The organism is Streptomyces sp. NPDC048297 (assembly GCF_043201585.1).
Classification (GTDB): Bacteria; Actinomycetota; Actinomycetes; order Streptomycetales; family Streptomycetaceae; genus Streptomyces.
Genome location: NZ_JBICZA010000023.1, coordinates 1 through 56,931, shown reverse-complemented (window position 1 = coordinate 56,931; position 56,931 = coordinate 1). Strand labels below are relative to the sequence as shown.

Below are 56,931 nucleotides of genomic sequence, written 5' to 3'. Positions count from 1 at the left end.
GCAGAAGTCGCTGCCGCTGTTCGTGTCGGCCTTCGTCGTGCTGTTCGTGCTGAGCGGGCTCGGCAACGGGTCGACGTACAAGATGATCCCCGGCATCTTCCAGGCGAAGGCCCTGGCGAAGGGGCTGACGGGCGAGGACGCGGCGTCCTACGGGCGTCGGCTGTCCGGGGCCGCCATGGGACTCATCGGCGCGGTCGGCGCGCTCGGCGGCGTCGGCATCAACCTCGCCTTCCGCCAGTCCTACCTCTCCTGGGGCACCGGCACGGGCGCCTTCGTCGCCTTCCTCGCCTTCTACGGCCTGTGTTTCGCGGTCACTTGGGCCGTATACCTTCGCCGGCCGGCCGCGACGCCCCAGACCACGGCCGCCGCATCGGAGGCGAAGTCGCAGCTCAGCTACGCGGAGGTGTGACGTAACACTGGTGACATCGATACGAACCGAGCCTGTCACGCGTTGTTGACAGGCTCGTTCGGCATGCAGGCCAGCTAGGAGAACCATGGACGACGAACAGCAGCAGGCCGGACGGCGGGACCAGCAGGACCAGCGAGACGAGCAGGAACAGCAGAACCAGCGGGAGCAGCTGGGACACGGCCCTCTCGCCGGGTTCACCGTGGGCGTCACCGCCGCGCGTCGCGCCGACGAGCTGGGCGCGCTGCTCCAGCGGCGCGGCGCCGCCGTCCTGCACGCGCCCGCCCTGCGCATCGTGCCCCTCGCCGACGACAGCGAACTGCTCGCCGCCACCAAGGGGATCATCGACCAGGCGCCCGACGTGGCCGTTGCCACCACCGCCATCGGATTCCGGGGCTGGGTCGAGGCCGCCGACGGATGGGGGCTCGGCGAACAACTGCTGGAGCGGCTGCGCGGGGTAGAGCTGCTGGCCCGCGGCCCCAAGGTCAAGGGCGCCGTCCGGGCCGCCGGCCTGACCGAGACATGGGCGCCGGCCGGGGAGTCCATGGCCGAGGTGCTCGACCGGCTGCTGGAGGAGGGCGTGGCCGGGCGTCGTATCGCCGTACAGCTGCACGGGGAACCGCTGCCCGGCTTCGTGGAGGCGCTGCGGGCCGGGGGAGCGGAGGTCGTCCCGGTGCCGGTGTACCGGTGGATGCCGCCGGAGGACATCGGCCCGGTGGACCGCCTCCTGGACGCGGCCGTCTCCCGGGGCGTGGACGCGATCACCTTCACCAGCGCGCCCGCCGCGGCCTCCCTGCTGTCCCGCGCCGAAGAACGCGGGCTGCTCCCCGAACTGCTCACCGCGTTCGGCCACGACGTCCTGCCCGCGTGCGTCGGGCCCGTCACCGCTCTCCCCCTCCAGGCCCGGGGCGTGGACACCGTACAGCCGGAACGCTTCCGCCTCGGCCCGCTCGTCCAGCTGCTGTGCCAGGAACTGCCCGGCCGGGCACGGGCGTTGCCGATCGCCGGTCACCGCGTGGAGATCCGGGGGCACGCGGTCCTGGTGGACGCGGACCTCAAGCCGGTCCCGCCGGCCGGGATGTCCTTGCTGCGCGCGCTGTCACGGCGGCCGGGCTGGGTGGTGTCCCGCCAGGAACTCCTGCGGGCTCTGCCGGGCGCCGGGCAGGACGAGCACGCCGTCGAGACCGCGATGGCCCGCCTGCGCACGGCCCTGGGAGCCCCGAAACTGATCCAGACCGTGGTCAAACGCGGTTACCGACTGGCCCTGGACCCGGCGGCGGACGCGAAGTACGCGGACGCGTGAGGCGCGTCGCCGCAGCGCCCCCGCACCAGGCGCCCGTGCCACGCAGGCCCGGCGCCGGACATGGCCGAGGCGCGCACCCTCATGCGCGTGCGTCCAGGCCGGTACGAGGGGTTCCGGAGACGCTGCCCGGCGGGCACTGTGGGGGAGGGAGAGCGGACGCCCACCCTTGGTGACCCGAGGCGGTGGAAGGCACATGGCGCTGGGTACGGTCACGGACCCGTACGAGCTGCGGTTCGACGCCGGGCGGATCTGCCTGGACCTCCTCGCGACCGCGCACCCGGCCGAACGGCTCGACGGCGTCGGGCCGTTGTGCGCCTGGATCACCGGCGCGGGGCTCGTACCGCCCCGCACCCCGCTCGCTCACGCCGACGCCTCCTGGGTGTCCGGGTTCCGTGAACTGCGCGGCCATGTCGGGGCGTTGGTACGCGGGACCCTCACGGGGGGCGTGCTGTCGTACGACCTCGCGCTCGGCCGCGTCAACGAGATCGCCCGCGGCGCGCCCCCGGTTCCGCGTGCGGTGCGCGGTGAAGACGGCACGCTGGTGCGGGAGTTGGCGGGGGCGCCGGCATGTGCGGCGCTGCTCGCCGTCGTGGCCCGGGACGCCGTGGAACTGCTCACTGATCCCGTCGCGCGGGCGGCCGTCCGCGAGTGCGAGGGGGACAACTGCCCCATCGTGTACGTCGACACCTCACGCGGGCGCCGGCGGCGCTGGTGCTCCAGCGAGGTCTGCGGGAACCGCGAGCGCGTGGCCCGGCACCGCCGGCGGGCGGCCCTCGCACGCGCCTGACCGGCCAGACCAGTAAGACCTGCCAGACCGGCCGGATCGCCCGGCGCCCGCCCGCGAGCGGACGTCCCGCGAGTGGACGTGATGTGCGTAACACCGGGGCTCCCGCGGCCCGGTGAGGTCCGGTGGAGCCGGCCCCGCCGGCCCCGCCGGCCGCGTCGGTGTGCCGGATATGTGCGCGGCGCGCGGTGCGAATGTGTGCTCATGTCCCGCTCGTCACACCAGTCACGGGAAATCCGGCGGCGCGCGTTGAACACCGTCACGCCCCTGTCCGTACGGGTGGGCGAGCGACCGACTGGGGGAACCCCCGGACACCGGAGGTGGGCGTGCGCAAGGATGCGGCCGTGGCCAATGAACACGGACCGAGGGCCCGACATCGCCTGTCCTCACAGCCCTCGGAACCGGATGAGGAGCTGATGCGTGCCCTGTACCGGGAGCACGCGGGACCGTTGCTCGCGTACGTGCTCAGGCTGGTCGCCGGTGACCGGCAGCGCGCCGAGGACGTCGTGCAGGAAACCCTCATCCGTGCCTGGAAGAACGCCGGTCAGCTCAACCGGGCGACCGGCTCGGTCCGCCCCTGGCTGGTGACGGTCGCACGCCGCATCGTCATCGACGGCCACCGCAGCCGGCAGGCCCGGCCGCAGGAGGTCGATCCGTCGCCGCTGGAGGTCATCCCCGCGGAGGACGAGATCGACAAAGCGCTGTGGCTGATGACGCTGTCCGACGCACTCGACGACCTGACCCCGGCCCACCGGGAAGTCCTCGTCGAGACCTACTTCAAGGGGCGTACTGTCAACGAGGCGGCCCAGACGCTGGGGATACCCAGCGGCACCGTCCGTTCCCGGGTGTTCTACGCCCTGCGATCGATGAAGCTGGCACTGGAGGAGCGGGGGGTGACGGCGTGATGAGTGTGCACGGGGGCAGTGATCGGGGATTCGGTACGGGTGGTACGGACATGTCTGGGCCCATGCGGGGAGAACCGGTGCCGAACGAGCACGAGACCGTCGGCGCCTACGCTCTCGGGATTCTCGACGACGCCGAGGCAACCGCTTTCGAAGCGCATCTCGCCGGCTGCGAGTGGTGCGCCCGGCAACTGGACGAGCTGGCCGGAATGGAACCCATGCTGGCCGCCCTCGCGGACCTGCCCGGCACCGGCAGCACGCCCGCGATCGGCGAGTCGCTGTCCGCGCAGCCCAGCCCGCGCCTGGTGGAGAAGCTGGTCGACGAGGTCGGCGAGCGCCGCGCGCAGAAGCGGCGCAGGGGCTTCTACCTGGTCGCGGCCGCCGCCGCGCTGATCATCGGCGGCCCGCTCACCGTCCTGGCCGTGGGCGGCGACGGCGGCTCGGGCCAGCAGACCACCCCACTGGCGGCCACCGCGCAGAACCACTTCGACTCCCTCACCGACAAGGTCTCGGCCACGGACTCCACGACCGGCGTCTCGGCGACGATCGCCCTGGCCGAGAAGAAGTGGGGCACCGACGCGGTCCTGCGGCTCAAGGGCGTCAAGGGACCGCTCAAGTGCTCCCTGATCGCCGTCGGCAAGGACGGCGAACGCCAGACGCTGAGTTCCTGGTCCGTCGGGGAGTGGGGCTACGGCATCCCGGACGCGAAGCACGAGGAGGCGAAGAAGCCGCTGTACATCGGCGGCGGCGCCGCTCTCAAGCCGAACGAGATCGACCACTTCGAGGTCATGACCTTCGACGGGAAGAAGCTCGTCCAGGTGGACGCGTAGCCGCCGTAGCTTTGCCGGGTCCCCTTCGCGTACGGTTGACGGCTGCCCAGCACGTCAGAAGGGGGCCCGGTGGCCGCTCAGGTTCAGCAGTCCGCGGTCGGCTCGGTACACGGCGCACAGGATTCCGCCCGTGACCGGGAGATCAGCGTCGAACAGGAACACCTGGACCGGGTGTACCGCAGGCTCGAGGAGAAGATCCACGAGGCCGAGTTCCTGATGAACGACGCGGCCAAGCGCGGCCAGGTCGGCACCCCCGGCGCGCTGGCCGAGCGGGACGCGCAGGTCTTCCGGGCCGGGATCCACCTGAACCGGCTCAACAACGAGTTCGAGGACTTCCTCTTCGGCCGGATCGACCTGCTGGAGGGCAAGGACGGCAAGAAGGGACCCGACGGCGCGTACACCGCCGTCGAGCCCGCCGAGGGCGCCGTCCGCCCCGACGGCACCGCCGACATCGCCGAGACCCTGCACATCGGCCGGATCGGCGTGCTCGACGAGGACTACTCCCCGCTGGTCATCGACTGGCGCGCGCCCGCCGCCGCGCCGTTCTACCGCTCCACCCCGGTCGAGCCGGGCCGGGTCGTCAGGCGCCGGGTCATCCGCTCCAAGGGCCGCCAGGTCCTCGGCGTCGAGGACGACCTGATGCGCCCCGAGCTGACGGCCTCCCTGGACGGCCATGAGCTGGCCGTCATCGGCGACGGCGCCCTGATGGCCGCGCTCGGCCAGGCCCGCAGCCACACCATGCGGGACATCGTCTCCTCCATCCAGGCCGAACAGGACCTGGTCATCCGTGCCCCCGCCGCCTCCGTCACGCACGTCGAGGGCGGCCCCGGCACCGGCAAGACCGCCGTCGCCCTGCACCGCGCGGCCTACCTGCTCTACCAGGACCGCAGGCGCTACGCGGGCGGCATCCTGATCGTCTCGCCGACCCCGCTGCTGGTGGCCTACACCGAGGGCGTGCTGCCCTCGCTCGGCGAGGAGGGCCAGGTCGCCATCCGCGCGATCGGCTCCCTGGCCGTGGACGCCGTCGGGGCCGAGGCCACGCTGTACGACTCCCCGTCCGTGGCCCGCGCCAAGGGCTCGTACCGGATGCTGAAGGTGCTGCGGAAAGCGGCCCGGGGCGCCCTGGAAGTGGGCCGGGGCAGCGCCCGGCCCGCCGGGCAGCTCGCCCTGGACGACGACGGCGACACCGGGCCCGAGACGCGGGGAGACGCTGCATCCGGGGCTCCCGGGGCGCCCGCAGGCCCGCCCGCGCGGCTGCGCGTGGTCGCCTTCGGCCGCCGCCTGGAGCTGGAGGCCGACGAGCTGGAACGCATCCGCCGTACCGCCCTCGGCGGCACCGCGCCCGTCAACCTGCTGCGCCCGCGCGCCCGCAAGCTGCTGCTGGACGCCCTGTGGGCGAAGTCCGGGGCGGCCGGCCGGCACAGCGACCCGGAGCTGGCCGCCGAGCTGCGCTCCTCCTTCGACGAGGACGTCGCGAGCGAGGACCCCTTCCTCCTCTTCCTCGACGCCTGGTGGCCCGAGCTGACCCCGAAGGGCGTCCTTGAGGCCATGGCCGACGAGCGGCGCCTCGGCCGCTGGGCCCGCCGGATCCTCAACCCCGGCGAGGTCCGCAAGGTCGCCCGTTCCCTGAGACGGGACGGGTACACCGTGCACGACATCGCCCTGCTGGACGAGCTGCAGGCGATCCTCGGCGTCCCGGCCCGCCCCCGCAAGAAGCGCGAACTGGACCCGCTGGACCAGCTCACCGGCCTGGAGGAGCTGATGCCGGTGCGCGAGGAGAGCCAGCGGGAGCGGGCCGAGCGGCTCGCGCAGGAACGCACCGAGTACGCGCACGTCATCGTGGACGAGGCGCAGGACCTCACGCCGATGCAGTGGCGGATGGTCGGCCGCCGCGGCCGGCACGCCACCTGGACGGTCGTCGGCGACCCGGCGCAGTCCTCCTGGTCCGACCCGGACGAGGCGGCCGAGGCCCGCGACGAGGCCCTCGGCACCCGCCCGCGGCGCCACTTCCAGCTCACCGTGAACTACCGCAACCCGTCCGAGATCGCCGAGCTGGCCGCCAAGGTCCTCGCCCTCGCCATGCCCGGCTCGAAGGCGCCCTCCGCCGTACGGTCCACCGGGGTCGAACCGCGCTTCGCCGTCGTCGGGGACTCGCAGGAGAAGACCGTCCGGGCGGAGGCCGAGCGGCTGCTGGGCCTGGTGGACGGCACGGTCGGCGTGGTCGTCGCCATGAACCGGCGCGAGGAGGCCCGGCGCTGGCTGGCCGGGCTCGGCGACCGGGTGGTGGCCCTCGGCAGCCTGGAGGCCAAGGGCCTGGAGTACGACGCGACGGTGGTGGTGTCCCCGGCGGAGATCGCCGACGAGTCCCCGGCCGGGCTGCGCGTGCTCTACGTGGCGCTGACCCGGGCGACCCAGCAGCTCACGGTCGTGTCCGGCGGACGGGACGAGCCGGACGCGGCCGGGGTGCCGGACCTGCTGCGGGACTGATTCCGGTGAACTGCGCGCAGGGGGAATGGGGGTCGGCAAGTGTTTGTTAGCCTGGGTACGGCACCGGCTCGATCCAAGCCCCCGGGCCCAACCTTCGTCCCTGCGAGGGACCACTTGCCGCGAGGCGAGCATGGCGGGTCGGTGTCATGAACGTGTGGAGGCCCACGTCACGGTGTGACGTGGGCCTCTTTCTTTGCGCGGACGACCCCTTTCCCCCGCAGATCGTTTCTCGTATGGTGGAAGTAGTTTTCCGAAAAGTGCACGTCTCCTGTGAACACAACGTCCACAATCCGGGGCGGCTACCGCGTACCCCGGGGTAGGTGCGACGATCGGACGGCACAACTCGCGACACGGTGAAAGCAGAGGAAGTCGGCCATGGCAACGGCGCCCAGCGTCTCCTACTCGATGACCATCCGGCTGGAGGTGCCCGCGAGCGGAACCGCCGTCTCGCAGCTCACCACCGCCGTGGAGTCCTCCGGAGGCTCGGTGACCGGCCTCGACGTCACCGCGTCCGGGCACGAGAAGCTTCGTATCGACGTCACCATCGCGGCCACCTCGACCGCGCACGCCGACGAGATCGTGGAGAAGCTCCGCGGCATCGAGGGCGTCAGCCTCGGCAAGGTCTCCGACCGTACGTTCCTGATGCACCTCGGCGGCAAGATCGAGATGCAGTCCAAGCACCCGATCCGCAACCGTGACGACCTCTCCATGGTCTACACGCCCGGCGTGGCCCGCGTGTGCATGGCGATCGCCGAGAACCCCGAGGACGCCCGCCGCCTCACCATCAAGCGCAACTCCGTTGCTGTCGTGACGGACGGCTCCGCCGTGCTCGGCCTCGGCAACATCGGCCCCAAGGCGGCGCTGCCCGTCATGGAGGGCAAGGCGGCCCTCTTCAAGCGCTTCGCCGGCATCGACGCCTGGCCGCTGTGCCTGGACACCCAGGACACCGACGCCATCGTCGAGATCGTCAAGGCGATCGCCCCCGGGTTCGCCGGCATCAACCTCGAGGACATCTCCGCGCCCCGCTGCTTCGAGATCGAGGCGCGCCTGCGCGAGGCCCTCGACATCCCCGTCTTCCATGACGACCAGCACGGCACCGCGATCGTCGTCCTCGCCGCCCTCACCAACGCGCTGCGCGTCACCGGCAAGGCCATCGAGAACATCCGCGTCGTCATGTCCGGCGCCGGCGCGGCCGGTACGGCCATCCTCAAGCTGCTGATCGCCGCCGGCGTGAAGAACGCCGTCGTCGCCGACATCCAGGGCGTCGTGCACGCCGGCCGTGGGGACCTGGTGGACGCCCCCGCCGACTCCCCGCTGCGCTGGATCGCCGACAACACCAACCCCGAGGGCCTCACCGGCACCCTCAAGGAGGCCGTGCGCGGCGCCGACGTCTTCATCGGCGTCTCCGCCCCGAACGTCCTCGACGGCGACGACGTGGCCGCCATGGCGGACGGCGCGATCGTGTTCGCGCTCGCGAACCCCGACCCCGAGGTCGACCCGGCGATCGCCCGCCGGAGCGCGGCGGTCGTGGCCACCGGCCGCTCCGACTTCCCGAACCAGATCAACAACGTGCTGGTCTTCCCGGGTGTCTTCCGCGGCCTGCTGGACGCGCAGTCCCGCACCGTCAACACCGAGATGATGCTCGCCGCCGCACACGCCCTGGCGAACGTGGTGACCGAGGACGAGCTGAACCCGAACTACATCATTCCGAGCGTCTTCAACGACAAGGTCGCCGGAGCGGTCGCGGGCGCCGTGCGCGAGGCGGCGAAGGCGGCCGGAGCGGCGTCCTAACCCCTCGTGCCGTAAGGTGCAAAGGCTGTGAGGATCGATACGGCAGCCCTCGCACCGGCGCGTCGCGAAACCCCCCACCTTAGGGCGCCCTCTAGGGTGACGGCCGAGCAGGCGCTTTTCGTGTGACTCCCTAGGGTGTTCTCACGACTCCTACGGGTGCCGGATTGGCTTTCCCGCCGCAGGTAGGGGCAGGATGCGTCTTTGGGCGCGAGCGCATCGGCATCGATACTCACCTCACGCCTCAATGGCAAGAAGAACACGGGAGTAAGAACATGAACCGCAGTGAGCTGGTGGCCGCGCTGGCCGACCGCGCCGAGGTGACCCGCAAGGACGCCGACGCCGTTCTGGCCGCGTTCGCCGAGGTTGTCGGCGACATCGTCTCCAAGGGCGACGAGAAGGTCACCATCCCCGGCTTCCTGACCTTCGAGCGCACCCACCGTGCCGCTCGTACCGCGCGCAACCCGCAGACCGGTGAGCCCATCAACATCCCGGCCGGCTTCAGCGTGAAGGTCTCCGCGGGCTCGAAGCTCAAGGAAGCGGCCAAGGGCAAGTAAGCGCTCCGCTTGCAGTGCCGGTCCACTGGAGCGCCGTGGTTGTTGGGCGCCGTGGGCGACTGCCGACTCGTTGTGGCTGGTCGCGCAGTTCCCCGCGCCCCTTCAGGGTGCTTCGGCTGACGATGCCAAAAGGGGCGGCCCTCCTCTCACCGAGGAGGGCCGCCCCTTTTGGCTTGCCCTGGGTCAGCCCAGTGCCTTGCCCGGGAGTTCGACCTTGGCGCCCAGTTCCACGAGTTTCTCCATGAAGTTCTCGTAGCCGCGGTTGATCAGTTCGATGCCGTGGACACGGGAGGTGCCCTCGGCGGCGAGGGCCGCGATGAGGTAGGAGAAGCCGCCGCGCAGGTCCGGGATGACCAGGTCGGCGCCCTGGAGCCGGGTGGGGCCCGAGACGACCGCGGAGTGCAGGAAGTTGCGCTGGCCGAAGCGGCAGACGGAGCCGCCCAGGCACTCGCGGTACAGCTGGATGTGCGCACCCATCTGGTTGAGCGCGGAGGTGAAACCGAGCCGGGACTCGTACACCGTCTCGTGGATGATCGAGAGGCCCGTGGCCTGCGTCAGGGCGACGACCAGCGGCTGCTGCCAGTCGGTCTGGAAACCGGGGTGCACGTCCGTCTCCAGCGCGATGGACTTCAGCTGGCCGCCCGGGTGCCAGAAGCGGATGCCCTCGTCGTCGATCTCGAAGGCACCGCCCACCTTCCGGTAGGTGTTCAGGAACGTCATCATCGAGCGCTGCTGCGCGCCGCGGATGTAGATGTTGCCGCTCGTCGCGAGGGCGGCCGACGCCCAGGACGCGGCCTCCAGGCGGTCCGGCAGGGCACGGTGGGTGTAGCCGCCCAGCTTGTCCACACCGGTGATGCGGATCGTGCGGTCGGTGTCCATCGCGATGATCGCGCCCATCTTCTGCAGCACGCAGATGAGGTCCTCGATCTCCGGCTCGACGGCCGCGTTGGACAGCTCCGTGACACCGTCGGCCATCACGGCCGTCAGCAGCACCTGCTCGGTCGCGCCGACGGACGGGTACGGCAGCCGGATCTTCGTACCGCGCAGGCCCTTGGGGGCCTCCAGGTACTGGCCGTCCGCACGCTTCTCGATGGTCGCGCCGAACTGGCGCAGCACGTCGAAGTGGAAGTCGATGGGCCGGCCGCCGATGTCGCAGCCGCCGAGGCCCGGGATGAAGGCGTGGCCGAGACGGTGCAGCAGCGGGCCGCAGAAGAGGATCGGGATACGGCTGGAACCCGCGTGGGCATCGATGTCAGCGACGTTCGCGCTCTCCACGTAGGTCGGGTCGAGCACCAGCTCGCCGGGTTCGTCACCCGGACGGACGGTCACCCCGTGCAGTTGCAGCAGGCCGCGTACGACGCGCACGTCACGGATGTCCGGAACGTTGCGCAGTCGGCTCGGCGCGCTTCCCAGCAGGGCGGCGACCATGGCCTTGGGCACGAGGTTCTTCGCACCGCGGACACGGATCTCGCCCTCCAGCGGGTTTCCGCCGTGGACAAGCAGGACATCGTCGTTGACGGTCATGTATCTCGCGTTCCGATGAGTCGGGCAGGGGTCGGCCGATCACTTTGCGCGGGGGCCGGAGAGACAGGGTAATCGCCGATCACCCCCCTTCAGTAAGCCCGCGTGCCGCCCAGTCGCGTCATAGGTGTGTCACAACACGAACGGTTCCCCCGCGGGCACAAGCGGTCACCGCCGCCGGACGTGCGCCGGGACGGGCCTCCGTGCGCCCTCGGTTCCCCTGAGCTGCGTTCACTCCCGCATCCCCAATGGCTCCCCACGCGAAGGCAAGATGCGGGATCATGTCTGGCATGACCGAGGTGTCCTCGCTCACAGGGCGGCTGCTCGTGGCTACCCCCGCCCTGGCGGACCCGAACTTCGACCGCGCGGTGGTGCTCCTCCTCGACCACGACGAGGAGGGCTCGCTCGGCGTGGTCCTCAACCGCCCCACCCCGGTGGACGTGGGGGACATCCTGGAGGGCTGGGCCGACCTCGCGGGCGAACCCGGCGTGGTCTTCCAGGGCGGTCCCGTCTCGCTGGACTCCGCGCTCGGCGTCGCGGTCATCCCCGGTGGCGCGAGCGGGGAGCGCACCCCGCTCGGCTGGCGGCGGGTGCACGGCGCGATCGGCCTGATCGACCTGGAGACCCCGCCCGAACTGCTCGCCTCGGCCCTCGGCTCCCTGCGCATCTTCGCCGGATACGCCGGCTGGGGTCCCGGCCAGCTGGAGGACGAGCTGGTCGAGGGTGCCTGGTACGTCGTCGAGTCCGAACCCGGCGACGTCTCCTCCCCGGCCCCGGAGAGACTGTGGCGCGAGGTCCTGCGCCGCCAGCGCAACGAGCTCGCGATGGTGGCCACCTATCCGGACGACCCGTCGCTCAACTGATACCGGTGGGCTTCAGTACCCTTGCTGATATGAGCACTCTCGAGCCCGAGCGCGGGACTGGTACGGGGACCCTCGTAGAACCGACGCCGCAGGTGTCCCACGGTGACGGCGACCACGAGCGCTTCGCCCACTACGTCCAGAAGGACAAGATCATGGCGAGCGCCCTCGACGGCACCCCCGTCGTGGCGCTGTGCGGCAAGGTGTGGGTGCCGGGCCGTGACCCGAAGAAGTACCCCGTGTGCCCCATGTGCAAGGAGATCTACGAGTCCATGGGCCGCGGCGGCGACGACAAGGGTGGCAAGGGCGGCGACAAGAAGTGACGCCGTGACGCCTTTCGCGTCCGTCCGAATATCGCTGGGCCCCTGGGAGCGCGTCGAGACGCTTCCCCGGGGCCTTTGCCGTGTTGCGGGAAGCGGAACGGCCATCGCGCCGGTTGCAACACCGGTCTTGATTTCGTTTCCGCTTCCGGGCCACCCTGCTGATCACGCGTCCGGTGGCCGCTTTACCCGCTCGTGATGCCATCCGACGTCCCTGCTGATCTCCATCGGGCGGTAAAGGACTGACATGGTGGATGTGATTCCGGCCCCGGCGCGCTGTTCGTGGATCGCGGACGGGCGCACGCGTCTGGACGCCGATACGGCCCTGGAGGCGCGGCCCGGTACGGAAGGCGCCGGACGCTGGCTGCGGGCGACGGTCGGGGCGGCGACCGGCCTGCCTTTTCCGGAGGCGCGCGAAAGCCGCGACGGTGAAAGCCGCGACAACCGCATCGTGCTGAGCATCGAAACGGATCTGCCGGCGGAGGGTTACCGCCTGGTCGGCGTCAACGCCGACGGCGAAGGGCCGATCCGTATTCAGGGCGGTAGCGCCGCCGGTGTGTTCTGGGGAGCCCAGACCTTTCGTCAACTGCTCGGCCCCGACGCGTTCCGCCGTGCGCCGCTGCGGCCGGGGCAGGACTGGGACCTGCCGCAGGTCACCGTCGAGGACGCCCCCCGCTTCGCCTGGCGGGGCCTGATGCTCGACGTGGCGCGGCACTTCATGCCCAAGGAAGGCGTCCTGCGCTACCTGGATCTGATGGCCGCGCACAAACTCAACGTCCTGCACCTGCATCTGACGGACGACCAGGGCTGGCGCATCGAGATCGAGCGGTACCCGCGCCTCACCGAGGTCGCCTCCTGGCGGGCACGCACGAAATTCGGGCACCGGGCCTCACCGCTGTGGGAGGAGAAGCCGCACGGGGGCTACTACACGCGGGACGACATCCGGGAGATCGTCGCCTACGCCGCCGAGCGGCATATCACCGTCGTCCCCGAAATCGACGTACCGGGCCACTCGCAGGCCGCGATCGCCGCGTATCCGGAACTCGGCAACACCGACGTCATCGACACCACCGCCCTCACCGTCTGGGACAACTGGGGAATCTCTCCCAACGTACTGGCCCCCACCGACACCACCCTGCGCTTCTACGAGGGGGTGTTCGAGGAGGTGCTGGAACTCTTCCCCTCCCGGTTCGTGCACATCGGGGGCGACGAATGCCCCAAGGAGCAGTGGCGTGCGTCGCCCGCCGTACAGGCGCGCATCAAGGAACTCGGTCTGGCGGACGAGAACGAACTGCAGGCGTGGTTCGTCGGCCATTTCGACAAGTGGCTCTCCGCGCGCGGGCGTCGGCTCATCGGCTGGGACGAGATCCTGGAGGGCGGACTCGCGGAAGGCGCCGCGGTCTCCTCCTGGCGCGGCTACGCCGGCGGTGTCGCCGCCGCGCGGGCCGGCCACGACGTCGTCATGTGTCCGGAACAGCACGTCTACCTGGACCACCGGCAGGCTCCAGGCGCGGACGAACCGGTGCCGATCGGCTACGTCCGCACTCTTGAGGACGTCTACCGGTTCGAGCCCGTGCCGCCCCGACTCACCGACGAGGAAGCCCGGCACGTGCTCGGCACCCAGGCCAACGTGTGGACCGAGGTGATGGAGGACACCGCGCGCGTGGACTACCAGGCCTTTCCCCGGCTCGCGGCGTTCGCCGAGGTCGCCTGGAGCCCTCTTCCCGCCCCGAGGGAACGGGACTTCACCGGGTTCGAACACCGTATGGCCGCCCACTACGGGCGACTTGACGCTCTCGGGGTCGCCTTCCGGCCACCCGCCGGACCCCGGCCGTGGCAGCGCCGTCCAGGCGTGCCCGGCCGGCCCGTCGAGGGCGCACCTCCGAACAGGTAACGGAAAAAGAACTCAAGGATCACCGAAGAGTGTCAATCGGGCTGCGCCGGTGATGCCGGACGAAAGCCGACCATTTCCCGTGTGAGGTGGGCGAATGCCTCCTACTGGACCCCTGCGTTCGGCTCTCGCCAAGATGTGCCAGAGTTGCCACGTCCGCCCTGTGAGCACGTACCGTACGGCCACACAGGTGGGACCAGGTGGGGCAGCGGGAAGGGGCAGCCGGTTTGACCACGCACGCACCGCAGGCGGCGCAGGCCGTCACGCTGCCCACGACACTGGACGAGGCCGTGGCGGCCCTGGCCGCCATGCCGGCCGCCGTCCCCGTGGCCGGCGGCACCGACCTCATGGCCGCCGTCAACTCCGGTCAGCTCAGGCCCGCCGCCCTGGTGGGGCTCGGGCGGATCAGCGAGATCCGCGGCTGGCAGTACCAGGACGGCCACGCGCTGCTCGGCGCGGGCCTCACACACGCCCGCATGGGCCGCCCCGACTTCGCGGCCCTCATCCCGGCGCTCGCCGCCGCCGCACGCGCGGCGGGCCCGCCCCACATCCGCAACGCCGGCACCCTGGGCGGCAACATCGCCTCGGCCTCCCCGACCGGGGACGCGCTTCCGGTGCTGGCCGCCCTGGAGGCGACGCTGATCATCGCGGGCCCCGGCGGCGCGAGCCGGGAGATCCCGGTGTCGCACCTGCTGGCCGGCGTGGAGATGCTGCGCGGCGGCGAACTCATCGGCTTCGTGCGCGTGCCGCTGCTGCACGCCCCGCAGGTCTTCCTCAAGGCGACCGCACGCACCGGGCCCGGCCGCGCGCTGGCCTCCGTGGCGCTCGTCCTGGACCCCGCCCGGCGCGGAGTGCGGTGCGCCGTCGGTGCCATAGCGCCGATGCCGCTGCGGCCCCTGGACGCCGAGCAGTGGGTCGCGCAGCTCATCGACTGGGACAACGACCGCGCGCTCGTCCCCGAGGCCCTCACCGCCTTCGGGGAGTACGTCTCCGCGGCCTGCATCCCCGACCCGGCCCCGGAACCGGACGGCACCGTGGCCCCGCTTCCGCCCGCCGTACTGCACCTGCGGCGCACCGTCGCCGCGCTGGCCCGACGAGCACTGGGGAGGGCGCTGTCGTGACCGACGACCAGCACGGAGAGGGCGCGCCCCAGGGCGGCAGCCGCTGGGACCCGCTGCCCCAGGGCGAGTACGACGACGGCGCCACCGCCTTCGTGAAGCTTCCCGAGGGCGGCATCGACGCCCTCCTGGCCGGCGACAGCCCGCTGGCCGCACCCGGGCACGGCTACGTGCCGCCGCGGATCACGACGGCCCAGGGGGCGAGCGACCCCGCCGCCACCGGCACCTGGGGCATGCCGGCCGACGGCGGGCAGTGGCCCGACGCGAACGCCGTGCCCCAGGAGCAGGCGGCGGACGACCGGTTCACGTACAACCCCGGCGCCACCCAGCAGTGGACCTACGAGGAACCCGCGGCCCCGCCCGCGCCGGGACACGACGTCACCGGGCAGTGGTCCATCCCCGTCGCCGGCGGCGATCTTCCGGACGAGTCGGGCGAGTTCACCACGTCCTCGCTGGTCGAGCAGTGGGGCGGCACCCCGCCGTCCACCCTCCCCGGCGGCGCGCCCGCGCCCTGGGCGAGCGAGTCCGCGGGCCGGCCCTGGGGACAGCAGGAGCCCGCGCACCAGCAGGATCCGGTACCGCGGCAGGATCTGGTACTCCCGCAGGATCCGGCACCTCAGCAGGATCCGGCGCCGCGGCAGGGTGAGCCCGTGGAGGCGAGGGCGGCGGGACACGCACCGGCCCCCGCGGACCACGGAACCCACGCGCCCGAAGGACACGGAGGGCACGAGGGGTACGAAGGGCCCGAAGGACACGAGGGGTTCGCGCCCGAGGAGACGTACTCCGGCGGTCCGGCCGGCCACGTCACCGCGCCCCACGGCACGTCCGACCGCCCCGGCTACGCGGCCGACGGCACCGAGAACGCGGCCCCGTCCGGTCAAGGCCCCGCGCAGGCCCCTGAGGGCCCCGTGGACGGCCCGCCGGCCCACCCCGCGACCACGGAGACCCCGCACACCCCGCAGGCCACGGGAACGCCGGTCACGGCCGCCGCCTCCGCGGCCGTCGACGCGAGCGGCGCACACGAACTCTCCGGCGCCTACGACCCCTCCGGCGCGCAGGAACACCCCGGAGTACCGGACGACACGGCGACTGCCTCCTCCAGGAACCAGGCCCCCGCCGACGCCCAGGACGAGCCGAACGAGCCGGGCGAGCCGGGCGAGCCGGGCACAGCCCCCCTCCAGCCCAACGACGACCACCCCCTCGCCTCCTACGTCCTGCGGGTCAACGGCGGCGACCGCCCCGTCACCGACGCCTGGATCGGCGAGTCCCTGCTCTACGTCCTGCGGGAACGCCTCGGGCTCGCGGGTGCCAAGGACGGCTGCTCGCAGGGCGAGTGCGGCGCGTGCAACGTGCAGGTGGACGGGCGGCTCGTGGCCTCGTGCCTGGTCCCGGCCGTCACCGCGTCCGGCAGCGAGGTCCGTACCGTCGAGGGCCTGGCCGTCGACGGGCAGCCCTCCGACGTCCAGCGGGCGCTCGCCCGGTGCGGCGCCGTGCAGTGCGGTTTCTGCGTGCCCGGCATGGCGATGACCCTGCACGACCTGCTGGAGGGCAACCCCGCGCCCACCGAGATGGAGACGCGGCAGGCCCTGTGCGGCAACCTGTGCCGCTGTTCCGGCTACCGGGGTGTCGTCGACGCCGTCAAGGAGGTCGTCGCCGAGCGCGAGGCGCACACCGCCGCCCCCGACGACGGCACGGGCGCGGCGGAGGCACGCATCCCGCACCAGGCGGGCCCGGGAGCCGGCGGCGTCAACCCGTCGGCCTTCGAGGCCCCGGGAGCGTTCGACAGCCCAGGCGCCACCAGCGCTCCCGGCGCCGCCGCTGCTACCGGTGTGTCCGGCCCCTCCAGCGCTCCCGGTGTCTTCGACGCACAGGAGCCGCACGACCCGCACCCAGGACCGCTCGACCAGCACTACGGCCAGGACGGAGGCCAGGCGTGAGCAACGAAGCCGCCACCGCGACCACCCCTGCGGAAGCGGCCCCCGTGGCCGAGCCGTTGCCGCACGGCCTCGGCGCCTCGCTGCCGCACGCCGACGCCCGCGCCAAGACCGAGGGCACCTTCCCGTACGCCGCCGACCTGTGGGCCGAGGGCCTGCTGTGGGCGGCCGTCCTGCGCTCCCCGCACGCGCACGCGCGCATCGTGTCCATCGACACCACCCACGCGCGCGAGATGCCCGGAGTCCGCGCGGTCATCACCCACGAGGACGTGCCCGGCACCCCCCGCCACGGCCGGGGCACCCCCGACCGGCCGGTGTTCGCCTCCGAGGTCGTACGCCACCACGGCGAACCCATCGCCGCCGTCGCCGCCGACCACCCGGACACCGCGCGGATGGCCGCCGCCGCCGTCATCGTCGAGTACGAGGTGCTCGACCCGGTGACCGACCCCGAGCAGTCCTTCGAGGCGGAGCCGCTGCACCCCGACGGCAACCTGATCCGGCACATCCCGCTGCGCCACGGCGACCCGGACGCGGTCGGCGAGGTCGTCGTCGAGGGCCAGTACCGCATCGGCCGCCAGGACCCGGCCCCCATCGGCGCCGAGGCCGGCCTCGCCGTGCCGCGGCCCGACGGCGGGGTGGAGCTGTACGTGGCCTCCACCGACCCGCACACCGACCGCAACACGGCCGCCGCCTGCTACGGCCTGCCGCCCGAGCACGTCAAGATCGTCGTCACCGGGGTGCCCGGCGCCACCGCCGACCGCGAGGACCAGGGCTTCCAGCTCCCGCTGGGCCTGCTCGCGCTCAGGACCGGCCGCCCGGTCAAACTCACCGCGACCCGCGAGGAGTCCTTCCTCGGCCACGCCCACCGCCACCCCACCCTGCTGCGCTACCGCCACCACGCGGACGCCGAGGGCAAGCTGGTGAAGGTCGAGGCGCAGATCCTGCTGGACGGCGGCGCCTACGCCGACACCTCCGCGGACGCGGTGGCCGCCGCCGTGTCCTTCGCGTGCGGCCCGTACGTCGTTCCGAACGCCTTCATCGAGGGCTGGGCGGTCCGCACCAACAACCCGCCCTCCGGCCATGTGCGCGGCGAGGGCGCGATGCAGGTGTGCGCCGCGTACGAGGCGCAGATGGACAAGCTCGCGAAGAAGCTGGGCCTTGACCCGGCCGAGCTGCGGCTGCGCAACGTGCTCGCGACCGGGGACGTGCTCCCGATCGGCCAGACCGTCACCTGCCCGGCGCCGGTGGCCGAACTCCTCCAGGCGGTACGGGACTTCCCGCTGCCCGCGCTGCCCGCGGACACCCCCGAGGAGGACTGGCTGCTGCCCGGCGGCCCCGAGGGCGCGGGCGAGCCGGGAGCGGTGCGCCGGGGTGTCGGCTACGGCCTGGGCATGGTGCACATGCTCGGCGCCGAGGGCGCGGACGAGGTGTCCACGGCGACCGTCAAGGTCCAGGACGGGGTCGCGACGGTGCTGTGCGGGGCGGTGGAGACCGGCCAGGGCTTCACGACCCTCGCCCGCCAGATCGTCCAGGACACGCTGGGCGTCGACGAGGTGCACGTGGCACCGGTCGACACCGACCAGCCGCCGGCCGGGCCGGGCTGCCGGGGCCGCCACACCTGGGTGTCCGGAGGGGCGGTGGAACGGGCCGCCAAGATGGTCCGCACGCAGCTGCTCCAGCCCCTGGCGCACAAGTTCGGCATGTCCACCGAGCTGCTGCAGATCACGGACGGCAAGATCACCTCGTACGACGGCGTGCTGTCGACGACCGTCATGGAGGCGATGGAGGGCAAGGAGCTGTGGGCCACGGCCCAGTGCCGCCCCCATCCGACGGAACCCCTCGACGACTCCGGCCAGGGCGACGCGTTCGTGGGCCTCGCCTTCTGCGCGATCCGCGCGGTGGTGGACGTCGACATCGAGCTGGGCTCGGTCCGGGTGGTCGAGCTGGCGGTCGCCCAGGACGTCGGCCGCGTCCTGAACCCCGGGCAGCTGACGGCCCGTATCGAGGCGGGCGTCACCCAGGGCGTGGGCATCGCGCTCACGGAGAACCTGCGCACGCTCCGGGGTCTGATCCGGCACCCCGACCTGACCGGGTACGCCCTGCCGACCGCGCTGGACGCACCCGACATCCGGATCGTGAAGCTGGTCGAGGAGCGGGACGTGGTCGCCCCCTTCGGTGCCAAGTCGGTCAGCGCGGTGCCCGTGGTGACCTCCCCGGCGGCGATCGCCTCCGCGGTCCGCGCGGCCACCGGCCGCCCGGTCAACCGCCTCCCCATCCGCCCCCAGGCCGCGGTGGTGAACCCCCAGTGACGACCCCTGACGACGAGCCGCGCTACGAACCCCCGCCCAGCGTGGGCAAGTTGTTCCTGTGGATCCTGCTGTTCGCGGTGGCCGCCCTGGCCGTGGTGGCGGGCGGCGTCTACCTCACCTGACCCCGAGTTCCCGACCTTGTGCTCCTGACCCCGTGCTCCTGACGGTGTCGCTCCCGACCGTGTCGCTCCCGACCGTGTCGCTCCCGGCCGTGTGATCCACGCGAAGTCGAGCCCCGCGGGAGTGAACGCGGGCATGCTGTCCGGCGTCCTTCCATGTGGAGGCCGTTGTCAGTGGTGCCGCGTAGTGTTCCGGACAGTGGGGGCGGCCGCCTCTGACGGGAGGCACCCGGGCGGCCGGGCATGCCCTGCCCAGGGACGCGACGAGCCCCAGGGGACGCAACGAGCCGGATCGATCGCGGGGGAGCGATGAGCACGACCGACGCCGGGTTTCCGGTGATCACACTGACCGAGGCGGAGCTGGACCGGTTCGTCACGCACGCGCCGACGCGCGGACTGCTCACCGGCCCCGGACTGCCCACGGACACCGACCTGCTGACGTTCTCCCTGCTGCGCACGCACGGCCTGCGCACCCTCGGCGACGCCACGGACGGCCCCTTCCACCGGGCGGAGGAACTGCGCAACCGCCTGGTGATCGGTGAACTCCTCAACCCCGCCGGCATGGAACGCGAGTCGATCCTGCTCGACGGCGCCACGGGCGAGATCACCACGGCCTACCTCTTCGGCCCGTCCGACCCGCGCCCCTTCGCCCCCTCCCTGGGCACCCTCCTGCGCTTCGCCGCCGTCACCGAGGAACTGGCGGGCCTGCGCGGCCGGTTCGCCTCCCTCGCGGGCCGCTACGGCGCCAGGACGGTGACCGAGGCGTCCCGCCGCCTGCTCACCCTCTTCGAGGAGGGCACGGACGGCCGGGTCCCGCCGTACTGGAAGGCGGCGGCCCTGATCCGCCCGCTCGCCCTCATCGCCGGCCCCGGCACGGTCTCCGGTCTCACCCTGGACCTCCCCGTCCGACTCCTCGACCAGGAGTTCGGCCCCGGCCGGGTGTCCCGCTTCGAGGAGGTCGACTTCCCGGCCACGCTCACGCACGAGCCGACCCGCCGTTTCCTGCGCGAGACCGGACTGCCGGAGGAGGCCGTCCTCTTCCACACCGACACGGACGTCCCGCTGCCCACCCTCACCGAGTACTTCACGACGGAGCGTGAGGACTACCCCCTGGACGCCCTCCCCGCCCACTCCTGCCACCTGATCCGCCTCGGCCGCCTGGTCGAGGACAACAGCCTGGTGATCGACGGCAGAACGGGCGCGATCCTCACCTTCAGCGAGCTCGAGGCCACGCTCTACCCCCTGAACACCGACCTCTCCACCCTCGCCTTCACCCTCTGGCTGCTGCACCACGAGCGCACCATCGACGAACACCTCGGCCACGAACTGACGACGGACGCCTACGACCAGCTGGCCGCCGCCATGATCCGCACCCTGACCTCGCTCGACCCCACGGCCCTCGCCCCGGACCCGGACACCCACGGGCCCTACTGGACGAACCTGTTCCAGGACGAGGCCGGCGGCGTCCTCTGAGCCCGCCGCCCGGCGCACACGCCAAGGGGCGACACCCTCGACGGATGCCGCCCCTCGCACGGAAGGCCGTGGCGGGAATCGAACCCGCGTACCACGCTTTGCAGGCGCGTCCCTGGGCCACTCGGGCACACGGCCGTGTTCGTGGAACGAACGTACGGGCCGGTGGGAGCGGGGCTCAAGGCGAACTCGCACGCTGCAACGGGACTGCCACACCGCGTTCATGAAGCGTCGGACATGATCCGCGTCGGACATGATCCGCGACGGACACGAATCGCGACGGACATGAAGCGCGACGGACATGAAGCGCGACGGACATGAAGCGACGGACATGAAGCGACGGATGTACGACCAAGGTCGCAGCGGGGGCGGGACCACCGACAGGGGCCAAACCCCGTCGTGCGCCTTACCCTGGCGACCATGACCGCGCTCGAATCCCCTGACACCGTAGTTGTGGACGATGCCGCCGAGGCGGAAGGCGGCGTGCTGGGCCGGTCGTACCGGGCGCTCAGTGTCGGGATCGTGTCCGTCGTGCTGCTCATCGCCTTCGAGGCGACCGCCGTCGGCACCGCCATGCCGGTCGCGGCGCGGGAGCTGGACGGGGTGGCGCTGTACGCGTTCGCCTTCTCCGGGTACTTCACGACGAGCCTGTTCGGGATGGTGTTCGCCGGGCAGTGGTCCGACCGGAAGGGCCCGCTCGGGGCGCTGAGCGCGGGCATCGGCGCCTTCGCCGCCGGGCTCGTGATCGCCGGGACCGCGCAGGTCATGTGGGTGTTCATCCTGGGGCGGGCGGTGCAGGGCCTCGGCGGCGGGCTGGTGATCGTCGCGCTGTACGTCGTCGTCGGGCGCGCCTATCCCGAGCGGCTGCGGCCCGCGATCATGGCGGCCTTCGCCGCCGGCTGGGTCGTCCCGTCCATCGTCGGCCCCCTCGCCTCCGGCGCCGTGACCGAGCATCTCGGCTGGCGGTGGGTCTTCCTCGGCATCCCGGTCCTGGTGGTGTTCCCGCTCGCGCTCGCGCTGCCCCAGATACGGCGGCGCGCGGGCGGGCCGGTGGCGGCCGGCGCCGAGGACACCGGCTCCTTCGACCGGCGCCGCATCCGGCTCGCCCTCGCCGTCTCCCTCGGCGCCGGGCTCCTCCAGTACGCCGCCCAGGACCTGCGCCCGCTCTCCCTGCTCCCCGGCCTCGCGGGCGCCGCCCTCCTCGTACCGTCCGTCCGCGGCCTGCTCCCGCGCGGCACCTGTCGGGCCGCCCGCGGCCTGCCCTCCGTCGTGCTGCTGCGCGGACTGTCCGCGGGGTCCTTCATCGCCGCAGAATCGTTCATCCCGCTGATGCTGGTCACCCAGCGCGGGCTGTCGCCGACCCTCGCCGGGTTCTCCCTGGCGGCGGGCGGCGGCACCTGGGCGCTCGGGTCGTGGGTGCAGTCGCGGCCCCGCGCGGAGCAGCACCGGGAGCGGCTGATGACGGTCGGGATGGTGCTGGTGGCCGCCGGGATCGTCGCCGCGCCCAGCGTGCTCGTGCACTCCGTGCCCGTGTGGACCGTCGCCGTCGCCTGGGCCTTCGGCTGCTTCGGCATGGGCCTGGTGATCTCCTCCACCAGCGTGCTCCTGCTCCGCCTCTCCGCTCCCGAGGAGGCCGGCACCAACTCCGCCGCCCTCCAGATCTCCGACGGTCTGGCCACCGTGGTCCTCCTGTCGGCGACCGGCGCGGCCTTCGCGGCACTGGGCGGCGGCAGCGCCACGGCCACGACAGCCGAGGGCACCCATCCCGCCGCCTTCGCCGCGGTCTTCCTGCCGATGGCCGCGGTGGCGGTGGTGGGGGCGTGGGTGACGAGGCGGGTGCGGGCGGAAGTGCGGTGACACTCTGTGGAGGACGAGGAGTTGGCAGCTCTGGGGGAGCGCGAGGCGGCGGAGGGGCGCAGCATGCGGGCCTTCGCCCATGACGCCGTGATCGTGGCCATGGACGAGCACTCACGACTGTTCAACGAGGCGGCCGAGCACGTGCTGAGGGCCGGCGCCGAGCTGAACCGGAGGCTCGCCTGATGCACTACCTCACGGCCAGGACGCCTACCCGGACGTGTGGCAGAAGGCGGCGGCGCTCATGGAGTCGCTCGCCCGCAATCACGGGCTCGTGGACGGCAACAAACGCATCGCCTGGTACGCGACCTGGGTCTTCCTGCACATGAACGGCCATCCGCTCGATGCGGAATTCGACGTCGACGAGGCCGAGCGATTCGTGCTGGACGTGTGCCAAGGTGCCCTGGACGTACCCAAGATCGCGGCTCAGTTGCCGCGGTTCGCGCGCTGACTGTGACCTCGGTCCCACCCGTGGGCGACCCGGTCGCGTTCGGCCGTTGACGAGGCAGGCGCGCCGGTAGGGTGGCCCGGTTGTCATACGTAGCCGAGCCGCCCGACCCCCTTCTGTACGGAGACCGTGACTACCACCGCCGCTTCCTCGACGCACTCCCACCACCTCTCGCCCGCCTTCCCCGGCAGGGCCCCCTGGGGTACCGCCAGCAGGCTGCGTGCCTGGCAGCAGGGGGCGATGGAGAAGTACATCCAGGAGCAGCCACGCGACTTCCTGGCCGTCGCCACGCCCGGCGCCGGCAAGACGACCTTCGCGCTCACCCTCGCCTCCTGGCTGCTGCACCACCACGTCGTGCAGCAGGTCACCGTGGTCGCGCCGACCGAGCACCTGAAGAAGCAGTGGGCGCAGGCCGCGGCCCGGATAGGGATCAAGCTCGACCCCGAGTACAGCGCGGGCCCGCTCGGCAAGGACTACGACGGCGTCGCCGTCACGTACGCCGGTGTCGGCGTGCGCCCCATGCTGCACCGCAACCGCGTCGAGCAGCGCAAGACCCTCGTCATCCTCGACGAGATCCACCACGCCGGTGACTCCAAGTCCTGGGGCGAGGCGTGCCTGGAGGCCTTCGAGCCCGCGACCCGCCGGCTCGCGCTGACCGGTACGCCGTTCCGCTCCGACACCAACCCCATCCCCTTCGTGACGTACGAGGAGGACAACGCCGGCATCCGGCGCTCCGCCGCCGACTACACCTACGGCTACGGCAACGCGCTCGCCGACCACGTCGTCCGGCCGGTGATCTTCCTGTCCTACAGCGGCCAGATGCGCTGGCGCACCAAGGCCGGTGACGAGATCGCCGCCCGGCTCGGCGAGCCGATGACCAAGGACGCGGTCAGCCAGGCCTGGCGCACCGCCCTCGACCCGCGCGGCGAGTGGATGCCGAGCGTGCTGCGCGCCGCCGACCAGCGGCTGACCGAGGTCAGGAAGGCCATCCCGGACGCCGGCGCCCTCGTCATCGCCTCCGACCAGGACTCGGCGCGCGCGTACGCCAAGCTGATCCGGGAGATCACCGGGACGAAGGCGACGGTCGTACTGTCCGACGACGTCGGCGCCTCGAAGCGGATCGACGACTTCAGCGAGAGCAACGACCGCTGGATGGTCGCCGTGCGCATGGTGTCCGAGGGCGTCGACGTGCCCCGGCTCGCCGTGGGCGTGTACGCGACGACCATCTCGACCCCGCTGTTCTTCGCCCAGGCCGTCGGGCGTTTCGTACGGTCCCGGCGGCGCGGCGAGACCGCGTCCGTGTTCCTGCCGACCGTGCCCGACCTGCTGACCTTCGCCAACGAGATGGAGAAGGAACGGGACCACGCCCTCGACAAGCCGAAGAAGGAGGGCGAGGAGGATCCGTACGCCGAGTCCGAGAAGGAGATGGACGAGGCGAACAAGGAGCAGGACGAGGACACCGGCGAGCAGGAGCAGTTCTCCTTCGAGGCGCTGGAGTCCGAGGCCGTCTTCGACCGGGTGCTGTACGACGGCGCCGAGTTCGGCATGCAGGCGCACCCGGGGAGCGAGGAGGAGCAGGACTACCTCGGCATCCCGGGGCTGCTGGAGCCCGACCAGGTGCAGATGCTGTTGCAGAAGCGGCAGGCGCGGCAGATCGCGCACAGCCGCAAGAAGCCGGACAGCGAGGCGGACCTGCTGGAGCTGCCGGCGGAGCGGCGGCCGGTCGTCAGCCACAAGGAGATGATGGAGCTGCGCAAGCAGCTCAACACGATGGTCAGCGCGTACGTCCACCAGAGCGGCAAGCCGCACGGGGTGATCCACACCGAGCTGCGGCGGGTGTGCGGGGGGCCGCCGAGCGCGGAGGCGACGGCGGGGCAGCTGAGGCAGAGGATCGCGAAGGTGCAGGAGTGGGCGACGCGCATGCGGTGACGCTCCGCTGGGGTGCCCATTTTTTCCCACCCACCCACCCGACTCGGTAGGTCGCGAGCCCACCGCAACGGGGCTCCGCCCCGGACCCCGGACCAGCCGCGCGTTGCCCCCTGACCCGGCCCCCGCCCCGGGCTTTGCCACGGGCCCCGGTATGGGCTTCGCCCCGGATCCCGGCTCGGACTTCGCCCCGGCTCCGGCTTCGCCCCGGCCCCCGGCTCGGACTTCGCCCCGGGCCCGGCATGGGGCTTTGCCCCGGCCCCCGGACCGGCCGTGCGTTGCTCCCTGCCCCGGCCCCCGCCCCGGGCTTTGCCACGGGCCCCGGTATGGGTTTCGCCCCGGCCCCCGGCTCGGACTTCGCCCCGGGCCCGGCATGGGGCTCTGCCCCGGCCCCCGGACCGGCCGTGCGTTGCTCCCTGCCCCGGCCCCCGCCCCGGGCTTTGCCCTGGACCTCGGTATGGGTTTCGCCCCGGCCCCCGGCTCGGACTTCGCCCCGGGGTTCTGCCCCGGGCCCCGGCGCGGGCTTCGCCCCGGCCGTCGGTATGGGCTTAGCTCTGGGGCCCGGCTCGGGCTTTGCCCCGGATCCTGGCGCGGGCTTTGCCCCGGCCCCCCTGTGCCCACCCTCCCCGCCGCCCCAGTGGCGCGGCTGTCTGCGGGTACGTGGTGGTGGCGGATTGGTTTTTGGGTGTGGGTTGTGTGGGGTCGGTCGCGCAGTTTCTCGCGCCCCTGGGGGGTGCGGCGCCGTTGGTTGTGGAAGCGGCGGTGCTTGTGCCGACTCAGGGGCGCGGGGAACTGCGCGAGGAACCACGATGGACCCGCACCCGGACGCGCGCCTGTACTCCGATGGCGCCCCCTGCCAGGCATGGGCGCAGCCCCCATGTTCATGGGGTGCAAGTTCATGGGGCATGTGCGTATCCGGACGAATGCAGGCAGGCCGGATCTGGTCTTGCCCGGATTCTGGACCGAGACTTCCGCTCAGCGAACCTGCTTCGCTACTGTCCGGCTACGCACACGCCCCGTGGCAGCGCCGCCGCGGAGCGCAGCCGTGAAGCGACATTGGTCCGGAGCCGCCGGGCCGTCCTGCCGATCGGCGGCCTCTGAAGCGCGTCGCCGACGGGACTCGGCGACGCATATGTCGCTCGGGGGGCGCCGACCTCACCGCAAAAGGAGTGGGCGTCGTGACCGCGGAGACCTCCCAGACGCTCGACCGGGGACTACGTGTCCTCAAACTGCTGGCCGACACCGACCACGGGCTGACCGTCACCGAGCTTTCCCACAAACTGGGCGTGAACCGGACCGTCGTGTACCGGTTGCTCGCCACGCTGGAGCAGCACGCGCTCGTACGACGTGACCTGGGCGGCCGGGCCAGGGTCGGGCTCGGGGTACTGCGTCTCGGCCACCAGGTGCATCCGCTGGTACGGGAGGCCGCACTGCCCGCGCTGCGCTCCCTCGCCGAGGACATCGGGGCGACGGCGCACCTGACCCTTGTGGACGGCACCGAGGCGCTCGCCGTCGCCGTGGTCGAGCCGACCTGGACCGACTACCACGTGGCCTACCGGGCCGGTTTCCGCCATCCGCTGGACCGCGGCGCCGCCGGCCGGGCGATCCTCGCCGCACGGCGCTCGCGACCGGCCGACCCCGGGTACACGCTCACCCACGGTGAGCTGGAGGCCGGGGCGAGCGGAGCCGCGGCCCCCCTCGTCGGGGTGACCGGTGTCGAGGGCAGCGTCGGCGTCGTCATGCTCGCGGACTCCGTCCCGGAGAGGGTCGGGCCCAGGGTGGTGGATGCCGCCAGGGAGGTCGCCGAAGCCCTCCGCTGAGGATCATCGAGCGAGGGCCGCAGCGACGGGACCTGTACACCGGCGGCACAGGAGGCACACGGGGCGCGCGTTAATGTGATCCCGTGCTCTCACGTCTCACGCGTCCCCAGGCCGTTGCCGCCTGCGCCCTGCCCGTCGTGGCCCTGCTCGCCACGGCGGCGTTCGCGCCGCTGCCGTTCGCGGTGGCGCAGCCGGGGATGACCGCGAACGTGCTCGGTGAGAACAGGGGCACCCCGGTGATCACCGTCTCCGGAGCGCCCACCCGCACACCGAGCGGGCAGCTGCGGATGACGACGATCGAGGCGACCGGACCGGACACGAACGTGCGCCTCGGGGACGTACTGGGCAACTGGTTCCGCACCGACCGGGCGGTCATGCCGCACGACTCGGTCTACCCGACGGGCAACGACGTCAAGGAGATCGAGAAGCACAACGCCCAGCAGATGCGGCAGTCCCAGGACGCGGCGACCCAGGCGGCCCTGAAGTACCTGGACCTGAAGGCGGACCACGTCAAGGTCACGCTGAAGCTCGCGGACGTGGGCGGGCCCAGCGCGGGGCTGCTGTTCACCCTGGGGATCATCGACAAGCTGGACGGCGACGGCAGCGGCGGCGACCTCACGGGCGGCCGGACCATCGCCGGTACGGGCACGATCGACGCCGACGGCAAGGTCGGCGCGGTCGGCGGGGTGGCGCTGAAGACGCAGGCCGCGCGGCGGGACGGCGCGACCGTCTTCCTGGTGCCGAAGGCGGAGTGCGCCGATGCCAGGTCCGAGCTGCCCAAGGGGCTGCGGCTGATCCCGGTCACCACGCTGAAGAGCGCGGTGGACTCCCTGGTGGCGCTGGAGAAGGGGAAGGGCTCGGTACCGAGCTGTTAGGCGAGCGCCGGGCTGTTGGGCGAGCGCCGGGCTGTTGGGCGACCGCCCGGCCGCTGGGCGAGCGCCGGGCTGTCAGGCGACCGCCGGCTTCGGGGTGGCCGCGAGCCGCAGGCCGACCTCTACGAGAGTCCAGCCGACGCGGGTGCGCAGTTCGACCGGGGACTTCACTTCGGCGGCCAGCCGGTGGGCGTCGGCCCGTGCGCGCAGGTCGGCGGCGTGCTGCCGGGCGAGCTGGAACTGGGTGTGCATGGCGTGCCCTTTCAGTCCGTCTCTACGGGGAACAGGTGCGTGTGAATGCGTACTTGCTCGGAGCCGGGGGTGTCCTTGCCGAGGGCGCGGACCCGGTAGTCCTCGATCAAGGCGTGCATCTTCTGGACGAGCTCGTCGGAGAGCTCGGGTGTGAGCCGGAACGTCGCGTTGCTCATGTCGGCGGCGCGTGACCACTCCTCGGACCAGCGCTCCCGGGTGCTGAGCCAGGTGGACAGCTCGCGGGCGTGGGTGTTCGCGATCTCGTGGAGGTACATCTCGGCCATGCCCCGGAGCTCGGGGCCGGCGCTCTTGAACTCGTCGGCGTCGAAGACGATTCCCTGGTCCACCGCCCTCCACCACCGCTCCCGGCCCTTGCCGGACTCCGGGGCGTCCTCGATGAAGCCGTGGGCGGCGAGCTGACGCAGGTGGTAGCTGGTCGCGCCGCTGGACTCGCCGAGCCGTGCGCCCAGTTGGGAGGCGGTGGCGGGGCCGTGGTGCCGCAGGGCGTCCAGCAGCTGCATGCGCAGCGGGTGGGCCAGTCCTCTCAGCGAACGGGCGTCCAGCTGGCGGACCTTGCGCTCCTGCGGTTCCTCCGTCATGCGTACAAAGATAGCTATGCAAAGAGTCCTTTGCAACACTCTCTTTGCATCAACTCCCTTGGAAGTCCCCGGTGTTCCCGGCGTTTCCGGTGTTTCCGGCGTTCCCCGCACCCCCGTCGCCATCCCCGGCCGCCTGCTCCACCAGCGGGATGATCCGCAGCGGGACGGGGTTCTCCATGACGATCGCCGTGGACGCCCGGACGATGCCCTCGAAGCCGACCACCCGGTCGATCACCCGCTGGAGATCGGCGTTGGAGCGGGCCACCAGCCGGCACAGCATGTCCCCGCTGCCCGTGGTCGTCAGCAGCTCCAGCACCTCAGGCACGGTCGCCAAGTGCGCCCGGACATCGGCACCTTGACCCTGCCGGATCTGCAGCGTCGCGAACGCGGTGACCGGGTAGCCGAGGGCCGCCGGGTCCACCTGGGGCCCGAACCCGCGGATGACCCCGTTCGACTGAAGGCGGTCGAGGCGCGCCTGGACCGTCCCGCGCGCGACCCCCAGCCGCCGGGACATCTCCAGCACCCCGATGCGCGGCTCGCGTGCGAGCAGCACGATGATCCGCCCGTCCAGTCGGTCGATCGCCATGGCCGCTCCCAGGGATGGTCATCCTGTACAGAAAGTCCGGCGGAACCGCCGTACGGCTGAACACATTGCCCAGCGAATACGCAAACTATTGCGCACCTTGCAGACCGGGGCCACCCTTCGGCTATGACGCAGACCACGCAGCACACTCCCGACGAGACCGTCCGGCAGGCCGACCCCTTCCCGGTCAAGGGAATGGACGCGGTCGTCTTCGCCGTGGGCAACGCCAAGCAGGCGGCGCACTACTACTCCACCGCCTTCGGCATGAAGCTCGTCGCGTACTGCGGCCCGGAGAACGGCACCCGCGAGACCGCGAGTTACGTGCTGGAGAACGGCTCCGCCCGGTTCGTGTTCACCTCGGTCGTCAGGCCGGCCACCGCCTGGGGCGAGTTCCTCACCCGGCACGTGGCCGAGCACGGCGACGGCGTCATCGACCTGGCCATCGAGGTCCCGGACGCGCGCGCCGCCCACGCCTACGCCGTCGAGCACGGCGCCCGCTCCGTCGAGGAGCCGTACGAGCTGAAGGACGAGAACGGCACCGTCGTCCTCGCCGCGATCGCCACCTACGGCGAGACCCGCCACACCCTGGTCGACCGCTCCGGCTACGACGGCCCCTACCTGCCCGGCTACGCCGCCGCCGACCCGATGGTCGAGCCGCCCGCCCAGCGCACCTTCCAGGCCGTCGACCACTGCGTCGGCAACGTCGAACTCGGCCGGATGAACGAGTGGGTCGGCTTCTACAACAAGGTCATGGGCTTCACGAACATGAAGGAGTTCGTGGGCGACGACATCGCCACCGAGTACAGCGCGCTGATGTCGAAGGTCGTCGCGGACGGCACCCTCAAGGTCAAGTTCCCGATCAACGAGCCCGCGATCGCCAAGAAGAAGTCCCAGATCGACGAGTACCTGGAGTTCTACGGCGGCGCCGGTGTCCAGCACATCGCGCTGAACACCAACGACATCGTGCGCACCGTCCGCACCATGCGCGCGGCCGGAGTCCAGTTCCTCGACACCCCGGACTCCTACTACGACACCCTCGGCGAGTGGGTCGGCGACACCCGCGTGCCCGTCGACACCCTGCGCGAGCTGAAGATCCTCGCCGACCGCGACGAGGACGGCTACCTGCTGCAGATCTTCACCAAGCCGGTCCAGGACCGCCCGACCGTGTTCTTCGAGATCATCGAGCGCCATGGCTCGATGGGCTTCGGCAAGGGCAACTTCAAGGCGCTGTTCGAGGCGATCGAGCGGGAGCAGGAGAAGCGGGGCAACCTGTAGGGCCCCTGTAGGGCCTACCGGGGCGCCGGTGGGGGACCGGCTCGTCCGGTGGCCTACTGGGGGACCGGCTCGTCCGGTACGTCGCCGAGCTCCCGCAGCGCGGACCTCGCCGCGGGAGCCTGCAACGGCGAGAAGTACGGATTGATCTGCAGCGCCTCCTTGAGATGCCGCCGCGCCGACGAGTCCTGGTCCAACTCGCGCTCGATGATCCCCCGGTGGAACACGTACAGCGCGCTGCGCACCCCGCCGCCCTTCGTCTTGTCCGTCGCGGTCTCGGCGTAGGTCAGCGCCTCCTCGTCGTCGCCCGCGCGGTGCAGCGCCCAGCCCAGGGCGTCGGCCACCTCGATCCCGGGCTGGCGCCGCCACTCATCCTCCAGTTGCAGCACCGCCTCCTGCGGGTCCCCGTGGTCCGCCTCCAGCTGCCCGAGCAGCAGGTCCTCGTCGACCCCGCCTGCCTCGGCCACCTGCGCCCGCTCGCGCAGCACGTCGTACTGCCGCTCGGCGTCCCGGTTCATCCCCAGCGACTCGTACAACTCGCCCAGCTCCAGGGCGTACCGGGGATCCGGCTGCTTGCCGGACGCCGCCTGGTACGCGGCCAGCGCCTGCGAGGTGCGGCCCATCGCGGCCAGCGTCCGGCCCTGCCCGGCCGCCGCCGCCCGCTGCCCGGGGTCCAGCCGCCCGGCGGCCTCGAAGTGCCGCAGCGCGTCCGACAGGTCGCCCCGCTCCCAGGCCAGCTGCCCGAGCCCCGTCAGACAGGCGGCCTGCTCCGCGGGGGTGCGGGCGGCCGACGCCGCGTCCGTCAGCTGGGCCACCGCGTCCTCGCGCCAGCCCCGGTCCCGGTAGACGGCCGAGGCCCGTGCCATCACCGCGGGCCGGGTGGCCGCGTCGGTCTTCAGCCCCATCAGCTTGTCCAGCGTGGAGCGCGCGTTCTTGTAGTCGCCGAGCCCGGTGTAGGCGTCGATCAGCGGCGGATACGCCGTCCACTGCTTCGGCGTCAGCTCCATGAGCTGCTCGCCGTACTCCTTGGCCTGCGGAAAGTCCCGCCGGGCGTTCGCCAGCGCGGCCATCCCGCCCAGCGCCGCCGCCCGGTCCGCGTCACGCAGGTCCTGGACCTCCAGCGCGGCCCGCAGTGCCCGCTCGGCCTTCGGATAGTCCGCGGTGTCGGCGCTCTGGCGCCCCTGCTCCACATAAGCGGTCCCCAGCACCGCCCAGGCCCGCGCGTTGTGCGGCTGCGCCTGTACCGTCCTCTCCTGCCGGGCGATGAGCGCCGCCAGGTCGGGCAGCGCGGCAGGCACCCCGGCGGTGACCGTCGTCAGCGCCTGCGTCCGCGGGCCCGCCGCCGGTCTCGGAGCGGGAGCGGGAGGCAGGACCCGGTGCCGTTCCTGCGCGGGCATCAGGATCAGCACCGCACCCGCCGCGGTGCTGCCCGCCGCCGCCGTGACCAGGGTCCAGCGCACCCAGCGCGGCCGGCGCCGGGGACGGCGCGGTTCGGGCGACTCGGCCACCAGGGACGTACCGGGGACCGAGTGACCGTATTGTCGGTTCTCCATACCGCTCACTGTGCGTCAGTACGACGAGCGCGTCCGGGCGGCCCAAGGGTGGCGCGACGGGGTTCACACCGATGGCCCCGAGTGCGACGCTGTGATCATGAGTCGCATCGAAGCGCCCCGCGACGAGAGCGCACACACCGGTAGCCTCACCGACCGGCTCCTGGCCGGCCTGCCCCCCGAGGCGGTCCTGACCGACCCCGACGTCACCGCCTCCTACGCCAATGACATGGCGAGTTTCTGCCCGGCCGGCGCCCCCCGCGTCGTCGTGCTGCCGCGCACGGTCGAACAGGTCCAGCACGTCATGCGCACCGCCTCCGAGCTGCGCGTACCGGTCGTCCCGCAGGGCGCCCGCACCGGTCTGTCCGGCGGTGCCAACGCCACCGACGGCTGCATCGCGCTGTCCCTCACCAAGATGGACCGCATCCTGGAGATCAGCCCGGTCGACCGCATCGCCGTCGTCGAGCCCGGCGTCATCAACGCCACCCTCTCCCACGCGGTCGAGGAACACGGCCTGTACTACCCGCCGGACCCCTCCAGCTGGGAGATGTGCACGATCGGCGGCAACATCGGCACGGCCTCGGGCGGGCTGTGCTGCGTGAAGTACGGCGTGACCGCCGAGTACGTCCTCGGCCTGGACGTCGTCCTCGCCGACGGCCGGCTGATGTCCACCGGCCGCCGCACGGCCAAGGGCGTGGCCGGCTACGACCTCACCCGGCTCTTCGTCGGCTCCGAGGGCTCGCTCGGCATCGTCGTACGGGCCGTGCTCGCCCTGAAACCCAAGCCGCCGCGGCAGCTGGTGCTCGCCGCCGAGTTCCCCTCCGCGGCCACCGCCTGCGACGCCGTGTGCCGGATCATGGAGGGCGGTCACGGACCCTCCCTCCTCGAACTGATGGACCGTACGACCGTCAAGGCGGTCAACGACCTCGCCCGCATGGGCCTGCCGGAGACCACCGAGGCGCTGCTGCTCGCCGCCTTCGACACCCCGGACCCCCGTGCCGACCTGGCCGCCGTCGGCGCCCTGTGCGAGGCCGCCGGAGCCACCCAGGTGGTGCCCGCCGAGGACGCCGCCGAGTCCGAACTCCTGCTGCAGGCCCGGCGGCTCTCGCTGACCGCGCTGGAGGCGGTCAAGGGCACGACGATGATCGACGACGTCTGCGTGCCCCGCTCCAGGCTCGGGGAGATGCTGGAGGGGGTCGAGCGGATCGCCGGGAAGTTCGGGCTGACCATCGGGGTGTGCGCCCACGCCGGCGACGGCAACACGCATCCCACCGTCTGCTTCGACGCCCAGGACGCCGACGAGTCCCGGCGGGCCCGCGAGTCCTTCGACGAGATCATGGCCCTCGGCCTCGAACTCGGTGGGACCATCACCGGCGAGCACGGCGTGGGCATGCTGAAGAAGGAGTGGCTGGCGCGGGAGATCGGCCCGGTCGGGGTGGAGATGCAGCGGGCGGTCAAGCAGGTCTTCGATCCGCTCGGCATCCTCAACCCGGGCAAGCTGTTCTGACCCCTCGCGCGCGCCCGTCACTACGTCCGTCACCACCCCCGGCGCTGCGCCCGGCACTGCGCCGGTCACTGCGCGAGCAGCTGGTCGAGCGCGTCGTCGATCCCCAGTTGCTCGCCCTCCGTGCCCGGGGGCACCGCCCGCAGCGTGCGCTCCAGCCAGGCGGACACCTGCGGCGTCGGAGCCTCCAGCAGGGCGTCGCCGTCGGGCGAGCTGAGCGCCATCAGCACGGCACTGCGCCCGTCGGCCTTGGTCGGCCAGACCCGCACGTCCCCGTGCCCGCACGGCCGGAACACCCCCTCGACCAGGAGTTCGCGGGCGAACGTCCAGTTGACGGGGGACTCGGAGTTGATGTGGAACATGATGTGGACCGCGTAGGGGTCGTCGGAGCGGTAACTGAGCCTGGCCGGGACCGGGACGCTCCGCTCGGGAGACAGGATGAGCTTCAGTTCGAGCTCGCGCTCCACCACCGTGTGCTGCATGACCTGCGTTTCCTCTCTGGCCGGGGCCGCTCGGAGTGGGCCCGTGCCAGGAGAGAGGGGGCAGGGGCGCGGTCATTACGTGGATTCCGGGAAGTTTTTTTCGCGGAGGTGTGCGCGAAGGTGCCCGCGGACGTGGGGGAGATGTGCGCGAAGGTGTTCACCGACGTGGGGGAGACGTGCGCGAAGGTGTTCACCGACGTGGGGGAGACGTGCGCGGTGTTGCCCGGAAAGGGGCGGGTCCGGCAGGACTGGAGGTGGCGGAGGCCCGCGTCTGATAGATGTGGAGGCCTCTTTCCCACCTCCGAGCAGATACGGGACGACGGACATGAGCGCCCCAACCCCGGCACCGGGTGACGACAGGCCCCGCGAGGGCTACTACCCGGACCCTTCCATCCCCGGCTACGTCCGGTACTGGAACGGCGCCTCCTGGGTGCCGGGCACCAGCAGGCCGGCGCCGAAGGACGGCGAGCCGCTCGCCCCGCCGCCGGGCGTCCGTCCCGCCGCCCCGGCCGTGGAGGAGACGGGCCCGCACTTCTTCGACGAGGACCCGCAGCCGGGTCCCTCCGGGCAGCAGCAGGCCTGGGCCGTCGACCCGCGGATCCCCGCGGAGCCCGCCGGCCACGACCCCGGTGCGGAGCCCGTCCCCGCGGGGGAGGACCCCGCCGGCGACCCCGGCGGCACGTTCGTCTTCCGCCGCCCGGTCCAGGGCCCCGCGGCCGTCCAGGACGAGGGGACGATGACGTTCCGCGCGACGCCGGGCCCACAGCCCGGGGGCCCGGCGGCCTCCGGCACGCCCGGCTTCGGCGCGCACGGCGCCGACCCGCGCTCGGCGGACTCCGGCCCGGCCTTCGGCCCGCAGACGTCCGGTCCCGGTGCCGCCCAGGGTTCCGGCGCGGCGGCTGCGGCTGCGGCGGGACCGGGTACGGGTGGACCGGGTGCGGCGGGCCCAGGCGCGGGTGGCTTCGGACCGGCGGCAAGCGGTCCCGGCGCACAGGGTCGCGGCGCTCAGGGCCCCGGCGTACAGGGTCAGGGTGCTCAGGGTCCGGTCGCTCAAAGTCCCGGCGCGCACGGTGCAGGCGCTCAGGCGCACGGCGCGGTGGCCTCGGGCGGGTTCGGGGCGCAGGGGCCCGTCGGGGCGCCCGCCGCGCAGTCCGGACCGCCCGCCGCGGCCTCGGGGTTCGCCCCCGGGAGCGCCGCGGCTGCCCGGGGCGCGACCGCCCCGCCTCCGGGGACCTCCGCGGCCTCCGCCGTGGCCCCCTCGGTGCCCCAGCAGGGCGGCCCGCAGCCGGGTGCCTCCGCTCCGGTGACCTCGGGTCCCGGCGGCGGTCAGGCCTCCTGGGCGCAGCAGGTGCACCAGCTGGCCGGCGGCGCGGACGAGCAGTCCGTGGCGCCGTGGAAGCCGGTCGTGGAGGACCCGTTCCAGGCGGTGGCCCAGCTCCAGGCCTCGGCCCGCCCGGCCGGTCTCGGCAGGCGTCTGGCCGCCCGCCTGATCGACAGCGTGGTCCTCGGCGCGGTGACGGCCGCCGTCGCGGTCCCGCTCGGCACCGGCGCGCTCGACCACGTCCAGCACAAGATCGACGAGGCCAGGCTGTCCGGCCGTACCGTCACCGTCTGGCTGCTCGACGGCACCACCGGCACCGCCCTCGGCATCGTCCTCGCCGTGCTCCTCCTCTTCGGCGTCGTGTACGAGGTGCTGCCCACCGCCAAGTGGGGCCGCACCCTGGGCAAGAAGCTGTGCGGTGTGGACGTGCGGGACATCGAGGGCCACGAGCCGCCGACGTTCGGCGCGGCCCTGCGCCGCTGGCTGGTATACAGCATTCCGGGCCTGCTCGGCATCGGGATCGTCGGCGTGCTGTGGTGCCTGTTCGACCGGCCCTGGCACCAGTGCTGGCACGACAAGGCGGCCCACACCTTCGTCGCGGGCTGACCGGTTCGTCGGTACCTTCGTCGCGGGCTGACCGGTACGTCGGTTGCTGACCGGGTCCCGTTCGTCCCCCCGTCCGTCCCCCGTACGGCCGCCCTGGACATGCGGGACCGGGGCGGCCGGGATGCACTCGGGCCATGAGCAGTGAACCGCCCCCCGGACCCGGAGAGCCGTCCCCCGAGGACGACCCGTTCCAGAAGCGGCCCCCGTCGGACCGGGGGTCGGGCTCGCCGTACGACACCCCGTACGGATCCCAGCAGCCCCCGCCCGGCGGCCCCCCTCCGCCCGGCGGCCCCCCTCCGCCCGGCGGACCGCCCCCGCCGCCGCCCCCGGGCGGTGAACAGCCGCCCCCCTACGGCGGCCAGGAGCCCCCGCCGTACGGCGGTCAGCAGCCGCCTCCGCCCGGCGGCGGTCCGTACGACACCGGCGGCCCCTACGGCGGTGGTGGCCCCGGCGGTCCGGGCGGTTACCCCGCCGACCCCCTCGCCGGCATGCCCCCGCTCGCCGACAGCGGCAAGCGCACCCTCGCCCGCATCATCGACATGATCCTCGTGGGCATCGTCGTATGGCTGCTCACCTGGGCGTTCGGGGTCCACGAGTACACGGTGGACGGGGACCGGATCGAGGCCGGCAAGTCCTTCGCGCAGTCCGTCGTCGCCGCGGTCCTCTACATCGCCTACGACACGATCCTGATCGCGAAGACGGGGCAGACCCTCGGCAAGAAGTGGCTCGGCATGCGGGTGGCGGACCTGACCGACGGCTCGACCCCCTCCATGCGGACCTCGCTGCTGCGCGCGCTGGTGCTGTGGGTGCCGTTCGCCTTCTGCTGCGCCTGTATCTGGACCGCGATCTGCGGCGGCTGGAGCTACTTCGACAAGCCGTACAAGCAGGGTCTGCACGACAAGGCGGCCAAGACGGTGGTGGTCAGCACCGCTTGAGCCCCGGGCGGCAGAGGCCGCCGCACGCGTGAGCGGCGGGTCCGTGCGTCATGCCGGACCCGCCGCTCACGCGTATGCCCGTTCATGGGTATGCCCGTTCACGCGTATGCCCGCCGGGTTCGCCCGCCGGGTTCGTCCTTCGGGCGTGCCCTTCGGGCGTGCCCTTCGGGACCTCAGGACGCCGTCGGTTCGCGCACGGGCTCGGACGTCGCGGCCACGGGCTTGCGCGGTGCGGGCACCAGTGCGGTGTCCGGGGTGGCCGTGGGCTCCGCCTGCGACGTGGCCGGGCGGGACCGGGGCAGGGGGACGGTCATGGCCACGAGCAGCCCGAGGGCGAGTGCGGCCACGGCGATGACCGCGACTCCTAGGCCCGAACCGGTCTCGGACAGCAGCAGCATGGCGAGCGTCGAGAAGATCACGGTGCACGAACCGTAGGCGAGCTGTGCGGCAGTCGGACGGGGCATGGCAATCGTGTCCTCGGGAGATGAAGAGGGGGGGCGCCGTTCGATTCTCCTGGCATACGCGTCTCTTGGCGTGCATGCCCGAGCGGGACGCGCGGTAAGCGTGACCTAACCCACGGCGCCGGTGCACAGGGGGCGCACGGAGTCATGCCGCCCGGCAAGTGCCGGTGGCCACGCGCCGGTTGGCCGGTCCTCTGCGGTCCGTAAAGCGAACACCACCTCCGCATAGTGCACTTGTACACGTCAAGTCAAGATCTGTCTTTTCCCCTAAACCTCTAGTCAAATGTCGTCACTTGACTACACGCGTTCATCAGGCGCCCACGGATCCGGCACGCCCAGGACCCTTCCTTCCGTGCGCGCGACGCGGGGGAGGAACTCAAGTGACCAGCAGACCCTGGACGTTCAGAGCGGCCGCGATCGGTGTGACGCTCGCGGCCGCCTCGGCCACGTTCGCCACCTTCGCGGTGGCCGAGGCGAACACGGCGGCGAACCCCGCCGCCGTGGACCGGCAGGACCCGCTGTCGAAGCAGAGGGAAGACGACTTCGACGGCCCGCTGAGCAAGACCCAGGAAGCTCAGCGGCAGGAAGCGCTCAACGAGGTCATATCCGGCAAGGCCACGGTCAAGAACCGTGGCGGTTCGCACGTCGTCCAGCTCAAGGGCAAGAAGGGCGACAGCAAGTACGTCGAACTCGGCCGCGAGAAGACCGACAAGATCTTCACGATCCTGGTCGAGTTCGGCGACCAGACGGACAGCCGCTACGGCGGGACCCCCGGCCCGCAGCACAACGAGATAGCCGCGCCCGACCGTACGAAGGACAACAGTACGGACTGGCGGGCGGACTACGACCAGAAGCACTACCAGGACCTGTACTTCGGCACCGGCACCGGCACCGAGTCGCTGAAGAAGTACTACGAGAAGCAGTCCTCCGGCCGCTACTCGGTCGACGGCGAGGTGACCGACTGGGTCAAGGTCCCCTACAACGAGGCCCGTTACGGCTCCAACGCCGCCGGTGACTCGGCTGCCTGGTACGCGGTCCGGGACGGCGTCAACGCCTGGGTCGCCGAGCGCGAGGCCGCCGGTGACACCGCGGCCGAGATCCACGCCGAACTCGCCAAGTTCGACCAGTGGGACCGCTACGACCACGACGGCGACGGCGACTTCAACGAGCCCGACGGCTACATCGACCACTTCCAGATCGTGCACGCCGGCGAGGACGAGTCCGCGGGCGGCGGCGCCCAGGGCACGGACGCCATCTGGGCCCACCGCTGGTACGCCTTCGGCACCGACGCCGGCGCCACCGGACCGGACGACAACAAGCTCGGCGGCACCCAGGTCGGCGACTCCGGCATCTGGGTCGGCGACTACACCATCCAGCCGGAGAACGGCGGACTCGGCGTCTACGCCCACGAGTACGGCCACGACCTCGGCCTGCCGGACGAGTACGACACCAACGGCGGCGAGAACTCCACCGGGTTCTGGACGCTGATGTCGTCCGGCTCCTGGCTGGGCACGGGCAAGGAGGCCATCGGCAACCTGCCCGGTGACATGAACGCCTGGGACAAGCTCCAGCTGGGCTGGCTCGACTACGACACGGCCAAGGCCGGCGTGAACTCCTGGCACAAGCTGGGCGTGGCCGAGTACAACACCAAGCACAAGCAGGCGCTGGTCGTCACGCTGCCCGACAAGGCCGTCACCACCGAGGTCGTCACCCCGGCCCAGGGCGCGACCCAGTGGTGGAGCGGCAGCGGCAACGACCTGAAGAACACGCTGACCCGGTCGGTCGACCTCACCGGCAAGTCCTCGGCCACGCTGTCCCTGGACGGCTGGTACGACATCGAGGCCGACTACGACTACCTCTACACCGAGGTGTCGACCGACGGCGGCGCCAACTGGACGGCCCTCGACGGCACGGTCGACGGTCAGCCGATCCCGCGTGACGCCAGCGACAAGCCGGGGCTGACCGGTTCGGCCGACGCGTACGCGAAGCTGTCGTACCCGCTGGACGCCTACGCGGGCCAGAAGATCGACCTGCGTTTCCGCTACCAGACCGACGGCGGTGTGGCGCTGAAGGGCTTCGCGGCCGACGAGATCACGGTGACCGCCGACGGTGCGGCGCTGTTCTTCGACAACGCGGAGTCGGCGGACGCCGGTTGGAGCGCGACCGGGTTCTCCCGCATCGGCGCGTCCTTCACCAAGGACTACAAGCAGTACTACATCGCCGAGAACCGTCAGTACGTGTCGTACGACAAGACCCTGAAGGTCGGCCCGTACAACTTCGGCTTCTCCACGACCCGTCCGGACTGGGTGGAGCACATCCCGTACCAGAACGGCCTGTTGGTCTGGAAGTGGGACACCTCGCAGCCGGACAACAACACCGGCGACCACCCGGGCACCGGTCTGATCCTGCCGGTCGACTCGCACCCGGCGCTGCTGAAGTGGACCGACGGCACGCTGCTGCGCAACCGGTTCCAGGCGTACGACTCGCCGTTCTCGCTGGAGCGCACCGACGCGATCACGCTGCACAAGGCGGGCGTGCCGGTGCGGGTCGCGTCGCAGAAGGGGGTGTCGGTCTTCAACGACCACAGCAGCACCTACTACGACGCGTCGAACCCGGCCGCCGGCGTCAAGATCACTGACACCAACACCAAGATCAAGATCAAGAAGCAGGCGAAGGATGGCTCCACGATCGAGCTGGAAGTCGGCCCTGCGGTGAAGTAAGGGTTATTTCTGCAGGTCAGAAGCGTATCGGCGGTGACCCTCTGGCGGGTTGCCGCCGATCGTGTTTAGGTGCGTCCTGTGGATCGCTTATTGACACCGATCGAAGCGGGGATGTGACGCATGGCCGCAGGAGGCTTCAGCAAGCTGCCGAACGGCACGGTGGTGGTGGCACTGAATCTGCCGCATGTCGCCGACGGTTCGACCGTGGTGCGGGTGCTCGTCCATGCCCAGAACCGGGCGCGAGCACTGACCCGGCTCCGGAACCTCGGCCTCCGTGCGATCTACCTCCGGGGCAACTCCGCTCCGCCGACCCCGGATGAGATCACCGCGGTCCTGCACCATCCCGACGGCCTCATATGGCGCACCGCGCCCGACCACGGTGTCACCGTGACGGAACTGTGGCATCCGATCCGTGCCCTGCTGCGGAGGCCTGCGGTGGCTCGGCAGGGGTAGGGGGTGGGGGTGCGGGTGTGATTGTGGCTGCGGGTGCGTTGTGGCTTGTCGCGCAGTTCCCCGCGCCCCTAGGTTTACTGCCCCGGCCCGGAGCTGTTGTGTGGCTCTGGGTTGAGCATGGGTGCGCGGGTGCGATTGTGGCTGCGGGTTCGTCGTGGCTTGTCGCGCCCGCGCGGCGGAGCCGCAAATCGGTACAGCCCCGCGCCCCTAGGTTTGCTGCCGAGCCCGGCGTTGATTCGTGGCTCTGGGTTGAGCATCGGTACAGCCCCGTGGCCGGCGTTCCCCGGAGGGTCAGGTGTTGAGGACTGGTTTGCCGGTGAGGTTGATGCCGGCTTGGCGGAGGTCTTCGAGGGCGCGGTCGGTGGTGTCAGGGGAGACGCCGGCGGTCAGGTCGAGGAGGACCTGGGTGCGGAAGCCCTCTCTCGCGGCGTCCAGGGCGGTAGCCCGTACGCAGTGGTCGGTGGCTATGCCGACCACGTCGACCTCGGAGACGTGGCGGGCGCGCAGCCACTCCGCGAGGGGGACGCCGTTCTCGTCGGCGCCCTCGAAGCCGCTGTAGGCGGCCGAGTAGGCGCCCTTGTCGAAGACCGCGTCCACCGCGCCGGAGGCGACCGCGGGGGCGAAGTTGGGGTGGAAGCCGACACCCTCCGTACCGGCGACGCAGTGCGCGGGCCAGGAGCGGACGTAGTCGGGGTTGTCCGCGAAGTGCCCGCCCGGGGCGATGTGGTGGTCCCGGGTGGCGACCACGTGCTGGTAGCCCGCGCCCGCCGCCTGACCGATCAGCTCGGTGATGGCGGCGGCCACGTCGGCACCACCGGCCACCGCGAGGCTGCCCCCTTCGCAGAAGTCGTTCTGCACATCTACGACGATCAAGGCGCGACGCATGGTGGGTGTCCTTCGACTGTGGGCTAAGTAACTGAGCCTAGAGACTTCGCGGCCTTTACGGGAGGGGGCCTTCGCGGATACGGACGACGACCCTCTAGCTACCCGAGCCCAGGTGCACGTACTCCGTCGCAAGGACGGGTTCGCCCCGGGAGAGCTGGATCGCGGACAGCGGCAGGTTCGCCCGCGCCGCGATGTGCCGGTCCCGGGCCACGTCGAGGGGCTCGCGCGCGACGACCTCGCCGCCCTTGACCAGCTGGACCAGCAGCTGCCGGTCGACCAGCTCGTCCGGCACCGGCCCCGTGCCCACGACCTCGGCCTCGGCCACCCCCTCCGCGTCCAGCCGCCGCGCCGCCCACTTGCGCCCGCCCAGGGACGTCTTGCCGCTGGACGCCTTCTTCGCGACCGGCACCAGCGGCGCCGCCGGATCGGCCGACTCGGCCCGTGCGACCAGCTTGTAGACCATGGAGCAGGTCGGGTGCCCGGAGCCGGTCACCAGCTGGGTGCCGACGCCGTACGCGTCCACCGGGGCGGCGGCGAGCGAGGCGATGGCGTACTCGTCCAGGTCCGAGGTCACCACGATCTTCGTGCGGGTCGCGCCCAGCTCGTCCAGCTGCTGGCGCACCCGGTGGGCGACGAGCAGCAGGTCGCCGGAGTCGATGCGCACCGCGCCCAGCTCGGGCCCGGCCACCTCCACCGCCGTGCGGACCGCCTCGGCGACGTCGTAGGTGTCCACGAGCAGGGTCGTGCCCCGGCCCAGCGAGTCGACCTGGGCGCGGAAGGCGTCCCGCTCGTGGTCGTGCAGCAGGGTGAAGGCGTGCGCGGAGGTGCCGACGGTCGGGATGCCGTAGCGGAAGCCGGCCGCCAGGTCGGAGGTGGTGGCGAAGCCGCCGACGTACGCGGCGCGCGCGGCGGCCACGGCCGACAGCTCGTGGGTGCGGCGGGCGCCCATCTCGATCAGCGGCCGTCCCCCGGCGGCGGAGGACATCCGGGAGGCGGCGGCGGCGATCGCCGAGTCGTGGTTGAGGATGGAGAGGATCACGGTCTCCAGCAGCACGCACTCGGCGAAGGTGCCCTCGACCCGCAGGATCGGCGAACCCGGGAAGTACACCTCGCCCTCGGGGTAGCCCCAGACGTCACCGCTGAAGCGGTATCCGGCCAGCCAGTCGAGTGTTTCCTCGTCGACGATCTCCCGCTCGCGCAGGAAGGCGAGGACGTCCGCGTCGAAGCGGAAGTTCTCCACCGCGTCCAGGACCCGCCCGGTGCCCGCGACCACGCCGTAGCGGCGTCCGTCCGGCAGACGCCGGGTGAAGACCTCGAACACGCTGCGCCGTTCGGCCGTTCCGGCCTTCAGTGCGGCCCGCAGCATCGTCAGCTCGTACTGGTCCGTGAAGAGCGCCGTCGAGGGAACGTCCACCGGCAGCCCAAGGTCCGCCACGTTCACCGCATCCTCCCCAAATCCATGACATTCCGGGTACCCCGGGCCCGGCCGGGGTCCGGGGGCCGTCCCCCGGTGTGCAGCATGGCAGGCATCGTACCCCCATTTCGTCAGTGTGACGATTTGTCGAGCGCGTGGCAGCATGGGCACTGTGACGTCACCCGCGCCCGTAGAGATCGAACGCACCGAGACGGCGGAGGAGGTCTTCGCCGTACCCGAACCCGACGTCCCCTGGGTCACGATCGTGCACAACGACCCGGTGAACCTCATGAGCTACGTGACGTACGTCTTCCAGTCGTACTTCGGCTACACCAAGGACAAGGCCACCAAGCTCATGCTGGACGTCCACCACAAGGGCCGGGCGGTCGTCTCCAGCGGCACACGCGAGGAGATGGAACGCGACGTGCAGGCCATGCACGGCTACGGTCTGTGGGCCACCCTGCAGCAGGACCGGAAGTAGCGAAGCCACTCAGATGCCCGGACACTTCGAACCGCTCCCCGGCGGCGGCGCGGCCGTCGCGCTCGACGACGTCGAGATCTCCATCATCCGGTCGCTGGCGGTCCAGCTGCTGGAACTCATCGGCCCCGGCCCCGCCGAGGACGCCCCCGCCGACCCGCTCGCCGAACTGTTCGCCGAGGGTCCGAGCGAGCCGCCCGCCGACCCGGTGCTGCGCAGACTCTTCCCGGACGCCTACAGCGACCCGGAGAAGGCGCCCGACTCCCCGGCCCAGGCCGAGGAGCGGCGGGAGCACTCCGCCGAGTTCCGCCGCTACACCGAGAACGACCTGCGGGCCGGCAAGCGGGAGAACGCCCTCGCGGTGATCCGCTCGCTGGACGCGCTGGCCTCGGCGGCGGCCGACGGCGGCGCGGTCCTGAAGCTCACCCCGGACGAGTCCCGGCAGTGGCTCAGTGCGCTCAACGACCTGCGGCTCGCGATCGGCGCCCGGCTGGAGATCACCGACGAGGACGACACCGATCTGCTCTTCCGGCTCCCGGACGAGGACCCGCGCAAGCCGCTGGTGCTGGCCTATCTGTGGCTGGGCGGCCTACAGGAGACCCTCGTCTCCACTCTGACGGGCTGATTCCTGGCTCTGACGGGCTGACGTCCCGGCTCTGGCGTCGGACGTTCCGGCCCTGGTGGGCTGGCGTCCTGGCTCTGGCGTCGGACGTTCCGGCCCTGGTGGGCTGGCGTCCTGGCTCCGGCGGGCGGACGCTCCGGTTCTGACGGCTGACGTCGCGGCTCTGACGGCTGACGCCCGGCTCTGACGGCTGACGTCCCGGCTCTGGCGGGCGAACGCTCCGGTTCTGGCGGCTGACGCCCCGGCTTTGGCGGCTGACGCCCGGCTCTGACGGCTGACGTCCCGGCGCCCGTCGGCGTTCTGTCCCGCTTTGGGATGATTCCGCGTTCGCTCAGAGGACGCTCGAATCCGGATAACGATCGAGTCACTGTTACGGCCTGGTTTATGGCATTTGGGCGTTCTTTGTCCGGTTCTTCCTGTGCTATGCCCCACAAGTGCCGACTGTCCTGAATATTGCGGCCGTGATAAATCTTCACGACCGCCCGGAGGACACCACCCATGTCCTGCCGGGTGCGCCACCGAGCCGGCGATCGCCGGCCAGGCAACGGGCGGGTTCGCGAAATCCGCCCACTCCATCAATCCGGGGGGATCGAAACCCGATCCGAGGCCGACGAAGGGCCGCGGTTCGGCATGGAGAAAGGCGCACCACACATGACCTCTGAGAAGGTCACCGCTGCCCCTGAGGAGGGGTACGAGCGCGGGCTCGGCAGCCGACAGGTCCAGATGATCGCCATCGGCGGCGCCGTCGGCGTCGGCCTGTTCCTGGGAGCCGGGGCGAACATCGCCAAGGCCGGCCCCAGCCTCATCCTGATGTACGCCCTCGCAGGCGTGATCATCTTCTTCATCATGCGAGCGCTCGGCGAGCTGCTGCTCTACCGCCCGGTCTCCGGTTCCTTCGCGGAGTACTCCCGGGAGTTCCTGGGCCCGTTCTTCGGTTACTTCACCGGCTGGACGTACTGGCTGATGTGGGTCGTGACCGGTATGGCCGAACTGACGGCCGCCGCGATCTACGTCAACTACTGGTTCCCGTCCGTTCCGCAGTGGGTGACGGCACTGGTCTTCCTGGTCGTCCTGTTCGTGGCCAACCTGATCTCGGTGAAGCTGTTCGGCGAGATCGAGTTCTGGTTCTCCATGGTCAAGGTCACCGCCCTCGTCGGCATGATCGTGATCGGTCTCGGCGTGCTCACCTTCGGCTTCAGCGCCGCCGGTGACACCGCGAGCGTCTCCAACCTGTGGCAGTTCGACGGCTTCTTCCCCAAGGGCATCGGCTCCTCCCTGATGACCCTGCAGGGCGTCATGTTCGCCTACCTCGCCGTCGAGCTGGTCGGCGTCACCGCGGGCGAGTCCGAGGACCCGGAGAAGACCCTCCCGAAGGCGATCAACACCCTGCCCTGGCGCATCGCCCTGTTCTACGTCGGTGCCCTCACGGTCATCCTGTGCGTGGTGAAGTGGACCGAGTTCGCGGCGGGCGTCAGCCCCTTCGTGAAGGCCTTCGCCATGATCGGCATCCCGGCCGGCGCCGGCATCGTGAACTTCGTGGTGCTCACCGCGGCCCTGTCGTCCTGCAACTCGGGCATGTACTCCACCGGCCGCATGCTGCGCACCCTCGCGGACAACGGCGAGGCGCCGCGCGTCTTCTCCAGGCTGTCCGCCTCCAAGACCCCGGCCCTCGGCATCACGGTCTCGGTCGGCTTCATGGCCATCGGTGTGGTCCTCAACTACATCGTCCCGGAGAAGGCCTTCGGCTACGTCACCTCCGTCGCCACCGCGGCCGGCATCTGGACCTGGCTGATGATCCTGGTCAGCCACGTCCTCTACCGCCGCGCGGTCGTCGCGGGCCGGCTGCCCGCCTCGTCCTTCCCGGCGCCGGGCGGTGCGGTGTGCTCGTACATCGCCATCGCCTTCCTGATCTTCGTCACCGGTCTGATCGCGTACGATGCCGACTCGCGTGTCTGCCTGTACGTGATGGCCGGCTGGGCCGCCGCGCTCGGCGTCGGCTGGCTGTTCCTGAAGAACCGCACGCCGGAGATCGCCGACCGTCGCGAGCAGGCCTTCGAGAAGGTGGGCTGACCGCTCGGGAGACCAACCCCCTGGACGTCCGGCCGCCGGAGTACTCGTGGCACTCCCGGCGGCCGCCGCTCAGGACGTCCACCATGTGGGCCGCCTCGTACCACTCCTCGGTACGGGGCGGCCCATCTGCTTATCCTGACCCCCATGCTGACCATCACCCAGGCCCTGTACGACCAGATCGTCGCCCACGCCCGCAAGGACCACCCCGACGAGGCGTGCGGTGTCGTCGCGGGCCCGGCGGGTTCGGACCGTCCCGAGCGCTTCGTCCCGATGCTGAACGCGGCCATGTCGCCCACGTTCTACGAGTTCGACTCGGGCGATCTGCTCAGGCTCTACCGCGACCTGGACGACCGCGACGAGGAGCCGGTGATCATCTACCACTCCCACACCGCGACCGAGGCCTACCCCTCCCGCACGGACATCGGCTACGCGGGCGAGCCGGGCGCCCACTACGTCCTCGTCTCCACCGCCGACACCGACGGCCTGGGCGACTTCCAGTTCCGCTCCTTCCGGATCCTCGACGGCGAGGTCACCGAGGAGGAGGTCCAGGTCGTGGCCGCGTACTGACCCCGGCCCGCCCCCAGCCCGACCCCGTCCCGACCTGCCGTGACCACACTTCGGGCAGAGTTCATCCAGCATGCGAGATCACATTCCAGGAGCCGGACCGGGAATCGATACGATGACCCCATGGTTCTGAACGACGTGTGCGAGAAGGCGCCGGGCATGCTGCTCGTGGCGCGGCTGCACGTCGACCTGTGCCGGCTGAACAGCGCCATCTGTTGACGTTCCCCGCCGCCGTACGTCCGTGAGCCGCGGCGCGCGCCGACGTGCGCGCGCGCCGAGAACGACGCGCCGGGAACGAGACGCGCCGAGAACGATTCGTCGAACCGAACTTTTTCCGACAGGAGCCCGCCACCATGGCCATCGAGGTCCGCATCCCCACCATCCTCCGCCAGTACACCGACGGTCAGAAGGCGGTGGAGGGCAGCGGTGAGACCCTCACCGAGCTGTTCGCCGACCTCGAGACCCGGCACGCGGGCATCCAGGCCCGCATCGTGGACGAGGGCAAGCTGCGCCGCTTCGTCAACGTCTACCTGAACGACGAGGACGTCCGCTTCGTCGACGGCATCGACACCAAGCTGTCCGACGGCGACACCGTGACGATCCTGCCGGCCGTCGCCGGCGGCATGCGCTGATCGGCCGCTGAGCAGCGATGCGCTACGACTCCCCGCTCGCCGCGGTGGGCAACACCCCCCTGGTGCGCCTGCCGCGGCTGTCGCCGTCCGCCGACGTCCGGATCTGGGCCAAGCTCGAGGACCGCAACCCGACCGGCTCGGTCAAGGACCGCCCCGCGCTGCACATGATCGAGCAGGCGGAGAAGGACGGCCGGCTCACCCCGGGCTGCACGATCCTGGAGCCCACCTCCGGCAACACCGGCATCTCGCTCGCCATGGCCGCCAAGCTCAAGGGCTACCGCATGGTGTGCGTGATGCCCGAGAACACCTCGCAGGAGCGGCGCGACCTGCTCGGCATGTGGGGCGCCGAGATCATCTCCAGCCCGGCCGCGGGCGGCTCCAACACCGCCGTACGCGTCGCCAAGGAACTCTCGGCCGAGCACCCCGACTGGGTGATGCTCTACCAGTACGGCAACCCGGACAACGCGGGCGCCCACTACGCCACGACCGGCCCGGAGATCCTCGCCGACCTCCCCTCGATCACGCACTTCGTCGCGGGCCTCGGCACCACGGGCACCCTGATGGGCGTCGGCCGCTACCTGCGCGAGCACAAGCCGGACGTGCGGATCGTCGCCGCCGAGCCGCGCTACGACGACCTGGTCTACGGTCTGCGCAACCTCGACGAGGGCTTCGTACCGGAGCTGTACGACGCCTCCGTCCTCACCACCCGCTTCTCGGTCGGCTCGGCGGACGCGGTCACCCGCACGCGTGAACTCCTCCAGCAGGAGGGCATCTTCGCGGGCGTCTCCACCGGCGCCGCCCTGCACGCGGCGATCGGCGTGGGCCGCAAGGCGGTGCAGGCGGGCGAGAGCGCCGACATCGTGTTCATCGTGGCCGACGGCGGCTGGAAGTACCTCTCCACCGGCGTCTACACGGCGGCCACCACGGAAGAGGCCATCGAGACCCTGCACGGCCAGCTCTGGGCCTGATCGTTTCTCCGGGCCCGATCCGCGCCCGCACCTGATCCGTTCTCCGGGCCTGATCCGCACTCCGCGTCCGCACCTGATCCGTTCTCCGGGCCCGATCCGTCCCGGGCTCGGCCCCCCGTCCCATCCGCCTCAAGCGCGTCCCAGCCCCCTCCTATGAGGGGGCCAATCTCATTCTATGGAGGGGCAAAGAAATCCCTCCGGTACTGCCGGTCGCCCGGCGCACGGGATTACGTTCCTCCCACACCCTGTCATGTCACGCTCACCGGCATGGCGGGTGTGAATGTCATGCTCATGACTGCGCGGTCGTCCGCCGCTACGCGCGTCACGGGCCTGCCCCACCAGTGCGAGAAACCCCACTTCCCGATGGAAGGCAGTACCCCCATGCGTGAGTCACGCCCGAGCGGGCGCAGACGGAGTCTGCGCAGACTCGTCTCCGTCGCCCTGCCCGCCCTCGCCCTGACCGTCGCCGGACTGGCCGCGGCACCCACGGCCGGCGCCCAGGCCGCCGCCCCCGCGCACCACACCACCTCCCGCTCCGCGCAGAACGCCAAGGCCCTCACCTCCCCCGAGCGCCAGGCCTTCCACTCCACCGGCAAGGCTGGCCAGAAGGTCCCCACGACCCACCTGTGCGCCACCGCCGAACCGGGCCAGGCGTCCTGCTTCGCCCAGCGCCGCACCGACATCAAGCAGCGGCTCGCCTCCGCGGTGGCCGCCGCCACGCCCTCCGGCCTCTCCCCGGCCAACCTGCACAGCGCCTACAACCTGCCCTCCACGGGCGGTTCGGGTCTGACCGTCGCCATCGTCGACGCCTACAACGACCCCAACGCCGAGTCGGACCTCGCCACGTACCGCTCGCAGTACGGCCTGTCCGCGTGCACCAAGGCCAACGGCTGCTTCAAGCAGGTCAGCCAGACCGGCTCCACCACCTCGCTGCCCCCCAACGACACCGGCTGGGCGGGCGAGGAAGCGCTCGACATCGACATGGTCAGCGCGGTCTGCCCGAACTGCAACATCATCCTCGTCGAGGCCACCTCGCCCACCGACGCCGACCTCGGCACCGCCGAGAACGAGGCCGTGGCCCTCGGCGCCAAGGTCGTCTCCAACAGCTGGGGCGGCTCCGAGGCCTCCAGCCAGACCACCGAGGACACCCAGTACTTCAAGCACCCGGGCGTCGCCATCACCGTCTCCTCCGGTGACTCCGCCTACGGCGCCGAGTACCCGGCGACCTCCCAGTACGTGACCGCCGTCGGCGGCACCGCGCTCACCACCGCCTCCAACTCCCGCGGCTGGAGCGAGTCCGTCTGGAAGACCAGCTCCACCGAGGGCACCGGCTCCGGCTGCTCCGCCTACGACCCGAAGCCGAGCTGGCAGACCGACACTGGCTGCACCAAGCGCATGGAGGCCGACGTCTCCGCGGTCGCCGACCCGGCCACCGGCGTCGCGGTCTACGACACCTACGGCGGCTCCGGCTGGGCGGTCTACGGCGGCACCAGCGCCTCCGCCCCGATCGTCGCCGGCGTCTACGCCCTCGCCGGCACCCCGGGCAGTGCCGACTACCCGGCGAAGTACCCCTACCAGCACACCGGCAACCTGTACGACGTGACCAGCGGGAACAACGGCTCCTGCTCCCCGTCGTACTTCTGCACCGCGGGCGCCGGCTACGACGGCCCGACCGGCTGGGGCACCCCGAACGGCACCGCCGCCTTCACCGCCGGTACCAGCACCGGCAACACGGTGACCGTCACCAACCCGGGCAGCCAGTCCACCACCACGGGCTCCGCGGCCAGCCTGCAGATCCACGCCACCGACAGCGCGGGCGCGGCCCTGACCTACAGCGCCTCCGGACTGCCGACCGGCCTGTCCATCAACAGCTCCAGCGGCCTGATCTCCGGCACCGCCTCCACCGCCGGCACCTACCAGGTCACCGTCACCGCGCAGGACTCCACCGGCGCCTCCGGCTCGACCTCCTTCACCTGGACCGTCGGCTCCGGCGGTGGCGGCGGCTGCACCGCCGGCCAGCTGCTCGCCAACCCCGGCTTCGAGTCGGGCAGCACCGGCTGGACCGCGACCAGCGGCGTCATCACCAACGACACCGGTGAGGCCGCCCACGGCGGCTCCTACAAGGCCTGGCTCGACGGCTACGGCACCTCGCACACCGACACCGTGTCCCAGTCGGTGACGATCCCGGCCGGCTGCAAGGCCACGTTCACCTTCTACCTGCACGTCGACACCGCCGAGACCACCACCAGCACCGCGTACGACAAGCTGACGGTCACCGCCGGTTCGACCACCCTGGCGACCTACTCGAACCTCGACAAGAGCACCGGGTACGCGCAGAAGACCTTCGACCTGTCCTCGCTGGCGGGCCAGACGGTCACCCTGAAGTTCAACGGCGTGGAGGACTCCTCGCTGCAGACCAGCTTCGTCGTGGACGACACCGCCGTCACGACCAGCTGAGCCGTACGCCGACCGGTCCCGCACACGGAAGCCTTCCGTGTGCGGGATCCGTGCGTCGCGGGGGATCCGTTCGCGCCGGTGGTACGTCTCATCCCTGACCGGGCCGGCCGGCCCCGGCCGACCAGCGGACCGACGGACCGACGTACTGATGGTCCGACGGACCGACGGATCAGCGAAAGGCGGACCACCATGCGCCGTACGACGCCCCTCGCCCTCGCGGCAGCGGCGCTGCTCCTCGCCGGCTGCGGCGCACAGAGCGGCACCACCGGCGGCAGCGGCAGCGGCAGCGGCACGGACGACAGCGGCAAGGCGTCACCGACGCCCTCCGCTTCCTCCGCTTCCTCCGCTTCCTCCGTCTCCCCGTCGGGCGGGTGCGTCGCTCACGCGGAACTGACCGCCGCCGACAACGGCCGCACCCTCTGCCTGACCCGGGGTGGCGACCTGCGGCTCACCCTCGACGGCACGCGCAGCCGCCCCTGGAAGCCGGTCATGACGAGCGGCACCGCCCTGGAGGCGATCAACCCGGGCTTCGTCATCCTGCCGGGCGACGCCACGGCCGCCTACCGCGCCGTCCAGCCCGGAACCGCGAAGCTGACCTCCTCCCGCCCCCTGTGCCCCCAGCCCACCGCCCCCGGCCAGGTCGCCTGCCAAGGCATCCAGGAGTGGACGGCCACCGTGACAGTGCGCTAACCCGCCAAGTGCCGCACCTGGTCCCACAGGACCGGGTCGACCACGCCCACCCGGCGCCGGAAATCGGACACCGGGACCTCGCGCAGTTCGTCCGTCTCCAGGAAACTGGGGCGGCCGTGGGCGTCGCCGACCGCGCCGGGCGGCAGCGGGATCACCCCGGCGCGCTCGTCGTGGTACTTGCTGGTGATCTTCGCGACGGTCGCCCGGTTGCCGCGCACGGTCAGCACCAGGCAGGGCCGGTCCTTGACGTCCGGGCGGTCCTCGTAGGGGACGTTCGCCCACCAGATGTCGCCCGGATGCGGACGGGCCGCCGCCTTGTACGCCGCCTTGTCCCGGGTGCCGGGGCGACCCGGCGGCCGCAGCCGGCGCCCCGCGGGCCGGCTGCTGCGGCCCCAGCCGTCGACGACCGTGGCGAGCAGCGCGAGCAGCACCACCGCCGCGAGCGCCAGCCACCAGGACGTGTCCATAGCCACGACGTTACCGGCGCGCGCCGGGCACCGCGCGCCCTCCGACTGCCTTGCCGCACCCCGGTTCCAGCCGAACCGGTGACACCACAGGTGAGTTCGCCCACAACGGCCCCTGGCGAAGGCGCGAGCGACCCTTTCGCGCCTTACGCTCGACAAATCGCACGACCCCCGCAATCCCCCGCGCACCGCGTTCCGCCAACGGAGGTTTCTGCTTCATGAAGCTCACCGTCGTCGGCTGCTCCGGGTCGTTCCCCTCCGCGGAATCGGCCTGCTCGAGCTACCTCGTCGAGGCCGACGGCTTCCGGCTGCTTCTCGACATGGGCAACGGCGCCCTGGGCGAGCTGCAGCGCCACTGCGGTCTCTACGACCTCGACGCGATCTTCCTCAGCCATCTGCACGCCGACCACTGCATCGACATGCTCGCGTACTTCGTCGCGCGCTACTACCGCCACGACGGTGGCCGCTGCGACCCGCTTCCGGTGTACGGCCCCGAGGGCACCGAACACCGTCTGACCACGGCGTACGACGACGTCCCCTCGGCGTCCTCCATGAGCGAGGTCTTCGACTTCCGCACGGTCAAGCCGTCGACGTTCGAGATCGGCCCCTTCACAGTGCACACCGAGCGGGTCCGTCACCCCGTGGAGGCGTACGCCATCCGGATCGAGCACGGCGGGAAGTCCCTCACGTACTCCGGCGACACGGGTGTCAGCGAGGCCCTCGACGAACTGGCCCGCGACACCGACCTCTTCCTGTGCGAGGCGGCTTTCACGCACGGCAAGGAGAACATCCCCGACCTGCACCTCAACGGCCGCGAGGCCGGCGAGTCGGCGACCCGCGCCGGAGCGCGTCTCCTCGTCCTCACCCACATCCCTCCGTGGACCGACCCGGAGGTCAACCTCGCGGACGCCCGCGAGTCCTTCGACGGCCGCGTGGAACTGGCCGCCCCCCGAGCCACGTACGAACTCTGACCGCCCGACACACACCGAAGGCCCCGGAACCCGGTTCCGGGGCCTTCGTCATACGGGCAAGCGCGGCCTACTTGGCCTCCGCCTTCTGCAACTCCGCGAGTTCCTCATCGCTCTCGCGGCCCGGGGTGGGCAGGTTGAACCTGATGATCGCGAAGCGGAAGACGACGTAGTAGACGACCGCGAAGCACAGGCCGACCAGGACCAGGCCCCACGGGTTGCTGGCGATGCCGATGTTCAGGCCGAAGTCGACGGCGCCGGCCGAGAAGCCGAAGCCGTCCCGCATGCCCAGCGCCCAGGTCAGTGCCATCGAGACACCGGTGAGCACCGCGTGGATGGCGTACAGCGCCGGCGCGATGAACATGAAGGTGAACTCGATCGGCTCGGTCACACCGGTGAGGAACGACGTCAGCGCGAGGGAGAACATCATGCCGCCGACGACCTTGCGGCGCTCCGGACGGGCACAGTGCACGATGGCGAGGCAGGCGGCCGGCAGGGCGAACATCATGATCGGGAAGAAGCCGGTCATGAACTGGCCCGCGTGCGGGTCACCGGCCAGGAAGCGCGCGATGTCACCGCTCTTGCCGTGGTAGTCACCGGCCTGGAACCACGGGAACGAGTTCAGCAGGTGGTGCATGCCGATCGGGATCAGCGCGCGGTTGGCGACACCGAAGATGCCCGCGCCGACGGCGCCCGAGCCCACCAGCCACTCACCGAGGTTGTGCAGGCCCGTGCCGAGGACCGGCCAGATGTAGCCGAAGACGATGCCGATGACGAGGCCCGCCAGGGCGGACAGGATCGGCACGAGGCGGCGGCCACCGAAGAAGCCCGCCCAGTCGGGCAGCTTCGTGCGGTAGAAGCGCTGGTACAGCAGGGCCACCACGAGGCCCATCACCACACCGCCGAGGACCTTGGCGTCCACCGAGGCGTCCACCATGACGACCTTGCCGTCGACGGCCTTCGCCACCTGCGGCAGGTTCTTGTCGGTGAACGTGCCGAGCACGTTCTTGAAGACCAGGTAGCCGACGACCGCCGCGAGCGCCGTCGAGCCGTCCGACTTCTTCGCGAAGCCGATCGCGATGCCCACGGCGAACAGCAGCGCCATGTTGTCCAGGATCGCGTTGCCGCCGGCCGCCATGAAGGAGGCGATCTTCGTGAGGAACGCGGGGTAGGACGGGTCGCCGAGCATGTCCGGATTGCCGAGCCGGACCAGCAGGGCGGCGGCCGGCAGCGTCGCGACCGGCAGCATCAGGCTGCGGCCGATGCGCTGCAGCACAGCCATCGCCCCGGCGCCCTTCTTCTTCTCGGCCGCAGGAGCGGCGCTGGCCGTGGTCACAAGTTCCTCCATCGGGCATGGCGCTGCCCGGGAACCATGGAAGGGGACGGCAGCGTCTCTGGTCTACACCACTCAGTGGTGTAGACCTGTTGTAGCACGCGTGCACCCGTATAAGGAACCCGTGAAAATCGCGACCGGAGGGCTACACGCAGTGGCCGTGCGACACCGGGCGGTGGCCTCGCCGGGGCACGGCGAAGGCCCCCGGACCTGGGGTCCGAGGGCCTTGAAAGCCGGGGGCGCAGGGGTCGTCAGACCTTGGTGACGTCCTCGACCTCTTCCTCCGGTTCACGGCCCGGGGTCTTCAGATCGAACCTGGTGATCGCGAAGCGGAAGATCACGTAGTAGACGACGGCGAAGCACAGGCCGATCGGGATGATCGCCCAGGGCCTGGTCGCCAGGTTCCAGTTGATGACGTAGTCGATCAGGCCCGCGGAGAAGCTGAACCCGTCGTGCACGCCGAGCCCCCACGTCACCGCCATCGAGACCCCGGTCAGCACCGCGTGCACGGCGTACAGCAGGGGCGCGATGAACAGGAAGGAGTACTCGATCGGCTCGGTGATACCGGTGACGAACGACGTCAGCGCCACCGACAGCATCAGGCCGCCGACCTCCTTGCGCCGGTGCGGCTTCGCGCAGTGCGTGATCGCCAGCGCCGCCGCCGGCAGCGCGAACATCATGATCGGGAAGAAGCCCGAGGTGAACTGCCCCGCCTGCGGATCACCCGCCAGGAACATGTTGATGTCACCGTGCACCACCGTCCCGTCCGGCTTGGTGAAGCTGCCGAACTGGAACCAGATGGGCACGTTCAGGAACTGGTGCAGACCGATGACGAGCAGCGCCCGGTTCGCGACCCCGAAGATCCCCGCACCCCACGCGCCCGCGTCCCGCAGCCAGTGGCTGAAGCTCTCCAGGCCGCCGCCGATCGGCGGCCAGATCCACAGGCACAGCGCCGCGAAAACGATCGCGACGAACGCCATGATGATCGGCACCAGCCGCCGCCCGTTGAAGAAGCCCAGCCAGTCCACCAGCCGGGTGCGGTGGAAGCGGGCCCAGAAGAACGCGGCCAGCAGACCCATCACGATGCCGCCGAAGACGCCCGGGTTCTGGAAGGTGAACGGCGTCACCGAGCCCGTGCCCGCGCCGACGGTCACCTGGCAGCCGACCTGCGGGATCGCCTTCGCGCCACCGGGGCACGACACGGGGAACTGGTGCAGCACGCCGTAATAGACGAGGAAACCGGCCACCGCCGCGAGCGCCGTCGAGCCGTCCGCCTTCTTCGCCATGCCGATCGCCACGCCCACGCAGAACAGCAGCGGCAGACCGAGCGAACCGTCCAGCAGGGCGCCGCCCGCGCCCATCATCACCCGGGAGACGTCCGTCCAGCCCAGCCCGTCCTTGCCGAACACGTCCGGCTGCCCGAGCCGGTTGAGGATGCCCGCCGCCGGCAGCACCGCGATCGGCAACTGCAGACTGCGGCCCATCTTCTGCAGCCCCTGGAACAGCCGGTTCCAGCGGTCGCGCGCCGTACTGACCGTGCCGTCGGCGCTGTTGGCGCTCATGCCGTCCTCCCGGGCCACTGGGCTGGAGCGCGGTTTGGCGACCGTCCCGCTGGTGGTGTAGACCAGTCGGCGAACGGTTCCGCTGCCGTGATCGCCATCATTCGGCAGGTCCGGCACGGCCGCTCGCGAAGATGGGCCAACTGTGGGTTACTGCGACAAAGCGGTTCGGATCAGGGAGTACGGACATGGCCAGCAAGGCTGAGAAGATCGTCGCCGGCCTCGGCGGCATCGACAACATCGAGGAGATCGAGGGCTGCATCACCCGCCTGCGCACCGAGGTCTCCGACCCCGCGCTGGTCGACGACGCCGCCCTGAAGGCCGCCGGCGCCCACGGAGTCGTCAAGATGGGCACCGCCATCCAGGTCGTCATCGGCACCGACGCCGACCCGATCGCCGCGGAGATCGAAGACATGATGTGAGCCCACCGGGGTTCGCCAGGACCCACCGGGGTTCACCAGGAGGACCCACCGGGGTTCGCCAGGACCCGCCCGGGTTCACCAGGAAAGGGGCTCTTCCCACCGGGGGAGGAGCCCCTCGCGTCGCTCCCGATAGGCTCGCTGCCATGTCTCGAATCGACGGCCGCACGTCCGAACAGCTCCGCCCGGTCACCATCGAACGCGGCTGGAGCAAGCACGCCGAAGGCTCCGTCCTCGTCTCCTTCGGCGACACCAAGGTCTTCTGCACCGCCTCCGTCACCGAAGGCGTCCCGCGCTGGCGCAAGGGCAGCGGCGAAGGCTGGGTCACCGCGGAGTACTCCATGCTGCCCCGCTCCACCAACACCCGCGGCGACCGTGAGTCCGTCAAGGGCCGCATCGGCGGCCGCACGCACGAGATCTCCCGCCTCATCGGCCGCTCCCTGCGCGCCGTCATCGACTACAAGGCGCTCGGCGAGAACACCATCGTCCTCGACTGCGACGTCCTCCAGGCCGACGGCGGCACCCGCACCGCGGCCATCACCGGCGCGTACGTCGCCCTCGCCGACGCCGTCACCTGGGCCCAGGGCAAGAAGCTGATCAGGGCCGGCCGGCAGCCGCTCACCGGAACCGTCAGCGCCGTCTCCGTCGGCATCGTCGGCGGCGTCCCCCTCCTCGACCTCTGCTACGAGGAGGACGTGCGCGCCGAGACCGACATGAACGTCGTCTGCACCGGCGACGGCCGCTTCGTCGAGGTCCAGGGCACCGCCGAGGCCGAGCCCTTCGCCCGCGACGAACTCAACTCCCTCCTCGACCTCGCCGTCGCCGGCTGCGCCGAACTCACCGCCATCCAGAAGGCCGCCCTGGCCGCTTCCCTGACGAAGTAGAAGGCGAAGCGGAAGTAAAGGGACCACCAACAACCGGGAAGGCGAGGGGGCAACCCCCGCACCCTCCCCGGCGTCCCTATGGATACGGGCGCGCGGCCCATCACCGCGCGCCCGGCAAGCTGTTCAGGGGCAAGCTGTACGCACGAGTCGTACGCGACGCCGTACCAGGGAGGGAATCTCAATGACTGTGTCAAGCCGTCTGCGTGACCGGCGGGGCGGAGGTGAACAGCCTCTTGTCACGCAGCATTGCCCAGAGCACGTCGACCC

Annotated in this window: 51 protein-coding genes, 1 tRNA gene and 1 pseudogene (1 of these 53 only partly in view); 40 read left to right on the top strand and 13 right to left on the bottom strand. The window is 71.4% G+C overall.

The annotated features are described in order from the left end of the window. The 8 genes from ACGFYV_RS24325 to ACGFYV_RS24290 form a co-directional block, all read left to right on the top strand. Positions 1-409, top strand: partial view of a nitrate/nitrite transporter gene (locus tag ACGFYV_RS24325; RefSeq protein ID WP_393880551.1) — the end only. Its footprint begins 974 nt before the window's first position; the window shows 409 of its 1,383 coding nt (coding positions 975-1,383); the start codon falls outside the window, past its left edge; the stop codon is at positions 407-409. 85 nt (positions 410-494) lie between these two features. Further along, a complete protein-coding gene (locus tag ACGFYV_RS24320) occupies positions 495-1,709 on the top strand; it encodes a uroporphyrinogen-III synthase (RefSeq protein WP_393880550.1) in 1,215 nt (404 codons plus the stop codon). 193 nt (positions 1,710-1,902) lie between these two features. Then, the gene (locus tag ACGFYV_RS24315) at positions 1,903-2,496 is read left to right on the top strand and encodes a CGNR zinc finger domain-containing protein (protein ID WP_393880549.1); all 594 of its coding nucleotides are present in this window, start codon (positions 1,903-1,905) and stop codon (positions 2,494-2,496) included. A gap of 317 nt (positions 2,497-2,813) precedes the next feature. Further along, the gene (locus ACGFYV_RS24310; RefSeq protein ID WP_393880548.1) at positions 2,814-3,398 is read left to right on the top strand and encodes a sigma-70 family RNA polymerase sigma factor; all 585 of its coding nucleotides are present in this window, start codon (positions 2,814-2,816) and stop codon (positions 3,396-3,398) included. Positions 3,399-3,448: 50 nt separating this feature from the next. Then, entirely contained in the window at positions 3,449-4,225 is a 777-nt protein-coding gene (locus ACGFYV_RS24305) for an anti-sigma factor family protein (RefSeq protein ID WP_393880547.1), read from the top strand. A 69-nt stretch (positions 4,226-4,294) separates the two neighbouring features. Further along, positions 4,295-6,712, top strand: coding sequence for a HelD family protein (locus tag ACGFYV_RS24300; RefSeq protein WP_393880546.1), 2,418 nt, complete (start codon positions 4,295-4,297; stop codon positions 6,710-6,712). Between the two features lie 375 nt (positions 6,713-7,087). Continuing rightward, positions 7,088-8,503 (top strand): NAD-dependent malic enzyme, encoded by a 1,416-nt coding sequence (locus ACGFYV_RS24295; protein ID WP_393880545.1) that lies wholly within the window; start codon positions 7,088-7,090, stop codon positions 8,501-8,503. 272 nt (positions 8,504-8,775) lie between these two features. Then, positions 8,776-9,057 carry an HU family DNA-binding protein gene (locus ACGFYV_RS24290; RefSeq protein ID WP_018549700.1) on the top strand — a complete coding sequence of 94 codons (282 nt, stop codon included), beginning with the start codon at positions 8,776-8,778 and terminating at the stop codon, positions 9,055-9,057. Positions 9,058-9,240: 183 nt separating this feature from the next. Here ACGFYV_RS24290 and murA read toward each other — a convergent pair whose 3' ends face one another. Next, entirely contained in the window at positions 9,241-10,581 is a 1,341-nt protein-coding gene (gene murA / locus ACGFYV_RS24285; protein ID WP_393880544.1) for a UDP-N-acetylglucosamine 1-carboxyvinyltransferase, read from the bottom strand. Between the two features lie 287 nt (positions 10,582-10,868). Here murA and ACGFYV_RS24280 point away from each other — a divergent pair, with 287 nt between their 5' ends. The 8 genes from ACGFYV_RS24280 to ACGFYV_RS24245 all read left to right on the top strand — a co-directional run bounded on the left by ACGFYV_RS24280 (position 10,869) and on the right by ACGFYV_RS24245 (position 20,602). Continuing rightward, positions 10,869-11,441 (top strand): YqgE/AlgH family protein, encoded by a 573-nt coding sequence (locus ACGFYV_RS24280; protein ID WP_393880543.1) that lies wholly within the window; start codon positions 10,869-10,871, stop codon positions 11,439-11,441. Positions 11,442-11,470: 29 nt separating this feature from the next. Beyond that, a complete protein-coding gene (locus tag ACGFYV_RS24275) occupies positions 11,471-11,761 on the top strand; it encodes a DUF3039 domain-containing protein (RefSeq protein WP_393880542.1) in 291 nt (96 codons plus the stop codon). Between the two features lie 244 nt (positions 11,762-12,005). Next, positions 12,006-13,652, top strand: a complete 1,647-nt coding sequence (locus ACGFYV_RS24270; protein WP_393880541.1) for a beta-N-acetylhexosaminidase — start codon at positions 12,006-12,008, stop codon at positions 13,650-13,652. Between the two features lie 224 nt (positions 13,653-13,876). Next, complete coding sequence (locus tag ACGFYV_RS24265) at positions 13,877-14,770, top strand: FAD binding domain-containing protein (RefSeq protein WP_393880540.1); 894 nt, start codon at positions 13,877-13,879, stop codon at positions 14,768-14,770. After that, entirely contained in the window at positions 14,767-16,704 is a 1,938-nt protein-coding gene (locus ACGFYV_RS24260; RefSeq protein ID WP_393880539.1) for a 2Fe-2S iron-sulfur cluster-binding protein, read from the top strand. Before ACGFYV_RS24265 ends, ACGFYV_RS24260 begins: the two co-directional genes overlap by 4 nt. Next, on the top strand, positions 16,701-19,010 hold the full coding sequence (locus ACGFYV_RS24255; protein ID WP_393880538.1) for a xanthine dehydrogenase family protein molybdopterin-binding subunit: 2,310 nt from the start codon (positions 16,701-16,703) through the stop codon (positions 19,008-19,010). Before ACGFYV_RS24260 ends, ACGFYV_RS24255 begins: the two co-directional genes overlap by 4 nt. Beyond that, positions 19,007-19,132, top strand: coding sequence for a hypothetical protein (locus ACGFYV_RS24250; RefSeq protein ID WP_393880537.1), 126 nt, complete (start codon positions 19,007-19,009; stop codon positions 19,130-19,132). The genes ACGFYV_RS24255 and ACGFYV_RS24250 overlap by 4 nt, the downstream gene beginning before the upstream one ends. Positions 19,133-19,438: 306 nt before the next feature. After that, positions 19,439-20,602, top strand: coding sequence for an SUKH-4 family immunity protein (locus ACGFYV_RS24245; RefSeq protein WP_393880536.1), 1,164 nt, complete (start codon positions 19,439-19,441; stop codon positions 20,600-20,602). A 63-nt stretch (positions 20,603-20,665) separates the two neighbouring features. Here ACGFYV_RS24245 and ACGFYV_RS24240 read toward each other — a convergent pair. Beyond that, positions 20,666-20,737, bottom strand: a tRNA-Cys gene (locus ACGFYV_RS24240). A 282-nt stretch (positions 20,738-21,019) separates the two neighbouring features. Between ACGFYV_RS24240 and ACGFYV_RS24235 the strand changes: the two genes are divergently transcribed. From ACGFYV_RS24235 to ACGFYV_RS24210, 6 genes and pseudogenes are all read left to right on the top strand, one after another. Next, on the top strand, positions 21,020-22,456 hold the full coding sequence (locus ACGFYV_RS24235; protein WP_393880535.1) for an MFS transporter: 1,437 nt from the start codon (positions 21,020-21,022) through the stop codon (positions 22,454-22,456). Between the two features lie 21 nt (positions 22,457-22,477). Beyond that, positions 22,478-22,639, top strand: a complete 162-nt coding sequence (locus tag ACGFYV_RS24230) for a hypothetical protein (protein ID WP_393880534.1) — start codon at positions 22,478-22,480, stop codon at positions 22,637-22,639. Further along, positions 22,635-22,904, top strand: a pseudogene (locus ACGFYV_RS24225) (type II toxin-antitoxin system death-on-curing family toxin); the annotation flags it as partial. The gene ACGFYV_RS24230 and the pseudogene ACGFYV_RS24225, both read left to right, overlap by 5 nt. A gap of 126 nt (positions 22,905-23,030) precedes the next feature. Next, the gene (locus ACGFYV_RS24220; protein WP_393880533.1) at positions 23,031-24,830 is read left to right on the top strand and encodes a DEAD/DEAH box helicase; all 1,800 of its coding nucleotides are present in this window, start codon (positions 23,031-23,033) and stop codon (positions 24,828-24,830) included. Positions 24,831-26,005: 1,175 nt separating this feature from the next. Further along, positions 26,006-26,647 carry an IclR family transcriptional regulator gene (locus ACGFYV_RS24215; protein WP_393880532.1) on the top strand — a complete coding sequence of 214 codons (642 nt, stop codon included), beginning with the start codon at positions 26,006-26,008 and terminating at the stop codon, positions 26,645-26,647. An 83-nt stretch (positions 26,648-26,730) separates the two neighbouring features. Beyond that, positions 26,731-27,522 (top strand): S16 family serine protease, encoded by a 792-nt coding sequence (locus ACGFYV_RS24210; RefSeq protein ID WP_393880531.1) that lies wholly within the window; start codon positions 26,731-26,733, stop codon positions 27,520-27,522. Positions 27,523-27,594: 72 nt separating this feature from the next. On the opposite strand, the gene ACGFYV_RS24205 is transcribed toward ACGFYV_RS24210, so the two are convergent. From ACGFYV_RS24205 to ACGFYV_RS24195, 3 genes are read right to left on the bottom strand one after another with little or no spacing between them, the layout of a single operon-like run. Beyond that, positions 27,595-27,771, bottom strand: coding sequence for a hypothetical protein (locus ACGFYV_RS24205; RefSeq protein ID WP_393880530.1), 177 nt, complete (start codon positions 27,769-27,771; stop codon positions 27,595-27,597). An 11-nt stretch (positions 27,772-27,782) separates the two neighbouring features. Beyond that, positions 27,783-28,370 (bottom strand): ArsR/SmtB family transcription factor, encoded by a 588-nt coding sequence (locus ACGFYV_RS24200; RefSeq protein ID WP_393880529.1) that lies wholly within the window; start codon positions 28,368-28,370, stop codon positions 27,783-27,785. Positions 28,371-28,419: 49 nt separating this feature from the next. Next, positions 28,420-28,956 carry an Lrp/AsnC family transcriptional regulator gene (locus ACGFYV_RS24195; protein WP_393880528.1) on the bottom strand — a complete coding sequence of 179 codons (537 nt, stop codon included), beginning with the start codon at positions 28,954-28,956 and terminating at the stop codon, positions 28,420-28,422. 123 nt (positions 28,957-29,079) lie between these two features. Here ACGFYV_RS24195 and hppD point away from each other — a divergent pair, with 123 nt between their 5' ends. Then, complete coding sequence (hppD, locus tag ACGFYV_RS24190; protein ID WP_393880527.1) at positions 29,080-30,228, top strand: 4-hydroxyphenylpyruvate dioxygenase; 1,149 nt, start codon at positions 29,080-29,082, stop codon at positions 30,226-30,228. 53 nt (positions 30,229-30,281) lie between these two features. Here hppD and ACGFYV_RS24185 read toward each other — a convergent pair whose 3' ends face one another. Further along, entirely contained in the window at positions 30,282-31,778 is a 1,497-nt protein-coding gene (locus tag ACGFYV_RS24185) for a tetratricopeptide repeat protein (protein ID WP_393880526.1), read from the bottom strand. A 91-nt stretch (positions 31,779-31,869) separates the two neighbouring features. Here ACGFYV_RS24185 and ACGFYV_RS24180 point away from each other — a divergent pair, with 91 nt between their 5' ends. Continuing rightward, positions 31,870-33,282 (top strand): FAD-binding oxidoreductase, encoded by a 1,413-nt coding sequence (locus ACGFYV_RS24180; RefSeq protein ID WP_393880525.1) that lies wholly within the window; start codon positions 31,870-31,872, stop codon positions 33,280-33,282. 65 nt (positions 33,283-33,347) lie between these two features. On the opposite strand, the gene ACGFYV_RS24175 is transcribed toward ACGFYV_RS24180, so the two are convergent. Beyond that, the gene (locus tag ACGFYV_RS24175) at positions 33,348-33,761 is read right to left on the bottom strand and encodes an SsgA family sporulation/cell division regulator (RefSeq protein ID WP_393880524.1); all 414 of its coding nucleotides are present in this window, start codon (positions 33,759-33,761) and stop codon (positions 33,348-33,350) included. 325 nt (positions 33,762-34,086) lie between these two features. On the opposite strand from ACGFYV_RS24175, the gene ACGFYV_RS24170 reads away from it, so the two are divergent. Beyond that, on the top strand, positions 34,087-35,688 hold the full coding sequence (locus ACGFYV_RS24170; protein ID WP_393880523.1) for an RDD family protein: 1,602 nt from the start codon (positions 34,087-34,089) through the stop codon (positions 35,686-35,688). 134 nt (positions 35,689-35,822) lie between these two features. After that, complete coding sequence (locus ACGFYV_RS24165; protein WP_393880522.1) at positions 35,823-36,623, top strand: RDD family protein; 801 nt, start codon at positions 35,823-35,825, stop codon at positions 36,621-36,623. A 173-nt stretch (positions 36,624-36,796) separates the two neighbouring features. On the opposite strand, the gene ACGFYV_RS24160 is transcribed toward ACGFYV_RS24165, so the two are convergent. Then, on the bottom strand, positions 36,797-37,087 hold the full coding sequence (locus tag ACGFYV_RS24160) for a hypothetical protein (RefSeq protein ID WP_393880521.1): 291 nt from the start codon (positions 37,085-37,087) through the stop codon (positions 36,797-36,799). A 377-nt stretch (positions 37,088-37,464) separates the two neighbouring features. Here ACGFYV_RS24160 and ACGFYV_RS24155 point away from each other — a divergent pair, with 377 nt between their 5' ends. Next, complete coding sequence (locus tag ACGFYV_RS24155) at positions 37,465-39,804, top strand: immune inhibitor A domain-containing protein (protein WP_393880520.1); 2,340 nt, start codon at positions 37,465-37,467, stop codon at positions 39,802-39,804. Positions 39,805-39,924: 120 nt separating this feature from the next. Continuing rightward, positions 39,925-40,257 carry a hypothetical protein gene (locus tag ACGFYV_RS24150; RefSeq protein ID WP_393880519.1) on the top strand — a complete coding sequence of 111 codons (333 nt, stop codon included), beginning with the start codon at positions 39,925-39,927 and terminating at the stop codon, positions 40,255-40,257. Positions 40,258-40,548: 291 nt separating this feature from the next. Here the strand turns inward: ACGFYV_RS24150 and ACGFYV_RS24145 are convergent, their stop codons facing one another. After that, complete coding sequence (locus tag ACGFYV_RS24145) at positions 40,549-41,142, bottom strand: isochorismatase family protein (protein ID WP_393880518.1); 594 nt, start codon at positions 41,140-41,142, stop codon at positions 40,549-40,551. Positions 41,143-41,236: 94 nt separating this feature from the next. Beyond that, complete coding sequence (locus tag ACGFYV_RS24140; protein WP_393880517.1) at positions 41,237-42,583, bottom strand: nicotinate phosphoribosyltransferase; 1,347 nt, start codon at positions 42,581-42,583, stop codon at positions 41,237-41,239. 136 nt (positions 42,584-42,719) lie between these two features. Here ACGFYV_RS24140 and clpS point away from each other — a divergent pair, with 136 nt between their 5' ends. The 9 genes from clpS (at position 42,720) to ACGFYV_RS24095 (ending at position 51,037) form a co-directional block, all read left to right on the top strand. After that, entirely contained in the window at positions 42,720-43,037 is a 318-nt protein-coding gene (clpS, locus tag ACGFYV_RS24135; protein WP_393880516.1) for an ATP-dependent Clp protease adapter ClpS, read from the top strand. A 13-nt stretch (positions 43,038-43,050) separates the two neighbouring features. After that, positions 43,051-43,659 carry a DUF2017 domain-containing protein gene (locus tag ACGFYV_RS24130; RefSeq protein WP_393880515.1) on the top strand — a complete coding sequence of 203 codons (609 nt, stop codon included), beginning with the start codon at positions 43,051-43,053 and terminating at the stop codon, positions 43,657-43,659. Between the two features lie 648 nt (positions 43,660-44,307). Then, positions 44,308-45,726 (top strand): amino acid permease, encoded by a 1,419-nt coding sequence (locus tag ACGFYV_RS24125; RefSeq protein ID WP_393880514.1) that lies wholly within the window; start codon positions 44,308-44,310, stop codon positions 45,724-45,726. Between the two features lie 144 nt (positions 45,727-45,870). Continuing rightward, entirely contained in the window at positions 45,871-46,293 is a 423-nt protein-coding gene (locus ACGFYV_RS24120; RefSeq protein ID WP_393880513.1) for a Mov34/MPN/PAD-1 family protein, read from the top strand. Between the two features lie 120 nt (positions 46,294-46,413). Continuing rightward, on the top strand, positions 46,414-46,509 hold the full coding sequence (locus ACGFYV_RS24115; protein ID WP_393880512.1) for a putative leader peptide: 96 nt from the start codon (positions 46,414-46,416) through the stop codon (positions 46,507-46,509). 134 nt (positions 46,510-46,643) lie between these two features. Further along, positions 46,644-46,922: a MoaD/ThiS family protein gene (locus ACGFYV_RS24110; protein ID WP_393880511.1), complete on the top strand. Its 279-nt coding sequence runs from the start codon at positions 46,644-46,646 to the stop codon at positions 46,920-46,922. Positions 46,923-46,939: 17 nt separating this feature from the next. After that, positions 46,940-47,890 (top strand): PLP-dependent cysteine synthase family protein, encoded by a 951-nt coding sequence (locus ACGFYV_RS24105; protein WP_393880510.1) that lies wholly within the window; start codon positions 46,940-46,942, stop codon positions 47,888-47,890. A gap of 381 nt (positions 47,891-48,271) precedes the next feature. Beyond that, the gene (locus tag ACGFYV_RS24100) at positions 48,272-50,347 is read left to right on the top strand and encodes a putative Ig domain-containing protein (protein ID WP_393880509.1); all 2,076 of its coding nucleotides are present in this window, start codon (positions 48,272-48,274) and stop codon (positions 50,345-50,347) included. A 189-nt stretch (positions 50,348-50,536) separates the two neighbouring features. Continuing rightward, positions 50,537-51,037, top strand: coding sequence for a hypothetical protein (locus ACGFYV_RS24095; protein ID WP_393880508.1), 501 nt, complete (start codon positions 50,537-50,539; stop codon positions 51,035-51,037). On the opposite strand, the gene ACGFYV_RS24090 is transcribed toward ACGFYV_RS24095, so the two are convergent. Next, the gene (locus ACGFYV_RS24090) at positions 51,034-51,504 is read right to left on the bottom strand and encodes a type II toxin-antitoxin system PemK/MazF family toxin (RefSeq protein WP_393880507.1); all 471 of its coding nucleotides are present in this window, start codon (positions 51,502-51,504) and stop codon (positions 51,034-51,036) included. The genes ACGFYV_RS24095 and ACGFYV_RS24090 overlap by 4 nt on opposite strands. 215 nt (positions 51,505-51,719) lie before the next feature. On the opposite strand from ACGFYV_RS24090, the gene ACGFYV_RS24085 reads away from it, so the two are divergent. After that, positions 51,720-52,472 carry an MBL fold metallo-hydrolase gene (locus ACGFYV_RS24085; RefSeq protein ID WP_393880506.1) on the top strand — a complete coding sequence of 251 codons (753 nt, stop codon included), beginning with the start codon at positions 51,720-51,722 and terminating at the stop codon, positions 52,470-52,472. Positions 52,473-52,539: 67 nt separating this feature from the next. Here the strand turns inward: ACGFYV_RS24085 and ACGFYV_RS24080 are convergent, their stop codons facing one another. After that, positions 52,540-53,805 carry a PTS transporter subunit EIIC gene (locus ACGFYV_RS24080; protein ID WP_393880505.1) on the bottom strand — a complete coding sequence of 422 codons (1,266 nt, stop codon included), beginning with the start codon at positions 53,803-53,805 and terminating at the stop codon, positions 52,540-52,542. 248 nt (positions 53,806-54,053) lie between these two features. Continuing rightward, positions 54,054-55,364, bottom strand: coding sequence for a PTS transporter subunit EIIC (locus ACGFYV_RS24075; protein WP_393880504.1), 1,311 nt, complete (start codon positions 55,362-55,364; stop codon positions 54,054-54,056). A gap of 185 nt (positions 55,365-55,549) precedes the next feature. On the opposite strand from ACGFYV_RS24075, the gene ACGFYV_RS24070 reads away from it, so the two are divergent. After that, positions 55,550-55,783, top strand: a complete 234-nt coding sequence (locus ACGFYV_RS24070) for a glucose PTS transporter subunit EIIB (protein WP_189813583.1) — start codon at positions 55,550-55,552, stop codon at positions 55,781-55,783. Between the two features lie 143 nt (positions 55,784-55,926). Then, the gene (gene rph, locus ACGFYV_RS24065) at positions 55,927-56,664 is read left to right on the top strand and encodes a ribonuclease PH (protein ID WP_393880503.1); all 738 of its coding nucleotides are present in this window, start codon (positions 55,927-55,929) and stop codon (positions 56,662-56,664) included. Positions 56,665-56,931 lie beyond the last annotated feature (267 nt).

Bases quoted from the DNA above. Each gene is read 5' to 3' on its own strand.
- ACGFYV_RS24320 (WP_393880550.1), top strand. From the start codon at position 495: ATGGACGACGAACAGCAGCAGGCCGGACGGCGGGACCAGCAGGACCAG.
- ACGFYV_RS24315 (WP_393880549.1), top strand. From the start codon at position 1,903: ATGGCGCTGGGTACGGTCACGGACCCGTACGAGCTGCGGTTCGACGCC.
- ACGFYV_RS24305 (WP_393880547.1), top strand. From the start codon at position 3,449: ATGTCTGGGCCCATGCGGGGAGAACCGGTGCCGAACGAGCACGAGACC.
- ACGFYV_RS24295 (WP_393880545.1), top strand. From the start codon at position 7,088: ATGGCAACGGCGCCCAGCGTCTCCTACTCGATGACCATCCGGCTGGAG.
- ACGFYV_RS24290 (WP_018549700.1), top strand. From the start codon at position 8,776: ATGAACCGCAGTGAGCTGGTGGCCGCGCTGGCCGACCGCGCCGAGGTG.
- murA (WP_393880544.1), bottom strand. From the start codon at position 10,581: ATGACCGTCAACGACGATGTCCTGCTTGTCCACGGCGGAAACCCGCTG.
- ACGFYV_RS24280 (WP_393880543.1), top strand. From the start codon at position 10,869: ATGACCGAGGTGTCCTCGCTCACAGGGCGGCTGCTCGTGGCTACCCCC.
- ACGFYV_RS24275 (WP_393880542.1), top strand. From the start codon at position 11,471: ATGAGCACTCTCGAGCCCGAGCGCGGGACTGGTACGGGGACCCTCGTA.
- ACGFYV_RS24270 (WP_393880541.1), top strand. From the start codon at position 12,006: ATGGTGGATGTGATTCCGGCCCCGGCGCGCTGTTCGTGGATCGCGGAC.
- ACGFYV_RS24245 (WP_393880536.1), top strand. From the start codon at position 19,439: ATGAGCACGACCGACGCCGGGTTTCCGGTGATCACACTGACCGAGGCG.
- ACGFYV_RS24235 (WP_393880535.1), top strand. From the start codon at position 21,020: ATGACCGCGCTCGAATCCCCTGACACCGTAGTTGTGGACGATGCCGCC.
- ACGFYV_RS24205 (WP_393880530.1), bottom strand. From the start codon at position 27,771: ATGCACACCCAGTTCCAGCTCGCCCGGCAGCACGCCGCCGACCTGCGC.
- ACGFYV_RS24200 (WP_393880529.1), bottom strand. From the start codon at position 28,370: ATGACGGAGGAACCGCAGGAGCGCAAGGTCCGCCAGCTGGACGCCCGT.
- ACGFYV_RS24195 (WP_393880528.1), bottom strand. From the start codon at position 28,956: ATGGCGATCGACCGACTGGACGGGCGGATCATCGTGCTGCTCGCACGC.
- hppD (WP_393880527.1), top strand. From the start codon at position 29,080: ATGACGCAGACCACGCAGCACACTCCCGACGAGACCGTCCGGCAGGCC.
- ACGFYV_RS24185 (WP_393880526.1), bottom strand. From the start codon at position 31,778: ATGGAGAACCGACAATACGGTCACTCGGTCCCCGGTACGTCCCTGGTG.
- ACGFYV_RS24175 (WP_393880524.1), bottom strand. From the start codon at position 33,761: ATGCAGCACACGGTGGTGGAGCGCGAGCTCGAACTGAAGCTCATCCTG.
- ACGFYV_RS24170 (WP_393880523.1), top strand. From the start codon at position 34,087: ATGAGCGCCCCAACCCCGGCACCGGGTGACGACAGGCCCCGCGAGGGC.
- ACGFYV_RS24165 (WP_393880522.1), top strand. From the start codon at position 35,823: ATGAGCAGTGAACCGCCCCCCGGACCCGGAGAGCCGTCCCCCGAGGAC.
- ACGFYV_RS24160 (WP_393880521.1), bottom strand. From the start codon at position 37,087: ATGCCCCGTCCGACTGCCGCACAGCTCGCCTACGGTTCGTGCACCGTG.
- ACGFYV_RS24150 (WP_393880519.1), top strand. From the start codon at position 39,925: ATGGCCGCAGGAGGCTTCAGCAAGCTGCCGAACGGCACGGTGGTGGTG.
- ACGFYV_RS24145 (WP_393880518.1), bottom strand. From the start codon at position 41,142: ATGCGTCGCGCCTTGATCGTCGTAGATGTGCAGAACGACTTCTGCGAA.
- clpS (WP_393880516.1), top strand. From the start codon at position 42,720: ATGGGCACTGTGACGTCACCCGCGCCCGTAGAGATCGAACGCACCGAG.
- ACGFYV_RS24130 (WP_393880515.1), top strand. From the start codon at position 43,051: ATGCCCGGACACTTCGAACCGCTCCCCGGCGGCGGCGCGGCCGTCGCG.
- ACGFYV_RS24125 (WP_393880514.1), top strand. From the start codon at position 44,308: ATGACCTCTGAGAAGGTCACCGCTGCCCCTGAGGAGGGGTACGAGCGC.
- ACGFYV_RS24120 (WP_393880513.1), top strand. From the start codon at position 45,871: ATGCTGACCATCACCCAGGCCCTGTACGACCAGATCGTCGCCCACGCC.
- ACGFYV_RS24115 (WP_393880512.1), top strand. From the start codon at position 46,414: ATGGTTCTGAACGACGTGTGCGAGAAGGCGCCGGGCATGCTGCTCGTG.
- ACGFYV_RS24110 (WP_393880511.1), top strand. From the start codon at position 46,644: ATGGCCATCGAGGTCCGCATCCCCACCATCCTCCGCCAGTACACCGAC.
- ACGFYV_RS24105 (WP_393880510.1), top strand. From the start codon at position 46,940: ATGCGCTACGACTCCCCGCTCGCCGCGGTGGGCAACACCCCCCTGGTG.
- ACGFYV_RS24100 (WP_393880509.1), top strand. From the start codon at position 48,272: ATGCGTGAGTCACGCCCGAGCGGGCGCAGACGGAGTCTGCGCAGACTC.
- ACGFYV_RS24095 (WP_393880508.1), top strand. From the start codon at position 50,537: ATGCGCCGTACGACGCCCCTCGCCCTCGCGGCAGCGGCGCTGCTCCTC.
- ACGFYV_RS24090 (WP_393880507.1), bottom strand. From the start codon at position 51,504: ATGGACACGTCCTGGTGGCTGGCGCTCGCGGCGGTGGTGCTGCTCGCG.
- ACGFYV_RS24085 (WP_393880506.1), top strand. From the start codon at position 51,720: ATGAAGCTCACCGTCGTCGGCTGCTCCGGGTCGTTCCCCTCCGCGGAA.
- ACGFYV_RS24075 (WP_393880504.1), bottom strand. From the start codon at position 55,364: ATGAGCGCCAACAGCGCCGACGGCACGGTCAGTACGGCGCGCGACCGC.
- ACGFYV_RS24070 (WP_189813583.1), top strand. From the start codon at position 55,550: ATGGCCAGCAAGGCTGAGAAGATCGTCGCCGGCCTCGGCGGCATCGAC.
- rph (WP_393880503.1), top strand. From the start codon at position 55,927: ATGTCTCGAATCGACGGCCGCACGTCCGAACAGCTCCGCCCGGTCACC.